The 57,435-nt window shown below is 64.4% G+C and carries 52 protein-coding genes (1 of these 52 only partly in view); 28 read left to right on the top strand and 24 right to left on the bottom strand.

Annotated features, from left to right (window positions below):
- Positions 1-453 precede the first annotated feature (453 nt).
- The 10 genes from IP91_RS25100 (at position 454) to IP91_RS25145 (ending at position 10,217) form a co-directional block, all read left to right on the top strand.
- Positions 454-1,929 carry a B12-binding domain-containing radical SAM protein gene (locus tag IP91_RS25100; RefSeq protein ID WP_145653206.1) on the top strand — a complete coding sequence of 492 codons (1,476 nt, stop codon included), beginning with the start codon at positions 454-456 and terminating at the stop codon, positions 1,927-1,929.
- Between the two features lie 108 nt (positions 1,930-2,037).
- Positions 2,038-3,156 (top strand): MlaE family ABC transporter permease, encoded by a 1,119-nt coding sequence (locus IP91_RS25105; protein ID WP_145653208.1) that lies wholly within the window; start codon positions 2,038-2,040, stop codon positions 3,154-3,156.
- Complete coding sequence (locus IP91_RS25110) at positions 3,156-3,998, top strand: ABC transporter ATP-binding protein (RefSeq protein ID WP_145653210.1); 843 nt, start codon at positions 3,156-3,158, stop codon at positions 3,996-3,998. Before IP91_RS25105 ends, IP91_RS25110 begins: the two co-directional genes overlap by 1 nt.
- Positions 3,999-4,008: 10 nt before the next feature.
- Positions 4,009-4,947, top strand: a complete 939-nt coding sequence (locus tag IP91_RS25115) for an MlaD family protein (protein ID WP_145653212.1) — start codon at positions 4,009-4,011, stop codon at positions 4,945-4,947.
- 33 nt (positions 4,948-4,980) lie between these two features.
- Positions 4,981-5,586, top strand: coding sequence for an ABC-type transport auxiliary lipoprotein family protein (locus IP91_RS25120; protein WP_229474959.1), 606 nt, complete (start codon positions 4,981-4,983; stop codon positions 5,584-5,586).
- 1 nt (position 5,587) lies between these two features.
- Positions 5,588-6,865 (top strand): VanZ family protein, encoded by a 1,278-nt coding sequence (locus tag IP91_RS25125; RefSeq protein ID WP_145653216.1) that lies wholly within the window; start codon positions 5,588-5,590, stop codon positions 6,863-6,865.
- 47 nt (positions 6,866-6,912) lie between these two features.
- A complete protein-coding gene (locus IP91_RS25130) occupies positions 6,913-7,230 on the top strand; it encodes a (2Fe-2S) ferredoxin domain-containing protein (protein WP_145653218.1) in 318 nt (105 codons plus the stop codon).
- 5 nt (positions 7,231-7,235) lie between these two features.
- Entirely contained in the window at positions 7,236-7,898 is a 663-nt protein-coding gene (locus IP91_RS25135; protein WP_145653302.1) for an alpha/beta hydrolase, read from the top strand.
- A 118-nt stretch (positions 7,899-8,016) separates the two neighbouring features.
- Positions 8,017-9,162 (top strand): D-alanyl-D-alanine carboxypeptidase family protein, encoded by a 1,146-nt coding sequence (locus IP91_RS25140; RefSeq protein ID WP_145653220.1) that lies wholly within the window; start codon positions 8,017-8,019, stop codon positions 9,160-9,162.
- Between the two features lie 140 nt (positions 9,163-9,302).
- Positions 9,303-10,217, top strand: coding sequence for an aldo/keto reductase (locus IP91_RS25145; RefSeq protein WP_229474961.1), 915 nt, complete (start codon positions 9,303-9,305; stop codon positions 10,215-10,217).
- Between the two features lie 30 nt (positions 10,218-10,247).
- Here the strand turns inward: IP91_RS25145 and pssA are convergent, their stop codons facing one another.
- Positions 10,248-11,006, bottom strand: coding sequence for a CDP-diacylglycerol--serine O-phosphatidyltransferase (gene pssA / locus IP91_RS25150; RefSeq protein WP_145653222.1), 759 nt, complete (start codon positions 11,004-11,006; stop codon positions 10,248-10,250).
- A 173-nt stretch (positions 11,007-11,179) separates the two neighbouring features.
- On the opposite strand from pssA, the gene IP91_RS25155 reads away from it, so the two are divergent.
- Complete coding sequence (locus IP91_RS25155) at positions 11,180-12,166, top strand: CAP domain-containing protein (protein WP_145653224.1); 987 nt, start codon at positions 11,180-11,182, stop codon at positions 12,164-12,166.
- Between the two features lie 2 nt (positions 12,167-12,168).
- Complete coding sequence (locus IP91_RS25160; RefSeq protein WP_145653226.1) at positions 12,169-12,777, top strand: Hpt domain-containing protein; 609 nt, start codon at positions 12,169-12,171, stop codon at positions 12,775-12,777.
- A 96-nt stretch (positions 12,778-12,873) separates the two neighbouring features.
- Here IP91_RS25160 and IP91_RS25165 read toward each other — a convergent pair whose 3' ends face one another.
- The 6 genes from IP91_RS25165 to rpmH all read right to left on the bottom strand — a co-directional run bounded on the left by IP91_RS25165 (position 12,874) and on the right by rpmH (position 17,443).
- Complete coding sequence (locus IP91_RS25165; protein WP_145653228.1) at positions 12,874-13,068, bottom strand: hypothetical protein; 195 nt, start codon at positions 13,066-13,068, stop codon at positions 12,874-12,876.
- 299 nt (positions 13,069-13,367) lie between these two features.
- Complete coding sequence (mnmE, locus tag IP91_RS25170) at positions 13,368-14,747, bottom strand: tRNA uridine-5-carboxymethylaminomethyl(34) synthesis GTPase MnmE (protein WP_145653230.1); 1,380 nt, start codon at positions 14,745-14,747, stop codon at positions 13,368-13,370.
- A gap of 196 nt (positions 14,748-14,943) precedes the next feature.
- Positions 14,944-16,614 (bottom strand): membrane protein insertase YidC, encoded by a 1,671-nt coding sequence (gene yidC, locus IP91_RS25175; protein ID WP_145653232.1) that lies wholly within the window; start codon positions 16,612-16,614, stop codon positions 14,944-14,946.
- Positions 16,615-16,623: 9 nt separating this feature from the next.
- Entirely contained in the window at positions 16,624-16,869 is a 246-nt protein-coding gene (gene yidD / locus IP91_RS25180; RefSeq protein ID WP_145653234.1) for a membrane protein insertion efficiency factor YidD, read from the bottom strand.
- Positions 16,866-17,288, bottom strand: coding sequence for a ribonuclease P protein component (rnpA, locus tag IP91_RS25185; RefSeq protein WP_145653236.1), 423 nt, complete (start codon positions 17,286-17,288; stop codon positions 16,866-16,868). Before rnpA ends, yidD begins: the two co-directional genes overlap by 4 nt.
- A gap of 20 nt (positions 17,289-17,308) precedes the next feature.
- Positions 17,309-17,443, bottom strand: coding sequence for a 50S ribosomal protein L34 (rpmH, locus tag IP91_RS25190; RefSeq protein WP_040378179.1), 135 nt, complete (start codon positions 17,441-17,443; stop codon positions 17,309-17,311).
- 512 nt (positions 17,444-17,955) lie between these two features.
- Between rpmH and dnaA the strand changes: the two genes are divergently transcribed.
- The 3 genes from dnaA to gyrB all read left to right on the top strand — a co-directional run bounded on the left by dnaA (position 17,956) and on the right by gyrB (position 23,174).
- Positions 17,956-19,395: a chromosomal replication initiator protein DnaA gene (dnaA, locus tag IP91_RS25195; protein WP_145653238.1), complete on the top strand. Its 1,440-nt coding sequence runs from the start codon at positions 17,956-17,958 to the stop codon at positions 19,393-19,395.
- A gap of 111 nt (positions 19,396-19,506) precedes the next feature.
- Positions 19,507-20,613 (top strand): DNA polymerase III subunit beta, encoded by a 1,107-nt coding sequence (gene dnaN, locus IP91_RS25200; RefSeq protein ID WP_145653240.1) that lies wholly within the window; start codon positions 19,507-19,509, stop codon positions 20,611-20,613.
- 62 nt (positions 20,614-20,675) lie between these two features.
- The gene (gyrB, locus tag IP91_RS25205; RefSeq protein ID WP_145653242.1) at positions 20,676-23,174 is read left to right on the top strand and encodes a DNA topoisomerase (ATP-hydrolyzing) subunit B; all 2,499 of its coding nucleotides are present in this window, start codon (positions 20,676-20,678) and stop codon (positions 23,172-23,174) included.
- Between the two features lie 46 nt (positions 23,175-23,220).
- Here the strand turns inward: gyrB and IP91_RS25210 are convergent, their stop codons facing one another.
- The gene (locus IP91_RS25210; RefSeq protein ID WP_199754763.1) at positions 23,221-23,739 is read right to left on the bottom strand and encodes a YgjV family protein; all 519 of its coding nucleotides are present in this window, start codon (positions 23,737-23,739) and stop codon (positions 23,221-23,223) included.
- Positions 23,740-23,934: 195 nt separating this feature from the next.
- Between IP91_RS25210 and IP91_RS25215 the strand changes: the two genes are divergently transcribed.
- On the top strand, positions 23,935-25,050 hold the full coding sequence (locus IP91_RS25215; protein WP_145653244.1) for an LLM class flavin-dependent oxidoreductase: 1,116 nt from the start codon (positions 23,935-23,937) through the stop codon (positions 25,048-25,050).
- A 51-nt stretch (positions 25,051-25,101) separates the two neighbouring features.
- Here the strand turns inward: IP91_RS25215 and IP91_RS25220 are convergent, their stop codons facing one another.
- The 5 genes from IP91_RS25220 to tssF are packed head-to-tail and all read right to left on the bottom strand — an operon-like array spanning position 25,102 to position 32,805.
- Positions 25,102-25,368 (bottom strand): PAAR domain-containing protein, encoded by a 267-nt coding sequence (locus tag IP91_RS25220; RefSeq protein WP_145653246.1) that lies wholly within the window; start codon positions 25,366-25,368, stop codon positions 25,102-25,104.
- Positions 25,365-26,675 (bottom strand): T6SS immunity protein Tli4 family protein, encoded by a 1,311-nt coding sequence (locus tag IP91_RS25225; protein ID WP_145653248.1) that lies wholly within the window; start codon positions 26,673-26,675, stop codon positions 25,365-25,367. The genes IP91_RS25220 and IP91_RS25225 overlap by 4 nt, the downstream gene beginning before the upstream one ends.
- Positions 26,672-28,330, bottom strand: a complete 1,659-nt coding sequence (locus IP91_RS25230; RefSeq protein WP_145653250.1) for an esterase/lipase family protein — start codon at positions 28,328-28,330, stop codon at positions 26,672-26,674. Before IP91_RS25230 ends, IP91_RS25225 begins: the two co-directional genes overlap by 4 nt.
- An 11-nt stretch (positions 28,331-28,341) precedes the next feature.
- Entirely contained in the window at positions 28,342-31,047 is a 2,706-nt protein-coding gene (locus IP91_RS25235) for a type VI secretion system Vgr family protein (RefSeq protein ID WP_199754764.1), read from the bottom strand.
- Between the two features lie 9 nt (positions 31,048-31,056).
- On the bottom strand, positions 31,057-32,805 hold the full coding sequence (gene tssF, locus IP91_RS25240) for a type VI secretion system baseplate subunit TssF (RefSeq protein WP_145653252.1): 1,749 nt from the start codon (positions 32,803-32,805) through the stop codon (positions 31,057-31,059).
- A gap of 199 nt (positions 32,806-33,004) precedes the next feature.
- Between tssF and IP91_RS25245 the strand changes: the two genes are divergently transcribed.
- Complete coding sequence (locus IP91_RS25245; RefSeq protein WP_145653254.1) at positions 33,005-33,628, top strand: OmpW/AlkL family protein; 624 nt, start codon at positions 33,005-33,007, stop codon at positions 33,626-33,628.
- 187 nt (positions 33,629-33,815) lie between these two features.
- Here the strand turns inward: IP91_RS25245 and IP91_RS25250 are convergent, their stop codons facing one another.
- From IP91_RS25250 to IP91_RS25280, 7 genes are read right to left on the bottom strand one after another with little or no spacing between them, the layout of a single operon-like run.
- Positions 33,816-34,274: a DUF2244 domain-containing protein gene (locus IP91_RS25250; protein ID WP_145653256.1), complete on the bottom strand. Its 459-nt coding sequence runs from the start codon at positions 34,272-34,274 to the stop codon at positions 33,816-33,818.
- A gap of 19 nt (positions 34,275-34,293) precedes the next feature.
- Positions 34,294-34,536, bottom strand: a complete 243-nt coding sequence (locus IP91_RS25255) for a hypothetical protein (protein WP_145653258.1) — start codon at positions 34,534-34,536, stop codon at positions 34,294-34,296.
- Between the two features lie 23 nt (positions 34,537-34,559).
- Positions 34,560-36,548, bottom strand: a complete 1,989-nt coding sequence (locus IP91_RS25260) for a S8 family serine peptidase (RefSeq protein WP_145653260.1) — start codon at positions 36,546-36,548, stop codon at positions 34,560-34,562.
- A 13-nt stretch (positions 36,549-36,561) separates the two neighbouring features.
- A complete protein-coding gene (locus tag IP91_RS25265) occupies positions 36,562-37,752 on the bottom strand; it encodes a hybrid sensor histidine kinase/response regulator (RefSeq protein ID WP_145653262.1) in 1,191 nt (396 codons plus the stop codon).
- Between the two features lie 15 nt (positions 37,753-37,767).
- The gene (locus tag IP91_RS25270) at positions 37,768-38,376 is read right to left on the bottom strand and encodes a chemotaxis protein CheB (RefSeq protein WP_145653264.1); all 609 of its coding nucleotides are present in this window, start codon (positions 38,374-38,376) and stop codon (positions 37,768-37,770) included.
- Positions 38,376-39,209 (bottom strand): CheR family methyltransferase, encoded by an 834-nt coding sequence (locus IP91_RS25275; protein WP_199754767.1) that lies wholly within the window; start codon positions 39,207-39,209, stop codon positions 38,376-38,378. Before IP91_RS25275 ends, IP91_RS25270 begins: the two co-directional genes overlap by 1 nt.
- 40 nt (positions 39,210-39,249) lie before the next feature.
- Positions 39,250-42,738, bottom strand: a complete 3,489-nt coding sequence (locus tag IP91_RS25280; RefSeq protein ID WP_145653266.1) for a response regulator — start codon at positions 42,736-42,738, stop codon at positions 39,250-39,252.
- Positions 42,739-42,867: 129 nt separating this feature from the next.
- Between IP91_RS25280 and IP91_RS25285 the strand changes: the two genes are divergently transcribed.
- The gene (locus tag IP91_RS25285) at positions 42,868-43,266 is read left to right on the top strand and encodes a hypothetical protein (protein WP_145653268.1); all 399 of its coding nucleotides are present in this window, start codon (positions 42,868-42,870) and stop codon (positions 43,264-43,266) included.
- Between the two features lie 130 nt (positions 43,267-43,396).
- Here IP91_RS25285 and folE read toward each other — a convergent pair whose 3' ends face one another.
- Both folE and nudC read right to left on the bottom strand, forming a co-directional pair.
- Complete coding sequence (gene folE / locus IP91_RS25290) at positions 43,397-43,960, bottom strand: GTP cyclohydrolase I FolE (RefSeq protein ID WP_145653269.1); 564 nt, start codon at positions 43,958-43,960, stop codon at positions 43,397-43,399.
- Positions 43,961-44,024: 64 nt separating this feature from the next.
- A complete protein-coding gene (gene nudC / locus IP91_RS25295; protein ID WP_145653272.1) occupies positions 44,025-44,837 on the bottom strand; it encodes an NAD(+) diphosphatase in 813 nt (270 codons plus the stop codon).
- A gap of 187 nt (positions 44,838-45,024) precedes the next feature.
- Here nudC and IP91_RS25300 point away from each other — a divergent pair, with 187 nt between their 5' ends.
- The 9 genes from IP91_RS25300 (at position 45,025) to IP91_RS25340 (ending at position 52,724) form a co-directional block, all read left to right on the top strand.
- Positions 45,025-45,903 carry a glycosyltransferase gene (locus IP91_RS25300; protein WP_145653274.1) on the top strand — a complete coding sequence of 293 codons (879 nt, stop codon included), beginning with the start codon at positions 45,025-45,027 and terminating at the stop codon, positions 45,901-45,903.
- An 8-nt stretch (positions 45,904-45,911) separates the two neighbouring features.
- Positions 45,912-46,340, top strand: a complete 429-nt coding sequence (locus IP91_RS25305) for a sugar 3,4-ketoisomerase (RefSeq protein WP_371860651.1) — start codon at positions 45,912-45,914, stop codon at positions 46,338-46,340.
- The gene (locus tag IP91_RS25310; protein WP_145653278.1) at positions 46,337-47,458 is read left to right on the top strand and encodes a DegT/DnrJ/EryC1/StrS family aminotransferase; all 1,122 of its coding nucleotides are present in this window, start codon (positions 46,337-46,339) and stop codon (positions 47,456-47,458) included. The genes IP91_RS25305 and IP91_RS25310 overlap by 4 nt, the downstream gene beginning before the upstream one ends.
- A complete protein-coding gene (locus IP91_RS25315) occupies positions 47,455-48,009 on the top strand; it encodes a GNAT family N-acetyltransferase (protein ID WP_145653280.1) in 555 nt (184 codons plus the stop codon). The genes IP91_RS25310 and IP91_RS25315 overlap by 4 nt, the downstream gene beginning before the upstream one ends.
- A gap of 82 nt (positions 48,010-48,091) precedes the next feature.
- Entirely contained in the window at positions 48,092-48,865 is a 774-nt protein-coding gene (gene rfbF / locus IP91_RS25320) for a glucose-1-phosphate cytidylyltransferase (protein ID WP_145653282.1), read from the top strand.
- On the top strand, positions 48,862-49,938 hold the full coding sequence (gene rfbG / locus IP91_RS25325) for a CDP-glucose 4,6-dehydratase (RefSeq protein WP_199754765.1): 1,077 nt from the start codon (positions 48,862-48,864) through the stop codon (positions 49,936-49,938). The genes rfbF and rfbG overlap by 4 nt, the downstream gene beginning before the upstream one ends.
- A gap of 9 nt (positions 49,939-49,947) precedes the next feature.
- Positions 49,948-51,273 (top strand): lipopolysaccharide biosynthesis protein RfbH, encoded by a 1,326-nt coding sequence (rfbH, locus tag IP91_RS25330; protein ID WP_145653284.1) that lies wholly within the window; start codon positions 49,948-49,950, stop codon positions 51,271-51,273.
- Between the two features lie 3 nt (positions 51,274-51,276).
- A complete protein-coding gene (gene rfbC, locus IP91_RS25335) occupies positions 51,277-51,831 on the top strand; it encodes a dTDP-4-dehydrorhamnose 3,5-epimerase (RefSeq protein ID WP_145653286.1) in 555 nt (184 codons plus the stop codon).
- On the top strand, positions 51,828-52,724 hold the full coding sequence (locus IP91_RS25340; RefSeq protein WP_145653288.1) for an NAD-dependent epimerase/dehydratase family protein: 897 nt from the start codon (positions 51,828-51,830) through the stop codon (positions 52,722-52,724). The genes rfbC and IP91_RS25340 overlap by 4 nt, the downstream gene beginning before the upstream one ends.
- A gap of 48 nt (positions 52,725-52,772) precedes the next feature.
- Here the strand turns inward: IP91_RS25340 and IP91_RS25345 are convergent, their stop codons facing one another.
- Positions 52,773-54,263, bottom strand: coding sequence for a glycosyltransferase (locus IP91_RS25345; RefSeq protein ID WP_145653290.1), 1,491 nt, complete (start codon positions 54,261-54,263; stop codon positions 52,773-52,775).
- A 114-nt stretch (positions 54,264-54,377) separates the two neighbouring features.
- Between IP91_RS25345 and IP91_RS25350 the strand changes: the two genes are divergently transcribed.
- The gene (locus IP91_RS25350) at positions 54,378-56,897 is read left to right on the top strand and encodes an O-linked N-acetylglucosamine transferase, SPINDLY family protein (protein ID WP_145653292.1); all 2,520 of its coding nucleotides are present in this window, start codon (positions 54,378-54,380) and stop codon (positions 56,895-56,897) included.
- Between the two features lie 12 nt (positions 56,898-56,909).
- Here IP91_RS25350 and IP91_RS25355 read toward each other — a convergent pair whose 3' ends face one another.
- A protein-coding gene (locus tag IP91_RS25355; protein ID WP_145653294.1) for a hypothetical protein crosses the window boundary here: on the bottom strand, positions 56,910-57,435 show its 3' portion. The gene runs 116 nt beyond the window's last position; only the last 526 of its 642 coding nucleotides appear in the window; the start codon falls outside the window, past its right edge; its stop codon occupies positions 56,910-56,912.

Consider the following 57,435-nt stretch of genomic DNA (forward strand, 5'->3'; position numbering starts at 1 on the left):
TTAATCTCTGTTTAAAGTCCTTGCGGACTTGGTCGCCCATTCAAATAACTGACGAAACTTTCTTTCGAAAATTGCGTTTTATTACTGTATGAGCGTTTGATGCTATATTTTGAGTTATCGAGACCGAAGCCCCGGGCACTCCATCAAACGCCCACACTTATCGACTGTTGATTGTTAAAGAATTCTTCGCTTTTCAGCGGCGCTGTCGAACCCTTCGGTTCGTCGACAAATCGTTGTGTTTGTCAGCAGCAGAGAGATGAGATTATGCGGTGTTTCGTGCAGCTCGTCAACCCCTCGTTTTTCCTACTTTCGTCGTCAGCGCCAGGCGCTTTCAACTCCCCGCTGCTTCTGCATTGCTGCGTCGTTCGCTGCGAGGGACAGAACTATAACGAAACCTGCGCTGTCGCGCAAGGGTAAAATGCGTGATTCCGCCATCCGCATTCGCATCGCCTCATGACCATCCTGCTTTCCACCCTCAATGCCCGATATACCCATGCTTCCCTGGGGCTGCGCTACCTGCTTGCGAACATGGGCGAGCTGCGCGAACAGACGCGTATCCAGGAATTCGTCATCGGTGCGAAGACGACCGAGCTGGTGGAACGCATCCTCGCGCATGAGCCGACAATCGTCGGGTTCGGTGTCTATATATGGAACGTGGAGGAAACCACGAAACTGGTGGCGACCCTGAAGCAGGTGGCGCCCCATCTCGTGATTGTGCTGGGCGGGCCGGAAATCTCCCACGAGACGAATGGCCAGCAGATCGTGCAGCTGGCCGATTACGCGGTCACCGGCTGGGGCGACGTTACCTTCCCCAAGCTGTGCGCCGACATCCTGCACGGCCCGAAGCCGCTGATGAAGGTGCACGCGGGCGTACAGCCGCCGATGGCGGACATCGCCCTGCCCTACGCTCTCTATAGTGATGACGACATCGCGCACCGCACGTTGTACGTGGAAGCTTCGCGTGGCTGCCCGTTCAAGTGCGAATTCTGCCTGTCCGCGCTGGACAAGACGGCCTGGCCGTTCGACATCGACGCCTTCCTGGCGGAGATGGAGAGCCTGCATGCGCGCGGCGCCCGCCTGTTCAAGTTCGTGGACCGCACATTCAACCTGAACATCAAGACCAGCCTGAAGATCATGCAGTTCTTCCTCGACAAGCTGGCGGCCAATCCGGACGATCCCGTCTACGCCCACTTCGAGCTGGTACCGGATCACCTGCCGGACGCACTGAAGGAAGGCATCGCCAAATTCCCGCCCGGCGCGCTGCAGTTCGAGATCGGCATCCAGAGCTTCAACCCGGTGGTGCAGGCGAATATCTCCCGCAAGCAGGACAACGACAAGGCCGCGGCCAATATCCGCTGGCTGTGCGACCACTCGAACGTGCACATGCACGTGGACCTGATCGCCGGCCTGCCCGGCGAAACGGTGGAGAGCTTCGCGGCCGGGTTCGACAAGCTGTGGGCGCTGGGCCCGCACGAGATCCAGTTCGGCATCCTGAAGCGCCTGCGCGGCACGCCGATCATCCGCCACACGCAGGCGTTCGGCCTGGTGTTCGATCCGCACCCGCCGTACACGATCCTTGCCAACCGCGACATTCCCTTCCCCGCGATGCAGCGCCTGGTACGCTTCGCCCGCTACTGGGACGTGGTGGCCAACTCCGGCCGCTTCACGCACGTAACGCCCGTGCTGCTGGGCGAGCAGCCGTTCGCCAACTTCATGGCCTTCTCGGACTGGCTGTACGCGAACACGGATGCCACGCACCGCATCGCGCTGGACCGCCTTGCCGCGCTGGTCGGCAAGTACCTGCAGCAGCAGGGCATGCCGGGCGTCGCGGCGCTGCTGGCCAGGGATGGTCACGGTGTCAAACAGAAGGCATCCCATGCCGGACAGGTCGCCGCGCCGCAGCGGCAGGCCCGCCATCTGGCGGCATAACGCCGGCATGAAGCTGGTATTAGCCGACATAAGCCAATAAGTGCGCCTGCTCACACCGTTCGTCTTGGTATTGTAGCGAACGAAACAAATCTCACTTACACTGGCAACATGCCCATTGCACAAGAGCCAGGTTTAACTTTTCAGTCGGATCAGGGATCGACGGTCACCGCCGACGGCACCTGGCAGGTGCATGCGCTGGCACACCGCAAGGTGATCAAGTCGATCTCGGCAAAGTTGAAAGAAGCCTCGCCCGATGCGCAATGGGACCTGTCGGCGATCGACAGCATGGACCATATCGGCGCGCAGCTGTTCTGGCAGGCGTGGGACTACAAGCGCCCCGCCTCGCTGAAACTGGCCGACGGCCAGGACGAATTCTTCAAGCGCCTGGAAACCACCGGCAAACTCGAGATGCCCCGCCAGCGCGGCCTGCGCATGGGCTGGATCACCACGCTCGGTGGCGGCGTGCTGCACTTCCTGGAACACCTGCAGGCCTTCGTGCAGCTGATCGGCCAGGTGGTGCAGGACCTGTGGCGCTTCGTCGCGGCGCCACAGCGCGGGCCATGGAAAGAAATCTCCGCCAATATCTTCCACGCCGGCTTCCAGGCACTGGGCATCACGGCCCTCGTCGGCTTCCTGATCGGCGTGGTGCTGTCCTACCTGTCGGCGCAGCAGCTGCGCAACTTCGGCGGCGACATCTACCTGGTGAACCTGCTGGGCATGAGCGTGATCCGCGAGCTCGGGCCGCTGCTGGCGGCGATCCTGGTGGCCGGCCGCTCCGGCTCGTCGATCACCGCGCAGCTGGGCGTCATGCGCGTCACCGAGGAACTCGATGCGATGCTCGTGATGGGCATCTCGCATGGCTTCCGGCTGGTGATGCCGAAGGTACTGGCACTGGCCATCTCGATGCCGCTGCTGGTGATCTGGACGGACACGATGGCCCTGATCGGCGGCATGGTCTCGGCCAAGCTGGAACTGAACCTGTCGGCGCGCTACTTCATCCAGAAGCTGCCGGATGCGGTGCCGCTGGCGAACTACATGATCGGCCTGGGCAAGGGTGCCGTGTTCGGCATGCTGATCGCGCTCGTGTCCTGCCACTTCGGCCTGCGCATCCAGCCCAATACCGAGAGCCTGGGCCGCGGCACCACCACCTCCGTCGTCACCGCCATCACGGTGGTGATCCTGGCGGACGCGGTGTTCGCCATCGTCTTCAACGGGGTGGGCTTCTGATGAGCGAAGCGGCCGAACATCCGGACAACGATGGTGCGAGCTGCGCGGACAACCCGGGCGAGCTGACACTGGACGGCAGCGTGCCTGTCGTGGAGATCAACAACCTGGTCACGAAGTTCGGCAAGACGGTCATCCACAATGACCTGAACCTGAAGATCGAACAGGGCGAGATCATGTCCATCGTGGGCGGCTCCGGCACCGGCAAGACGGTGCTGCTGCGCCAGATGCTGGGCCTGGAACGGCCGGCGAAAGGCTGCGTGCGCGTATTCGGCGAGGACATCACGCAGGCGAAACCGGCCCAGCTGCAGCTGCTGCGCAACCACTGGGGCATGCTGTTCCAGGAAGGCGCGCTGTATTCGGCGCTGACCGTGTTCGAGAACATCGCCCAGCCGATGCGCGAGCTGCGCGTGCTGCCCGATGCGCTGGTGCGCGATGCGGTGCTGCTGAAGATGAACATGGTGGGCCTGGGACCGGAGCATGCGAACAAGATGCCGTCCGACCTGTCCGGCGGCATGGTCAAGCGCGTGGCACTGGCGCGGGCATTGGCACTGGAACCGAAACTGCTCTTCCTGGACGAGCCCACCGCGGGCCTCGACCCGGACCGCTCGGAGAGCTTCGTGTCGCTGATCCAGTCGCTGCACCGCGAACTGGGCCTGACGGTGGTGATGGTGACGCACGACCTGGACACGCTGTTCGCGCTATCCACCCGCATCGCCGTGCTGGCCGAAAAACACGTGATCGCGGTGGGCCCGACGAAGGACGTGATCCGCGTCGATCACCCGTTTATCAAGGAATTCTTCCTCGGCGACCGCGGCAAGCGCGCGCTGGAAGCGCTGGAATAAGGAGCACTCGATGGAAAACCGATCACATGCCTTCATGACGGGCCTCTTCACGCTGGCATTGCTGGTGGCCGCCGTGCTGTTCGGCGTCTGGTTCAACCGCGACCGCGTCGAATACGATCCGTACCTGCTGGCCACCACGCTGGCGGTGCCGGGTCTGAACCCGCAGGCCGCCGTGCGCTACCGCGGCCTGGAAGTGGGCAAGGTGGACGACATCGACTTCGATCCGCAGCACGCCGGCCAGATCCTGGTCCACCTGAGCATCGATCCGGCCACACCGATCACCAAGACCACCTTTGCCACGCTGGGCTACCAGGGCGTGACGGGCATCGCCTATATCCAGCTCGATGACGAGTCGGTCGGCTCGCCGCGCCTGGCCACGGCGGAGAACAATCCGTCCCGCATCCCGCTGCGCGAAGGCCTGCTGGACCAGCTGGAAAAGCGCGGCAAGCAGATCCTGACCCAGGCCGAGGAAGTGGCCGGCAAGCTGAACGACCTGCTCTCCGACGAGAACCGCAAGACGATCATCGGCGCGTTCGCCGACGTGAGCGACACCGTGAACGAATACAAGGGCATCCCGAAACAGCTCGGGCCCACGCTGGATCGCCTGCCGGCCCTGGCCAGCAAGGCCGAAGGCGCGATCGACTCCGTCAACCTGCTGGCCCAGGACGTGACGCGCCTGTCGCAGAGCCTGCAGGGCCCGGACGGCACGCTGACCCGCATCGGCAATTCGGTCGACCGCGCCGTCAACGGCGTGGAAGCCGTGACGACCGGTGCCCAGCTCGAAACGCTGCCGAGCATCACGGCGCTGACGGACGACACCCGCTCGTCGATGCGCGCGGTGCGCCGCACGATGGACACGTTGAACGAACGCCCGCAAAGCATCCTGTTCGGCGCGCCGAATCCCACCCCGGGTCCTGGTGAACCGGGCTTCGCGGCGTCCGCAAAATAAGAAAGCCAAGACCACGCAATGAAGGACACCCTGATGACCAAGCTTTCCCTCCTTGCCGCGGTCGGCTGCGCCGCACTGCTGGCCGGCTGCGCATCGACCAAGGCGCCGCCACCGACCAGCTTCGACTTCGGTCCCGCCGTCGCGCCGGTGACCGCCACGCCAGCGGCCGCCGCCTTCCCGGCGCTGGTGGTGGCGCCCGTTGCCGGCCCGGCCACGCTCGATTCGGACCGCATGTTCTACCGGCTGATGTACGAGAACGCCCAGCAGTCGCGCCCCTATGCCTACAACCGCTGGGCCGCCACGCCGCTGGAACTGCTGTCGCAGCGCCTGAAGGCGCGCATCGCCCAGGGCGGCGTGAAAGTGCTGTCCACCACGGACGCCACCGGCGGCCTGCCGGTACTGCGCCTGGATACGGACGAGTTCTCGCAGAACTTCGACACCGCATCGCAGAGCAGCGCCAGCATCTCGCTGCGCGCCTCGCTGTTCCGCAACCACCAGCTGGTGGACCAGCGCACCTTCACCCGCAGCACGCCGGCGCGCAGCGCCGATGCGGCCGGTGGCGCCGGCGCGCTGGCGGCCACCACGGACGCCATCGCGGCCGACATCCTGGCCTGGCTGGCCACGCAGCCGCCGCGCTGACATGAGCGGGAACGACCGGGCCGGCGCGGAAGGAGCGGAGGACGGGATCCCCGCTCCATCCGCCACGCCCCTGCCCCTGCCTGCTTCGTCGCCGCCCGCGGCGGCAGCACCGGCGGCAGCACCAGCGTCCACACCGACCGCAACGCCGACGGCAGCCGCCCCGGATGCGCGACCCAATCGTGGCTCGCCCGTCGCGCGCGCCAGCCTGCTCGCCTACCTGCTGCTGATCGTCTACGCCAGCTGGTTCCCGTTCACGGGCTGGCACAACCAGGGCCTGTCGCCGACGATCTTCCTCGAGCACACGGCCATGCCGCGCTACTGGACGAAGTTCGACGCCATCATCAACGTGGTCGGCTACATCCCCTTCGGCATGCTGATCGCCTATGCGCTGCACCCGCGCCTGCGCGGCATCTGGGCCTTCCTGGTCGCGGCACTGCTGGGCGCCTTCGTGTCCGGCCTGATGGAGGCGGTGCAGACCTACCTGCCGAGCCGCGTCTCGTCGAACCTGGACTTCTACACCAACAGCGCGGGCTGCGCGATCGGCGGCCTGCTGGGCGTGCTCACGGCCCGCAAGCTGCTCGACACGAGTCACCTGTACCGCCTGCGGCAGCGCTGGTTCGCCCAGCATGCCAGCCAGGGGCTGGTGCTGGTGGCCCTGTGGCCCCTGGCGCAGATCTTCCCCACGTCCTTCCTGTTCGGCCAGGGCCAGCTGCTGCCACTGCTGTCCGAATGGCTGAGCGACCTGCTGGAGATGGACATCGACCTGCTGTCGTATGTGCGGCCCGATCCGGAGCTGACGGTGGAGCAGTACTGGCTGTCGGAGACGATGATCACGGCCTGCGGCATGGTCAGCGCCGCACTCACGCTGCTGTGCCTGACGCGCCGGCATTCGCCCCGCGTGCTGCTGGCCGCGGCCCTGCTGTTTGCGGCCGTGTGCACCAAGGCGCTCGCTTCCGCCCTGCTGTTCACGCCGGAGAATGCGCTGGTGTGGATCACCCCGGGTGCCCAGGGCGGCTTCCTGATCGGCGGGATCATGGTGGCCGGCCTGGCGTTCGCGCCGCAGGTGGCGCAGCGGCGCCTGGCCATCGTGGCGATCCTGCTCAGCCTTATCGTCGTCAACAGCACCCCCGTCAATCCCTACTTCAGCGCCACGATGCAGACCTGGGTGCAGGGCAAATTCCTGAACTTCAACGGGGCGGCGCAATTCCTGTCGCTGCTGTGGCCCTTCTGCGCGCTCTGGTTCCTGTGGCTGCCGTCGCATCGACTCAATAAGCCGTAGCGCGGGTATCGAGGTTATCATTACGGCTTCCGTTTCAAGAGGCCAGCATGAGCGACACTCCCTACTTCAAGCACCACGTGTTCTTCTGCATGAACGCACGTGACGACGGCCGCGAAAGCTGCGGCCCCCGCGGCGCCGAGCAGGCGCAGAAGCACGCCAAGAAGCGCTGCAAGCAGTTGAATCTGAACGGCGAAGGCAAGGTGCGCATCAACCAGGCGGGCTGCCTGGACCGCTGCGAACACGGCCCGGTCCTCGTCGTCTACCCCGAAGGCACCTGGTACACCTATGTCGACACGAGCGACATCGACGAGATCATCGACAGCCACCTGGTGGGCGGCAAACCGGTGGAAAGGCTGAAGATCTGACGATGATGAACAAGAACACCAAGCACTTCACGATGCAGGGCAATGCGGGCCTGATGGAAGGCCTGCTCGACCTGCCGCTGGACGGCAGGAAGCCGCGCGGCGTGGCCCTGGTGGCGCACCCGCACCCGCTGTATGGCGGCACGATGGAAAACAAGGTCACGCAAACGCTGGCGCGCGCCTTCGTGGCGCTGGGCTATGCGGTGGCCCGCATCAACTTCCGCGGCGTGGGCCAGTCGGAAGGCGAGCATGACCGCGGCTTCGGCGAGACGGACGACATGGGCCTGCTGTACGAGCACATGGTCGAGCAGTATCCGGACCTGCCGGTGGCCCTGGCCGGCTTTTCGTTCGGCACCTATGTGCAGTCGCAACTGGCGCAGCGCCTGGCGGCCGCCGGCAAGCCGGTCGAAGGCATCGTGCTCGTCGGCGCCGCTGCCGGCAAGTGGCAGATGGCGGACATCGCGCCGAACACGATCCTGATCCACGGCGAGAACGACGACACAATCCCCCTGCAGGCCGTGTTCGACTGGGCCCGCCCGCAGGATGTGCCGGTGGTGGTGATCCCCGGTGCGGACCACTTCTTCCACCGCAAACTCAATCACATCAAGAGCTGGATCATTGCCCTGTGGCTGGGCCGCGCCCAGCAACAGGACGACCAGGACGAAGCCTGAGCACCTATAATGTCCGGGCCGTTTTTCGGCCCGTATGCTTTTTCATCCCGGTCTGCAGCCCGGCCATGCCCGGCTTTGCTGCATATGGGCTTTGCTTCATTTAGAGATTTCCAGATCCATGAAAAAACTTCTCGCGGCACTCGCCTCCAGTGTCCTCCTGCTGTCCTCCGCCGTCGCCCAGACCCTGCCCGCCCCGACCATCGCCGCCAAATCCTGGCTGCTGCTCGATGCCACCAGCGGCCAGCTGATCGCGGCGCAAGACCCGAACATGCGCGTCGAGCCGGCATCGCTGACGAAAATCATGACCGCCTACCTGACGTTCGAGGCGCTGCGCGACAAGAAGCTGGACATCAACCAGATGGTCAACGTGTCGGTGCGCGCCTGGAAGGTCGATACCTCCAGCTCGAAGATGTTCATCGACCCGGCGGTGCCCGTGTCGGTCAACGACCTGCTGCATGGCCTGATGGTCCAGTCGGGCAATGACGCCGCCGTGGCCCTGGCCGAAGCGGTGGCCGGCGACGAAGGCACGTTCGTCACGCTGATGAACCGCGAGGCGCAGCGCCTGGGCATGACGAGCACCAAGTTCGCCAACCCGCACGGCCTGCCGAGCCCGGACAACTACACGACGGCGCGCGACCTGTCCGTCCTGGCCAAGCACATCATCCAGGAGTTCCCGCAGTACTACAAGATCGACTCGGTGAAGAGCTTCACCTACAACAAGATCACGCAGCCGAACCGCAACCGCCTGCTGTGGCTCGACCCGACCGTCGATGGCATGAAGACGGGCCACACGGAATCGGCCGGCTACTGCATGATCGCCTCGGCCAAGCGCCCGAGCGGCAACCTGGAACGCCGCCTGATCTCCGTGGTGATGGGCACGAACTCGGATGCGACGCGCACTGCCGAAAGCCAGAAGCTGCTGAACTGGGGGTTCCAGAACTTCGAGACCGTGCGGCTGTATGCGAAGAACCAGACCGTGGCCACCGCGGAAATCTGGAAGGGCTCGCAGCGCAACATGAAGATCGGCTTCCGCAACGACGTGCTGGTGACCGTGCCGAAGGGCGTGGCCGGCAAGATGAAGCCGCAGCTGGAACGCAAGGACCCGCTGGTGGCACCGGTACCGGCGGGCGCCAACGTGGGCAAGCTGAAGATGATGGTCGATGGCAAACCACTGCTGGAACTGCCGGTGGTGGCGCTGGAAACGGTGGAACAGGCGTCGATCTTCGGCCGCGCGTGGGACTCGATGCGCCTGTGGATGAAGTAATGGCTGCAACGGGCTGACCGCCTGCCCATGGAGCCCGCCCGGTACGCCGCGGCGGGCTTTTTTTCGCCCCGTTCCCGTTGCAGGACGCAATGCCGGCCCTATAATCGACGGCTTCACCGACCCACTTTTCCCGAGCCGCCATGACGACCCTGCACGCCCCCTGCCCCGCCGTCCGCACGTCCGACCAAGGTCCCGCGCTGTCGCGCGTGGTGGCCGGCATGTGGCGCCTGGGCGAGTGGAACCTGGCGCCGCAGGCACGCCTGGCGCTGATCGAACGTTGCATCGAGCTGGGGATCACCACCTTCGACCACGCCGACATCTACGGCCACTACAGCGTGGAAGGGCTGTTCGGCGAGGCGCTGGCCCTGCAGCCGGCAATGCGCCAACGGATCCAGCTCGTGAGCAAATGCGGCATCCAGCTGGTGTCGAAGGCGCGGCCGCAGCATGCCATCAAGGCGTACGACACGTCGGCGGAGCACATCACGGCCTCCGTCCACAACTCGCTGCGCGAACTGCAGACCGACTACCTGGACCTGCTGCTGATCCACCGCCCCGATCCGCTGATGGATTTCGACGAGATCGCCGAGACCTTCGAGGCGCTGCGGGAAGCGGGCAAGGTGCGGCACTTCGGCGTGTCGAACTTCACGCGCCACCAGTTCGAGTGCCTGCACCGGCGCTTCCCGCTGGCCACCAACCAGGTGGAATTCTCGCCGCTGCAGCTGGCGCCGCTGTACGACGAAACCTTCGACGGCCTGCAGGACCAGCGCGTGGCACCCATGATCTGGTCGCCGCTGGGCGGCGGGCGCCTGTTCCGCGACGATCCGGCCAGCGCGCCGCTGCGCACCGCCCTGGGCAAGGTGGCCGCCGAGACGGGCCGGCCGGTCACCACCGTGGTGTTCGCGTGGATCATGCAGCTGCCCTGCGCGCCCCTGCCGATCACGGGCAGCGGCCGTATCGAGGCGATCGCCGAAGCGGCAGCCGCCACGGAATTGAAGCTCACGCGCACGCAGTGGTTCGAGATCCTGCGGGCCGCCACGGGGCACGATGTCCCCTGAGCGATCTGCCCTGGGCGATCTGCCTGAAAATCAGTCGTCGTCGTACACGAGCGGCGGCGGGATGCCCTTCCAGCCACGCTTCCAGGCCAGGTTGAGCAGCAGCGTGCCGGCAATGTAGACGACGAAGAACAGCACGAAGTAATAGAAGCGCAGCCAGACCAGCAGGCCCACGTTCACGGCCAGCACCACCAGCGCGGCCATGCTCTTCTTCTGCTTCGAGCTGGGGAAGCGGATCGTCGAGACCATCAGGCTGCCGACCACGAACAGCAGCACCACCACCAGCCATGCATGCAGGCTCGATTCCGGCGTCTCGGGCCACGCCACCACGAACGAGGCGACGCAGGCGGCACCGGCCGTGATGGGCATGCCCACGAAGTACTTCGGATCCGTGCGGCCCACGTTGACGTTGAAGCGGGCCAGCCGCAGCGCGCCGCAGGCCACGAAGAAGAATGCCGCCAGGCCGCCGGCACGCAGCAGGATCGGGTCGACGGGGCCCATCATCACGAAGCCGTAGCAGTACAGCAGCATCGCCGGGCCGCAGCCGAAATTCATCACGTCCGCGATCGAATCGAGCTGCACGCCGAATGCGGAGCTGGTGCCGGTGGCGCGCGCCACGAAGCCGTCCAGCGCGTCGAAGATCCCCGCAAGCACCAGCAGCGCCGCGGCCAGGCGGTAATCCTGCGCGTAGCCCACGTAGGCATTGTCGACCGAGATCACGATGCTGCCGAAGCCGCAGGCGATCGACAGCAGCGTGACGAAGCTGGGCAGGGCAAATTTGGCGCGCTGCATGCGCCGGGTGCGCGGAGTAGTCAAAGGGTTCGCCGGTGGTTTGGGGAGCGCTCATTGTACCGCCGACATCACTCGTCCCCATCACGTTAAACCAAAGACAACATTCCGCGGCACGCCAAAGAATTGGCATAGAATCCGCGTGTAGCCGGGCTGCACCGGCATGGGAGCAGACGATGCACGCGAAATTCGCAGGAAAGCACATCACGCTGCCGGTCGTTCCGGTGGCGATCCTTGGCATGGCGCTGCTGGCCGGCTGCGGTGGCGGTGGCGGCGACAGTCCCCCCGCCGTTGCCACGGTAACGCCTGCCACGCCAACCACCACCCCTACCACGCCGGCCACGCCCGCGGCGCCCACGGCAACCGGCGATACGGCCACCGACGGTTTCGCATGGTTCAACTACCGGCGAAGCCAGATCGGCCTGTCCACGCTGACCCGCAACACGCTGATCGACACGGCCGCCGGCGGCCATTCGAATTATCTGCGGCTGAACAACACCGTCTCGCACGAGCAGGTCAGCGGCAGCCCGGGGTTCACCGGTGTCACGCTGGTCAACCGGCTGACCGCCGCGGGTTACACGCTGACGGGGAGCTATGCCGCAGGCGAAGTGATTTCGGCCGCAGGCGACCGCTCGGGTTTCTTCCACGCCGAGGAACTGATCACGGCGATCTACCACCGCTTCGCGATCTTCCAGCCCGTGTTCCGGGAAATCGGCACCGGCGCGTCCAGTACCGCCAACTACACGTATTTCACGGCCGATTTCGCGACGACGAATGGTTACGGCCCGGGCGTGGGACGTGGCAATGTGGTCGTCTATCCCGCCAGCGGCCAGACGGGCGTGCCGGTCAACTTCATGAGCGACAGCGAATCGCCGGATCCGGTGCCCAACCAGAACGAAGTGGGCTACCCGATCAGCGTGCACGCCGATATCTCGACGACGGTGCTGGTAACGGCCTTCACCGTCAAGCCGCGCGGCGGCGACAACCTGCCGGTGCGCCTCCTCAGCGCCGCGACCGATGCCGATACCCAGAAGACGTCGGCCGCAGCGGCGGCCATCGTGCCGCTCGTCCGCCTTGCCGCCAACACCACCTATGACGTCAGCTTCAGCGGCAGCGTGGACAGCGCGGCCGTCACGCGCAACTGGTCCTTCACGACGAAGTGACCGTGGACCAGGCCAGCTCCGACCACGCGCCGCAGCCGCAGGCCGTGCTCGATATCGAGCAGGGCCTGGCGCGCCTGATGGGCAACAGCCGCATCTACTTCAACGCACTGCGGCGCTTTGCCACGCACATGGATGCGGCCGAAGGCGTGGCTGCGCAGCTGGCCAGCGGCGATCATGCCGGCGCCTCCCGCGCGATGCACACGCTCAAGGGAGCGGCGGGATTGCTGGGCGCCGGCGAAGTCCAGGCGCTGGCCGGCGCGCTGGAGTCGTCCATCGCCCGCGGTGACAAGGTCGACACGCTGCTGGGAACGCTGGCCGATGCCCTGCAGCGCGTGCAACTGCACATCGATGCTGCAATGCGGGATCACGTCGAGACTTCCGCAACGCGGACGCAGGTGGCACCGGACCTGCCGGCGCTGCTCGACCGGCTGGCGGTGCTGCTCGACGAAGGGAACGGCGCGGCGATCGAACTGCTGGAAGAGTGGGAAGCGGTGTTGCGGGAAGGGCTGGGGGGCGCGGCATGGCAGGCGGTGTCGTCTGCCGCTCATGCCTACGATTTCGAGCGGGCCGGCGTCGCACTGCAGCAGGCCCGGCTCAGGGATGCTGGCTGAAGAGAAGCGGTCGCCTGCCGGATTTTGCGCCTGCGCGGGAAGAGCTTAGGCGCGGTGACGCGCGGTCTTGCGCGCGATGGACGGTCCGCCGGGAGGTCAGCGCGTAAATTCGGCTTCCTCGTCGAAGGCATCGGCGCATTCCTTGCCGCAGAAGCGCCGCACGCTGTCGACCGGCTTGTCGCAGTACCAGCAGGCGCCCTTCGGCGGCAGCGACTGGCGCGAACGCGGCGGCGCCGTCATCGCCGGGGCCCGCGCGCCCTCCGGCACCATCGGTTCCTGGGTCGGTTCCATGTTCTTCCCCCTCTCGGCACATCAAACTGCTTGCAAGATTACGTCAGTGGAAGTCCGCGGAGATGACACGCATCAACACCGCAAGGCAATGCCTTTTTGACCACCGGCCCGGTGCCGGGGGTGCGAATCCATCATAGCAGCATTAAATCGTGGCGCTGGCGAGGAATTTGGCGCCCGCCGGTGCCGTGCGCGCGTGAGGCGGGCGCGTCCGAGAGCGAAAGCATGGCGGGAAAGAGCGGCGACGGCGAGCGCGACAGTTGTAAATCCGCGACCCGCCGTCATCCGAAGGGGGAGTATCCCTATTTGCCGATGCAGAACCGGCCGAAGATCACGCCCAGCAGGTCGTCCGACGAGAACGCGCCCGTGATGGTGGCCAGCTGCACCTGCGCCAGGCGCAGCTCCTCGGCGAACAGGTCGAGCGACTGGTCGGTCTGCGCGGCGTGCTGGCCGGCCAGGTCCAGGTGGCGGGCCGCCGATTTCAATGCGATCAGGTGGCGTTCGCGCGCCAGGTACAGCGATTCGCCGGTCTGCTGCCAGCCGGCGATGCGCAGCAGTTCCTTGCGCAGCAGGTCGATGCCGCCATGGTCATGCGCGGAGAGGTAGATATGCGTGGCATCCGCGCTGGCATCGATCGACGGCTTGTGGCCGGACAGGTCGATCTTGTTCCAGATGCGCAGCACCGGCACGCCGGCCGGGAACGCGGCCAGGATCGTTTCGTCCGCCAGCGTGGGGCCGTGGTTCGCGTCCAGCATGTGCAGGATCACGTCCGCCTTGCCCACTTCGCCCCAGGTGCGCTCGATGCCGATGCGTTCGACCACGTCCACCGCTTCGTCATGGCCGCGGATGCCTGCCGTGTCGATGATGTTCAGCGGGATGCCTTCGATCTGGATCGTCTCGCTGACCTTGTCGCGCGTGGTGCCGGCGATCGGCGTGACGATGGCCACGTCCGCGCCGGCCAGCGCATTCAGCAGCGACGACTTGCCCACATTGGGCTGCCCCACCAGCACCACGTTCAGGCCCTCGCGCAGCAACGCGCCCTGCGACGCCTGGCGGAACACGGTGTCCAGCGACGTGACGATGCCTTTCAGCTGGCCCCGCGCATCGGATTTTTCCAGGAAGTCGATTTCCTCTTCGGGAAAATCCAGCGTGGCTTCGACCAGCATGCGCAGGTGCGTCACGCGCTCCACCAGGCCGTGGATCGCCTGCGAGAACGCGCCGGACAGCGATTGCGAGGCCGACTTCGCGGCCGCTTCCGTCGACGCATCGATCAGGTCGGCCACCGCCTCGGCCTGCGCCAGGTCGAGCTTGTCGTTCATGTACGCGCGGCGCGTGAATTCGCCCGGCTCGGCCAGGCGCACGCCGAATTCCTGTCCCGCTTCCAGCACGCGCTGCAGCAGCATCTGCAAGACGATCGGGCCGCCATGGCCCTGCAGCTCCAGCACGTCTTCCCCCGTGTACGAATGGGGGCCCTTGAAGTAGATCGCGATGCCCTGGTCGATCAGCGTGCCGTCCGCCTGGGTGAACGGGATGTAGCTGGCGTGCCGTGGCTTCAGCGCCGCCTCGGCAAACAGCGCGCGCGCCAGCCCCAGCAGATTCTTGCCGGAAGCGCGCACGACACCGATGCCGCCGCGGCCCGGGGCAGTGGCGATCGCGGCAATGGGAGAAGTATCGAGGTTCATGGGGAAATTTTATCGGAATAAAAAAACCCGTGCGCTTGCACGGGTTTCAGGTCCTACTGCAGAGCCCGTGTCAACTTCGGGGTCAGTCACGAAAAGTGACACGAGCTGATCACTCTGGCCGTTGCATGGCGCCGTAAAGGCTGAGTTCGTGTCAACTTTGGTGACTGACCCCGTTGTTGACACGAACTCAACCGTATTACTTCACCGCCGCTGGCGCCATCTTCTTCGTGATGACCCACTGCTGGGCGATCGAGAAGAGGTTGTTGACCACCCAGTAAAGCACCAGGCCGGACGGGAAGAACAGGAACATCACCGAGAACGCGACCGGCATGAACAGCATCATCTTGGCCTGCGCCGGATCGGCCGGCTGCGGGTTCAGCTTCATCGTCACGAACATCGAGATCGCGTACAGCACCGGCAGCACGAAGAACGGGTCGGGCTGCGTCAGGTCGGTGATCCAGCCCAGCCACGGCGCGCCGCGCATTTCCACGGAGGCGTTCAGCACCCAGTACAGCGAGATGAACACCGGCATCTGCACGACGATCGGCAGGCAGCCGCCCAGCGGGTTGATCTTCTCGGTCTTGTACAGCTCCATCATCGCCTGGTTCATCTTCTGCGGATCGCCCTTGAAGCGCTCGCGGATGGCGGTCATCTTCGGCGTCACCAGCTTCATCTTCGCCATGCTGCGATAGCTCGCGGCCGACAGCGGGAAGAAGATCAGCTTGATCAGGATGGTGAAGGCGATGATCGTCCAGCCCCAGTTGCCCAGCGCGCTGTGGATGTGTTCCATCACCCAGTACATCGGCTTGGCGACGATCGTCAGCATGCCGTAGTCCTTCACCAGCGCCAGGCCCGGCGTCACGCTTTCCAGCGCCGCTTCGGCCTGCGGGCCGGAATACAGTTTGGCCGAATTGGACACCGTGGCGCCCGGCGCCAGGGCGCCCAGCGGCTGCACGACACCGATCGCGTACGTGTTCGTATCGACCTTGCGGGTGAAGATGTCGTGCATCTGCTTCGTTTGCGGCACCAGCGCCGAGACGAAGAAGTGCTGCGAGATGGCGACCCAGCCGTTGTCGGCCTTGGTCGGGTGGTTCGGCTGGAAGGCCGGGTTTTCGCGGCGCGAGGCGTCTTCCTTCTCGACCTTCTCGAACGACAGCTTCTGGTACTTGTCCGCATCCGTGTACAGCGTGGGACCGGTGAAGCTGGAGTTGAACCACGACGAGCCTTCCGGCTTGTTGCCGTCATGGACCAGCTGCAGGTACAGCTCCGGATTGACCGGCGCGGCGCCCGTGTTGGTCACGTCGTGGCGCACGTCGATTACGTAGTCGCCCCGCTTGAACGTGAACGTCTTCGTCAGGCGCACGCCGCCCTGCTCCGCGTCCAGCACCAGTTGCACCTGGTTGCCCGTATCGAGCACGCGCGGACCTGGCCGCACGGTGAAGCCGCTATTGTGGTTCGGCAGGTTGGCGGCGCCCACCAGGCCGGTCTGGGCCAGGAAGACGCGGTTGCCGCCCTGCTGGAACAGCAGCTGGTTCTTCGACTTGTCGATGCCATCCTTGAACTTGAGCAGTTCCAGGCGCTTGATCTGTCCGCCCAGCGTGTCGATGTCCACCTTGAACACGTCCGTCGTGACGGTCACGATCTGGCTCTGGAACGGCGCCGCGGTGCCCGGCACGGCGGCTGCGCCGGCGGTGGCGCCGACAGCGGCCGGGGTGCCGGCAGGCTTGGCCTTGGCATCGACCTGCGCCACTTTCGGGGCGGGCGAGAACATGCCTGGCCGGCCGGTGGAGATCATCCATTCGTTCCACAGGGCGACCAGCGAAACGGCGAAGACGATCCACAGGATGGTGCGTTTATTGATATCCATTGGGGTCAATCAGGAATGGTTGCAACCGCAAGCGGTCGTTGGGGAGTGCGGCGGGACGGGATCGAGCCCGCCCGCGTTCCATGGATGGCAGCGGCACAGGCGGCGCGCCGCCAGCCAGCTGCCCTTCGCCGCGCCATGCACGCGCAGCGCTTCGATGGCGTAGTTCGAGCAGCTCGGATAAAACCGGCAGCTGGGCGGCATCAGCGGGCTGATGGCCACCTGGTAGGCGCGCAGCAGCCAGGTCAGCACTGTCATGGCTGGGCCTCGACCGGCGGTTTCGGCGGGCGGTTTGCCGCGGCAAACAGGCGCGCCAGCTCGATGCGCAGCGCCGCCTTCAGCTTGGCATTGGTGGCCGGATCGGCCTTCGTGTTGACCGGCCGGGACAGCCGCACGATGCAGTCGACGCTCGGCAGGCCCGTGGTGCGGAACAGTTCACGCGTCACGCGCTTGATCGTGTTGCGGGTGACCGCACGCGGTGCGAAGCGTTTGGCAACGACGACGCCCAGCCGCGCATGAGGCAGCTGGTTGGGGCGCGTGTAGAGCACGAAATGGGCGCTTTTTTGCGCCGGCCGCAAACGAAAAACGGATGAAAATTCATCCGTTTTAACGATGCGCCGAGCGCGCGCGAAGTCGTGTGATTCCGCGCCTGAAGAGCCGTTGGAACAGCTGTCCACTCAGCAGGCAGGCAGCTGGCTTATACGGCCAGGCGCTTGCGGCCCTTGGCGCGGCGTGCGTTCAGGACCTGACGGCCGCCACGGGTGGCCATGCGTGCGCGGAAACCGTGGGTACGCTTGCGGCGCACGACGGATGGTTGGTAAGTACGTTTCATGTTGGTCTCGCTAAAGAAGCAAAAAAATGCAAAATCGGGTCCGCTGCACGACGCCGATGTGGGGACATCGAACTGGCGGCCAGGGTTTCCCTTCAGTTATTGGTGCCAATGACATTTCGCGCACTTATGCCAACACGTCCGGCACAAGCTGGCCAATCTCATCGCCCGCTTACATCCGCGCTGGTCGTAAACTGAAAAAACACGGAGTACGGGCGGGGAACCCTGAATTATCAGCATTCGAGGGGGCCTTGTCAACAGTTGCCGAGACATTCAAGGGGCGAGCGCCCCGCCCCGCGGCCCTCGCGCCACGGCACTTTTTCCCGATTATTTGGAACAACCCTGTGGATAACTTGTCGGGTTCGGAGGTAGAATAGCGTGTTACGTGTGGCGCATATGGCTCAGTTCCCCGGCTATGTGGATCGATGCGCACTACCTCTGAACATCGAACACCGGCGAACGCCTACCCGGCTGACCCATGCTGCCCTCCCACAGCTTTTGCAGATTGACGATTCATGGAAAATTTCTGGCAGACCTGTTCCGCCCAACTGGAACTGGAGCTGACGCCGCAGCAATACAGTGCGTGGATCAAACCACTCGTGCCGCTCGACTACGAGAACGGCAAACTGCGCATCGCGGCGCCCAACCGTTTCAAGCTGGACTGGGTGAAGTCCCAGTTTGCCAGCCGCATCACCGCCCTTGCATCGCAATACTGGGAAGCGCCGACCGAGGTGCAGTTCGTGCTGAACCCGGTGCTGAACCCGCCGCGCGCCCGTGCCGAGAACACCAGCACCGGTCCCGGCATCAGCACCGTCAATGGCGGCGCACCGTCGCATGGCGCCGGCGCGCCGGCCGTGCACCCGGCCGACATCCGCACCGGTGACCCCGTCACGCCGCCGGCCGGCAACGAGTACGCCAACCAGCGCGGCCGCGAGCAGAGCCGCATCAACACGGACCTGACGTTCGACAGTTTCGTGACGGGTAAGGCCAACCAGCTGGCGCGCGCCGCCGCGATCCAGGTGGCGAACAACCCGGGCGTGTCGTACAACCCGCTGTTCTTCTACGGCGGCGTGGGCCTCGGCAAGACCCACCTGATCCACGCGATCGGCAACCAGGTGATGGCCGACCAGCCGGGCGCCCGCATCCGCTACATCCACGCCGAGCAGTACGTGCGCGACGTGGTGACGGCCTACCAGCGCAAGGGCTTCGACGACTTCAAGCATTACTACCACTCGCTGGACATGCTGCTGATCGATGATATCCAGTTCTTTGGCGGCAAGAGCCGCACGCAGGAAGAGTTCTTCTATGCGTTCGAGGCGCTGATCGCCGCGAAGAAGCAGATCATCATCACGTCGGACACGTATCCGAAGGAGATCACGGGCATGGACGACCGCCTGATCTCGCGCTTCGATTCCGGCCTGACGGTGGCGATCGAGCCGCCGGAGCTGGAAATGCGCGTGGCGATCCTGCTGAAGAAGGCGAAGTCGGAAGGCGTGACGCTGTCCGACGACGTGGCCTTCTTCGTCGCGAAACACCTGCGCTCGAACGTGCGCGAGCTGGAAGGCGCGCTGCGCAAGATCCTGGCGTACTCGCGTTTCCACGGCAAGGACATCTCGATCGACATCGTCAAGGAAGCCCTGAAGGACCTGCTGTCGGTGCAGAACCGCCAGATCAGCGTGGAGAACATCCAGAAGACGGTGGCGGACTTCTTCAACATCAAGGTCGCCGACATGTACTCGAAGCGCCGTCCCGCGAACATTGCACGGCCGCGCCAGATCGCCATGTACCTGGCCAAGGAGCTGACGCAGAAGAGCCTGCCGGAGATCGGCGAGCTGTTCGGCGGCCGCGACCACACGACCGTGCTGCACGCCGTGCGCAAGATCGCCCAGGACCGCACCAAGAACCCGGAATGCAACCACGAGCTGCACGTGCTGGAGCAGACGTTGAAAGGATGATGTACCGGCATCCGTCGCGGCGCCGCCAGGATGTCCGCGGCGCCGCTTTGCATTATCATTAGGCAATAACCGCAACAACCCAAACAACTCAATTTTTTACCGAGGATACCCATGCAACTGGTCAAAACCACCCGAGATACGCTACTCCGGCCACTGCAGATCGTGAGTGGTATTGTCGAGCGTCGGCATACGATGCCGATTCTGGCCAATATCCTCATCCGCAAGGAAGGCGAAGCCGTCTCGTTCCTGTCCACCGACACGGAAGTGCAGATCACCACCAACGCCAACATCGGCTCCGGCGCCGAAGTCACCGGCACCACCGTGGCGGCCCGCAAGCTGCTGGACATCCTGCGCGCGCTGCCGGAATCGGGCGACGTGTCGCTCACGCTGGTCAACAAGCGTCTGACGGTACAGAGCGGCAAATCGCGCTTCGCCCTGCAGACGCTGGCCGCCGAGGAATTCCCGACCGTGCAGGAAGCCGAAACGTTCAACGCCTCGTTCACGCTGCCGCAAAAGACGCTGAAGCACCTGTTCAACATGGTGCACTTCGCGATGGCCCAGCAGGACATCCGCTACTACCTGAACGGCCTGCTGCTGGTGCTCGATGGCGAGAACGTCATCGCTGTCGCCACCGACGGCCACCGCCTCGCCTTCTGCCAGGTGAAGACGGAACAGGCGTTCGAACGCCAGGAAGTGATCATCCCGCGCAAGACCATCATCGAGCTGCAGCGCCTGCTGGAGGAAAGCGATGAACCGGTGCAGCTGGATATCGCCGCCAACCAGGTCAAGCTGGGCTTCACCGATATCGAGCTGATCTCCAAGCTGGTCGAGGGCAAGTTCCCCGACTACACGCGCGTGATCCCGAAGGGCTACAAGAACGACTTCACGATCGGCCGCGACGAGCTGCTGCGCTCCCTGCAGCGCGCCGCCATCATGACGAGCGACAAGTTCAAGGGCGTGCGCTGCATCATCAGCCCGGGCTCGCTGAAGATCTCGTCCACCAATGCGGACCAGGAAGAAGCCGTCGAGGAACTGGAAATCGACTACGGCGGCGACAGCCTCGACATCGGCTTCAACGTGACGTACCTGCTGGACGTGCTGAACAACCTGAAGTGCGACCAGGTGAACGTGGCGCTGGGCGATTCGAATTCGTCCGCCCTGATTTCGATTCCGGACAATCCCGACTTCAAGTACGTCGTGATGCCGATGCGGATCTGAGCCACGCCCGCCGTACCGTTTGCAGTACCGCTCCTGTTAGTGTTTTTTAGAGAAAGCAGTCCATGTCCGAACGCCAACCCCTAGTACCCGTGCAGGCCAATTCCGAAGATTACGGCGCCTCCTCGATCCAGATCCTGGAAGGCCTGGAGGCCGTGCGCAAGCGTCCCGGCATGTATATCGGCGACACCTCGGACGGCACCGGCCTGCACCACCTGGTCTTCGAAGTGCTGGACAACTCGATCGACGAATCGCTGGCCGGCTACTGCACCGAAATCCATGTGACGATCCACTCGGACAATTCGATCTCGATCACCGACAATGGCCGCGGCATTCCCGTCGGCCTGAAGATGGATGACAAGCACGAGCCGAAGCGCTCGGCCGCCGAGATCGTGCTGACCGAGCTGCATGCCGGCGGCAAGTTCGACCAGAACTCGTACAAGGTATCCGGCGGCCTGCACGGCGTGGGTGTCTCGTGCGTGAACGCGCTGTCGAAACTGCTGCGCGTGACGATCCGCCGCGACGGCAAGGTGCACCAGATGGAATTCGTGCGCGGCGTGCCGCAGAACCGCGAAATCGAGATGATCGATGGCGTGGCCGTCTCGCCCATCAAGGTCATCGGCGAAACGGACAAGCGCGGCACCGACGTGCACTTCTGGGCCGACGAAGAGATCTTCACGCACGTGGAGTTCCACTACGAGATCCTGGCCAAGCGCATCCGCGAACTGTCGTTCCTGAACAATGGCGTGAACATCAAGCTGTCCGACCAGCGCTCCGGCAAGGAAGAGCTGTTCGCGTTCGAAGGCGGCACGCGCGGCTTCGTCGAGTACATCAACAAGGCCAAGACGGTGCTGCACCCGACCGTGTTCCAGGCTACGGGCGAGCGCCAATCGGACCAGAACACGACGATCTCGGTGGACGTGTCGATGCAGTGGAACGATGCGTTCAACGAGCAGGTGCTCTGCTTCACGAACAACATCCCGCAGCGCGACGGTGGCACGCACCTGACCGGCCTGCGCGCCGCGATGACCCGCGTGATCAACAAGTACATCGACGAGAACGACTTCGCGAAGAAGGCGAAAGTGGAAATCTCCGGCGACGACATGCGCGAAGGTCTCACCTGCGTGCTGTCCGTGAAGGTGCCGGAGCCGAAGTTCTCGTCGCAGACGAAGGACAAGCTGGTGTCCTCCGAAGTGCGCGGTCCGGTCGAGGAGATCGTGGCCAAGACGCTGACGGACTTCCTGGCCGAAAAGCCGCAGGATGCCAAGATCATCTGCGGCAAGATCGTCGAGGCGGCGCGTGCCCGCGAAGCGGCCCGCAAGGCCCGCGACCTGACGCGCCGGAAAGGCGTGATGGACGGCCTGGGCCTGTCCTCGAAACTGGCCGACTGCCAGGAACGCGACCCGGCGCTGGCCGAACTGTACATCGTCGAGGGTGACTCGGCAGGCGGCTCCGCCAAGCAGGGCCGCGACCGCAAGTTCCAGGCGATCCTGCCGCTGCGCGGCAAGGTGCTGAACGTGGAGAAGGCGCGCTTCGAGAAGATGCTGTCGTCCGAGCAGATCACCACGCTGATCGCCACGCTCGGCACGTCGATCGGACCGGACGAATTCAACGTCGAGAAACTGCGCTACCACCGCATCATCATCATGACCGATGCGGACGTCGACGGCGCCCACATCCGCACGCTGCTGCTCACGCTGTTCTATCGCCAGATGCCGCAACTGGTGGAGCGTGGCCACATCTACATCGCCCAGCCGCCGCTGTACAAGGTGAAGGCCGGCCGCGACGAGCGCTACCTGAAGGACGACGTCGAGGAAGCCAGCTACATGATGACGGTGGCGCTGAACACGGCCGTGCTGACGCCGCGCGAAGGCGCCGACCCGATCCTGGGCGAAGCGCTGACGGAACTGGCCCGCCAGTACAACCTGGCGAACGCCGTGATGCTGCGCCTGACCCGCGTGATCGACCGCGCCGCGCTGACCGCCATCATGACGGGCGTGCAGCTGGACCTGTCCACCGTCGATGCGGCGCGCGCTTCGGCGCAGGCGCTGGCGGACAACGTCAACGACCCGGCCGTCACCGTGTCCGTGCGTTCCGATGAGTTGTCCGACAAGCACCTGCTGTGGATCGAACGTCTCCATCACGGCAACGTGAAGGTCTCGACGATCGATGCGGACTTCGTCAATGCCGCCGACTACGCGGTGCTGTCGAACGCCGCCGCCACGTTCACGGGCCTGATCGGCGAAGGCGCCCTGATCCGCCGCGGCGAAGGCGAACGCACGAAGGAAATCGCCGTGCGCGACTTCCACGAAGCGATGCAATGGCTGCGCGACGAAGCCGAGCGCGTGGTCTCGAAGCAGCGCTACAAGGGTCTGGGCGAGATGAATCCCGAGCAGCTGTGGGAAACGACGATGGACCCGACCGTGCGCCGCCTGCTGAAGGTGCAGATCGAGGACGCGATCGCCGCCGACCAGATCTTCACCACGCTGATGGGCGATGATGTGGAGCCGCGACGGAACTTCATCGAGACCAATGCGCTGAGGGCGGGGAATATTGACGTTTGATCGTCAGTGCTGCAATCGAATGGCCTCTTCGGAGGCCATTTTTCATTTACGGATCCAGTGCAGGGGTCCGGCCCTGACGCATCATGCGTGCAATGGTCGTCATGTTGACCAGTGCGACCACCACTTCCAGCGCCGTGCCGCCAACCGATCCGCCGATCACATTGTTGGCGATCCAAAGGCACGTCCCCATCAGCATCACGAGCCGCATCGGAATCCCCTGCAGCAGGAATAGCGCAAAGGTGCCGAGGCATGATGCTCCCAGTGGCAGCCAGTCGCTCGGCTGCTTGGCCAGCGCGAGACCGAGGGCAACGTTGATTGCGATGACGGCGGCCGCGACCCACACCGACCGCGTACGCAATGCAAGCACCGAGCGTATCAGCGACATCGTGGAACTGGCCACCGCGGTGGGATTGCCCAGCAGGGCGAAGTGAACGACATAGGCCAGGCACTCGCCAGCCATGAAGAGCTTGAAGCGGCGGTCGTCGGTCTGCAGGAAGGAGCCAACGCCCAGGATGAACGCTGCGTAGCCGACGCACTGCGCCGGAGAGAACCAGTCGATGGACATGTAGAACACTTGGAACGGGTGCGGGCCGCGATTATAGCGGCCGGGCTAGCGCCAAGCTAACAACGTGTTTGTTACCCCGGCATAAACGTTTCTATTCGTCACGTTCGCGCCGTGATACGCTCGCTCACGGACAATTCATCGTGATGCAGCATTCGGGCGCGGTCGGCCTTCTTCGACCTTCCTCACGGAGCGTACATGAGCATCGATTTCTTCTCGCGCCTGCCGATGCATGGCGAAACCCGGTTCCTGCCGGGCGATGATCGCAGCGCGGCAGACGACAGCCGCTACATCGACTATCTCGCCGAGTCGGCCAAGACGATCGAGCGGGCCGGCTTCGGCGGCGTGCTGATGGTGAATGCGCCGATCGCCGACGAGCCCTGGATGGTGTGCTCGCTGCTGGCCCGCGAGACCCAGCACCTGCGCTTCGTGACCGCCTTCCAGCCATTTCAAGTGTCCCCATGGACGGCGGTGCAGATGACGGCCACGTACCAGCGCGCGACCGGCAACCGGATGATCTGGAACATCATCAACGGCGGCTCGGAGATCGTACAGCAGCAGGTCGGCGACTTCACGCCGCATGATGAACGCTACGACCGCGCCATGGAGTTCATGGACATGGCGCGCGGTTTCTGGACGGGACCGGGCTTTCAATACGAAGGCAAATACTTCCGCGCCAACGGTGGCGGGCTCGCGGGACCGCTGGCACAAGCTGAAATGCCGCTGATTTGCACCGCGGGGTCTTCCGAAGCGGCGCGCGAGCTGGGTGCCAAACATGCCGACTACTACCTGATGCGCGCCGAACGTCCGCACGAGATGGCAGAACTCATTGCCGATGTACGACAGCGCGCCCGCGCTTATGGACGTGAACATGCGATCCGTTTCGGCATGTCGGTCGATGTGATCACGCGCGAGACTGACGAGGCAGCGCGCGCCGAAGCCAACCGCATTTTCACCGAAGCCGTGGCACGCGGCGCAGCCAAGGCTGGCGCCACATCAGCGGGCCGACGCTCCGCCCGCAAACTCGGCTTCGAGCACGAGTTCAAGCGAGAAGAAGAGCGCGAGCGCAGCTACGACGAATTCTTCATCTATCCGAACGTGTGGTCCGGCATCGGCTACTTTGGCATTCCGCCGGGTTGCGCATTGGTGGGCAGCTATGAAGACGTCGTGGCGCGCATCCGCGAGTACCACGACGTGGGCATCGACCTGTTTTTCCTGGCCGGCTACCCGCATCTGCAGGAAGTCGACCGCATCGGTACCCATATCCTTCCGTATTTCAGCGCCGAGCGGGCGCCGGCGGGGATCCAGACGTGAGCTTTGATGCGCGGCTAATAAAACTGAGTAGCTGCATGCGATATCAGCCCCCTAGTCCGAACTGAAATTACCACAGGTCGAAATCAGCGTCGCACCGCACGATGTCTTATGACCTTGGTAGGCTACAGCGACGCCATCGATCTTATGGGTATCGCTGCCCTCGGTGATCATGCCAATGCCATGTCCGGGCACAGGGCAAGAACATTGATCACCCACGCACGCGATAGCTTTGCCATCGACCTTGACGTGCGCTGCCTTGATAGACATCACCTTGCCGCCGTGCGACGTGGGATCATTAATGCGGACAATGTTTTTCATGGGTGCTCCTTCACCAAAATCCACACGGTGGGTGTGCTTAGTTTAAAGGTTGGACGATGATTTTTCATTTTGTCGAGTAAGGTAACAGGGCCAAATAACTGCGCTTGTGGCATCAGCATGCCTCGTCGAAAAAATTGACTGGCACCACCGACAACTTCATAGTGGTCAGTTTTCACACCGCAGTTCCACCATCCAGTCAGCGGGCATTCATTACCTGCCTTAACTAGATTTATGTTCGAAGTAGCATAGTGAGTCTGCTTTAGCTCCGATAAGGCCGTGGTGTCGCGCAGCTTCAAGCTCGATGAAATTTTTTGCCATAATAATCGTACCTCTTCATCGGAGAGCGACGAATTTACTGGCGGCATACCTTTACTATTTCCTATAGTTAACTCAACTGTCAACGATGGATGCATAACGTCGTCTTTTTTTCCCTTTGCCTCCCACATAAATTTGTGCGTCCGAGTTCCGTTAATCTCCCATACCTTATCCGAAGCCTCTTCACCAAGAATACCATTAATCTCACGAGCGCCGTGAAAAATTGGCATAAAACGATTTGGATGTATCTTCCTCACTTTACTATTATGAATGCGTTCCAAAAGCGAATCACGCGGCAGCGATCCGGCGCTTGAAGAAAATAATAGAGATATATCTTCGTTTGAACGAAGTCCAGCAGTGATTGCAATAGATTCTATTGGCTCACCAGGCCGAGGGTCCAGAATCAATCCGCTTTCTATACAAAATCCGGGTTCATTAGGAATTTCACCATCGCGCGTCTTTATACGCTCGATTATTTTCAGTAAATCCTTTATGTCTTCCTCATCAGCACTAGGCTTATGAAATTTGAATGTTATTTTACCAATCCTGACAAAAGCAATTAATGCAACCATCTCACTTTCCACACGTTTCCCAAACGAAAATCCGTATGTCCATCGGCGATCATAAGTGAATATTTTTCCCCGCCGCCCATCGAAAGAAAACGGCACTACAGATTCCAGACTGCGTAGGTCCCTCATATTTTTTTCGTTGGCTAACTCCACCTCTTTTGCAGAAATCTCGTCATCAAATTCATTATCACTATCTTCGACGTCAGTGTTGACTCTCCATCCAGAAATCAATGTTGATTTTACGGCGATATCCATACTAAATGGAATATCTAACACATATCTACCCATGCACATTGGCCTTGCTAAATTCGGAGAAATATTATCGCTCATTGGATTAACCTCATAAAGATGCCAACTTACTGGCAATGATATTGCTGCAAGCAACACTGAAGATGCAGAGATATAAACGAAGTTCCTCCTCATGTTTTCTCCAATATTACTCGCGCCACTAGTTGTATAGTTAATGACTGCATACGTTCGCTAGCGAAAACATCTTGGTGTCCAAATCCCCTAACACCGAATATAGCTTTAACATAAGGCTTCGGACCAGCGCCTGAGACAGAAGGAACTGTGCCATCACCACCGCTATCTTGTCGCGAAAGTTCAAGCTTCACAATTTGGCCACTTGGCAACTGTACTTGACGATTCGATGAAAATTTCTCTCCGACTGATTTTGCACGCATGAATGCGTCAGGCAAAATATTTTCTTTGGAAGAATAGGTCCAATGAATCCTTCCATAGGAAGTTTTATAACCATCTGCACCATAAAAGGCATACGTATTGTGATGATAGTAATCGTCTAAAATAACTTGGTGAAATTTACGCGCTTGATTCACGGTAGCTTCATAGTCTTGCTGTACTTTACCCTTGTGTAGATTTGCCGGATCAGCTATGTCTTTAAAAAACAACCGATACCATGCATCTCTTTCCAAATAAAGATCATATAGATTGCCAGTTAATAGATTTTTTCTACTGCTATCGGTATTTTCTTGATTGGATATTGTGAGCCAAGGGATAGGATATCGGTGGTTCGGTAACAATTCCAATGCACCTGCCGAAAAAGCCATTACTGGTGTGGTTTCTAATGCCGAAACACCCGCAATAACAGCAAATTTTTCTGCGCCGACATTTTCTACTTCATTATTTAATGGACTTGAATTTTCTGTTCCACAGCTGATACGGCGATAGCAAACCGGAGCACCTAAATCTGGCATGCATGCGTGCACAACACCAATAATTTTCTCAGGCATACCCTTTGCACAAGCCCTTGCGACAAGACCGCCCATCGAATGGGATACCAAAACAATACCAGAACATTTTTGGCCTACTGCGTTCCAGTAATTTATTATCTCTAGAATTCTGTGCTGCAGAATTTTTGCTGAGGTTTCATTACTTTGCAGCCAGTTATACCCGGAGGCATACACCGGATAACGAAATTTTGCCAACTTTAGCAGCTCATCAACAGTAAAGCTCTTCAAGGCACCGACACCCTCGCCGTCCCAGTATCTCCGCGGGAAATTATTTAATCTGTTCCAGTGCTCAGTTATTAAAATCTTCTCCTTAGATGAACACTCGAAAAAATTAGAAAAATATTTTCGTAGCGCACGGAGTAAAGGCCCATAGCTAGAGGAATGGATTTGTCCCCAACCGCAGCTTTTTGCTTCGCCTAGAGTTAATCCAAATGTGGCAGCATCTGAGGAAATCTCGATGCTTCCGTTTGGATCCACTTCCAAAGTATTTCCATCCAAAATTTTTTGTCTGATCTCTGGAGTACGTGTTTCCCACTTATCAGCCTCTCCTAAGCCCTCCACTAATCCATTAGGCGGGCGCCATGCTGCTTCGCCGTCTCTTAATTCCTGATTCCGTAATTTTTTCTTATCTGCATTCGCTCTAAGATTCGAGCCCATAATGCCCGGCACTAGAATGATTGGGACTACATGAATAGGTGGAATCTCCAAACGTCCACGCACCTTGCAGGCCGTTGGCGAGAGTGTCGTTTTTCCCCTTACCGTGCCGTCCACGTCCACGGTAGGTGTAGGTAATTGCCTGGTCGATTCTGGACCTCTGTAAGTAGCCATTTTTTTCCTATTTAGTTGGTATCGTCCGGGTAAACAATGATGCTGATATCGCCTATCTCGTCGCCCGAGACGAGTTCCGTCCGTCCCTCGTCGTCCGTCACCCCATCAACACTCGTTCCATCAGACAGCTCTAACCGATAACGCCGGCCAGCCACAGGCGCACCGCTCTGCGAGTTGAACAACACAACCCGCTCATCGGTCTCAATCTTGGTGCTGGGAAACTTGATGTCCGCGACATTGCCGTCGCCGCCCTTCGTATGCTCGAACGATGCGGACTTGATCATGTACGCGTCCTTGCACTGCTGGATGACCTTTCCGCCACCGTAGTTCACTTGCGCGCCTTTGCTGGCAATACGGATCGCGGGCGCCTGCAGTTCAATGCTTTTGCCAGCATTGATCTTTACGCTGCCTATCGCGGTGAGTTCGATGTCGCCGTTGTGGCTTTGAATAACAACATTGCCGCCGGCGGCAATCAGCTTCATGCCGACTTTCTGCGCGAATATGCTGATACCGCGTATGGCTCTTAACAGAACGTTGCCACCGGCAGCGGCATGCACATTCTTCGCTGACACCAGATCGATACCCGTTTGTGCGCCCACGACAATGTTGCTGTCACTGGTAAACAGCATTCCTTCAGGCGCACTAGCTGCGATAACGGCTGTGGGCGATTTCGTGCTGTCCCAATCGCGCACGCGGTCGCAAAGCTGCGTCAGCTCGCCGTGCAGCGCATCGTCGCCAGCATGAGTCTGCGCCAGCGATGCCAATTGCTCCGCCACGGCATTGAGTATCGATGCCGTACCGATCAGTTCATCGCGACCCAGCTGGTCGCCCTTGGGGTCTGCCGTGGCTGACAGCAGCACACCCCCGGGGCCTCGAACCGCGACGGCGCTGTCGGCCCGCAGCTCGGCTCCATCGCCACGTAACTGCGCGGATCCGTCGGCGCGTGATCCCGTCAATAAACCGAGGTTCAGCTGCGCAGCGCTGTGATCACTTCCGACCTGCACACTAATCTCTCCGTTCGTATCGTCAAACCGCAACTGATTCCCCCGCCCACCGCCGCCCACCTCCCGGCTCCGCATGCCAGACAGATGCCGGTTGTCCGGCAAAGCGCCGCCACTACTCAACGCCGGTGGCGTGGCATGCTGGTTGTACATCTGGCCCACGATCACGGGTTTATCGGGATCGCCGCCCAGGAACGCCACAAGCACTTCACTGCCGACACGCGGCAAGGTGACGGTGCCGCATTGGCTGCTACCAGGGCCATTACCAGCCCAGCTGCTAGTCACGCGCACCCAGGCGGAATCGGCCTCGCTGTTCGAGGCGCCTGCCAGTTCGTGATCGTCGGGACGGGTAGCCGGGAAGCGGATTCGCACGCGGCCCATCGCATCGCAGTGCACTTCTTCCGCTTCAGGCCCCACCACGATGGCGCTCTGCATGTGCGCAGGTGGCAGGTCAACGCGGGCGTCGTAGGCGGGGACCAGTTCGATGTCGCGCCGCACTGCCGTAAAGCGCATGCTGACCGGCCGCTGATCCTTGATGACACCCGGCCACCCGCTGCGCGTGAACAGCGTCGCCACGCGGTCGGCCAAGTCGCGAGGCAGGTTGTTCTGCACGGCCAGATGCAGCTCGGTGACGATGAACTCCCGCTCCTCGGCGGGATGGCGATCGATCTCGGCGTGGCCCGTGAGCGCGAAATATTCGCCGACGCGGAAATCACGCACGGTGCCTTCGCCCATGAAGCACTTGGTCTCGAAGTCGTGACGTTTCATCGCCAGCGAGCCGATGCTCACCAGATCTTCATAATCGTTTCCCACGTGGGGCGGCAGGACCTGATAGTCGTCCAGCGTTGCACCGAGCGCCGGTGCCAACTGGCTCACCTGCTCCATGCGCATCTGTTCGAGGTCCAGCGGGTTCTTATAGTTCCAGCTGTGGCGCGCCACGCGCGAAGGCCGCAACGTCCGGACGGCATTCCACGACGTGATCACGTCGCGCTCTTCGGTTGGCGCGTCGCGGTGATAGCGCACGGTGCCGGCCGCGTTGGGAATCACGCTTTCGTAGTGGTTTACGAGGCACATGCGGTGCACGGGATACGGTTCGGTGTTTTGGCCTGGCGGCCGGAAGAACCAGGCGATGCCGCGCCGCTTCAGCAGACGACGAATGAAGGCCGCATCCGATTCGTTATGCTGCATCGTGAACTCGCGCTGCGGGTAGGCCTGCGCGCTGAACACGTTGTCCATTTCCACATCGAAGACGGCACCGAGACTGGCGTGGCGGTGCCGCCATTCGGCCAGCAGGCCATAGACGATTTCCACTTCGTTCTGGTTGCGGAACACGCGCGTGTTGATGCGCTTTTCGAGCATGGCGAGTGCGTCGCGGATCACCAGCTGGTAGCTTGCCAGGCCGCCGTCACTGTCGCCCGCCCACGCTTCGGTGACGATGCCGCAGATGCTGTGCAGTTGTCCGCGATCGTTGACGATGTCGATCGCCACGGGCAGCGCGATGAATTCCTTCAGTGGCAGGCAGGCGTCCAGCGCCACGCACAGCACGCGGTATTCGAAACCGCCGCACAGTGTTTCATGGCCTGCCATGCGTTGCGGCAGCAGCACGTCCTCCATCATCATCGATGGATGGTCGATCCGCAGGCGCAGCGCCCGATCGCTGGTCACCAGGTCGCGATGCGCTACCAGGAAATTGACAAAGCTGTTCACGAGTTCCATGCGGTGTCCTCAAACTGGGGAAGAGGTGCCCTTGCGGCGGGGGAGTTGTAGCCGCACTTCCCCATCGGATGCCAGGACCGTGATTTGCGTGAAGTTGTTCGCGGCGGTCGAACACGCGAGCAGTTGATCCAGGATCAGCGCCAGCACGAAGATGCTGCGCTCGACGAATGCCGTTTCGTCGATCGTCACGTTCACGGTGACGCCATTGGCAAGCATGGAGCTGTGCTCGAGGCGCATCCAGCCGACGATATCGCGGGATGTCAGTCCGAGAATGCCGGACAGCTGTCGCTCCGTGACAGGATCATCCGGCAGTGCATGCAAACGCAGCAGGTCCAGCAAGGCCGGCAACTCTTCGAAGCGCGCCATCTGCATGTAACGGGGTACCAGCGCCTGGATGATTTTCAGGTGCCCGTCCCGTTCATCGGCCAGGATGCCGGGACGGGTGGGCGGACGCAGCATGCGGATCGGACAGCCGGCCGCTACGTCGCCAGCGCTCAAGCCGCAGGGCGGCAGGCGTGCGGGCAGATCGCCATTGGTGCAGGTAACGTCGATATCCGCGGTGCCGCCGTTGACGTGGAACGGTTGCTCATCGCGATCCACGAAGGAGATCTCCTCCGCCATGCCCAGCGTGGGATTGGCATGCCGCTCGATCCAGTGAAAATCCCCCCGGGCGTGGTGCGCGGCGTGCAGACCACCCAGGGCGACGGTGGGTGTTTCGCGGTGTCGAAGCTGTACCGCCTTCACGCCATAAACGATGGCAGGCGCTTCGCCGCCATGCGCCACCGTCAGCGGATAGGTGGTGCGGCGTGGCTTGAGCCGGATCGGCATCGCCTTGCGGGCAAACAGGTTGATGACCGGCGTGCAGCGCGTTCGCAGCATCTCCCCCGACAACGTGCGCAGGTGGCGTGAGGCCGGTGCCTGGCTCAGGTCCGGCAGCAGGAAATGCAGCGTCAGCTCCCGCGTGTCCGCGCGGTCCAGCAATGGCTTCAGGTCGACATCGAAAAACGCGAACTTCTCGGACAGCAGGAAGTACTCCGTTAGCATTCGCAACGGCGCGTTCTGGCGGCGGTGCACGGGCAGCAGCGCCTCGTCGGAGCCAAAGCCGATTGGCTTGATCGGCAGCCCGGCCAGCTTGCGCCACTTCCCGCCCGACTCGACGACGGTACACAGCGTGCGCGTGAACAGCGTGTCGAAGACGGCGGTGCGCACCGGGCCATCTGCATCGATGTACAGGCGCAGCGGCACCGCGGCGGCAGCGAGATCGAAGGAGGCATCGCTGCTCGCAATCGTCATCGTTAGCCGTCCCCCCAGTCCATCGGGCAGGCGCAGGGATGCCGGCACGTCGACCCGATTGACGAACGCCGCGGACGTTACGACAACGGGCGCGCTGATGACATCGTAAGCGGTGCGAAAGCGGCACACCGGTGCCATGGTGGTCTTCAGCTCCGTGCCGCGCGGGATCGTTGTGACATGGCTGCCGGTGGGCCGGTCCAACTGGACGATGGAGCAGGAAGGCAACGCCCGCAGGTAGTACGGTTCCTGGGCACTCAACAGACCTGCAGTGACGGGCTCCAGCGCGTGATCCAGTTTGTACGCCGTGCGGGCGCACAGCAGCGCGACGCCCTGCATGATCCGCTCGTTGGCCGGATCGGCGGCACCCAGCAGCCGTGCCAGACGCGGGTACTTGTGCGCGGCATCCTGCTGGTAGCGACGCAGCAGTGCCAGCTCCCTCTCGTAGTACGGCAGAAGTTTGTCCATGCAGGCCTCGTAACGGCGAGACGCGATGGTTGCATGCTCCCCGTCCGCAGTTTTTGACCTCCAGCAATGTCTGGTCGCACCTGTTTTGCGAGTTCAACTACCTGAACTGCTTCTGCCAATTTTGACTTGGATCAAAGTTTTTGATGACGCACATCAATAAACTGACTCTGCTGATACGACAAAGAGAGAAGGAAGCATCATGAAAAAGGCAGTTTTGGCAGTCATCACGATCACTATGGGCATGCTGGCATTGCAGTCGCAAGCACAGGCGCAGGACACCAGCGGCAACTGGCTGGTGCGGGCCCGCGCGGTGCATATCGACCCGGCGGACAAGTCCGATCCGGTCGGCGGCACGGGCGCGTCGAACCGCATCGGCGTGGAAAACCGCACGATCCCGGAAGTGGACATCTCGTATTTCTTCACGCCGAACATCGCGGCGGAGCTCGTGCTCACCTACCCGCAGAAGCACGACGTCTACCTGGATGGCCAGAGCATCGGCACCTTCAAGCACCTGCCACCGAGCCTGCTGGCGCAGTACCACTTCACCCCGGACAAGACCGTGAGCCCTTACGTGGGCCTGGGCGTGAACTGGACCACGTTCTCGAAGAACGACATGCTGAATGGCCAGGGCAGCCTGGAGCACGACAGCTTCGGTCTGGCCGCGCAGGCCGGCATCGACTTCAAGCTGGACACGCACTGGTCGCTGAACGTGGATGTGAAGAAGCTGCAGATCCGCAGTGACGTATTGATCGGCGGCGTGAAGGCCAGCCATGTGAAGGTCGATCCCGTGCTGTTCGGCGTGGGCGTCGGCTACCGTTTTTGAGAACGCTTCAGAACAGAGTTTCAACCCCGCTTTACTCCAAGCCTTTGCCTGCTACCGGTTCGCCGGCAGCAGGTTTTTTTTCGCGCGGCGGAACGGCAGGCCGGATCCGTTGCGCAGCAGAGCGCGAGCCACTGCATCGCGCCAGGACGCATCACGGTTGGAGCCGCAGCCAGCATCGCAACGCAAGCTACCGCGCCAGCTCCTCGCGCAGTTCGCGCGCCAGCGCCCGCCGCCCCGGCTCGGGCAGCCATTTGCCGACGGTGACGCTGACACCGCGCGCCTCCAGCCGGATCGGATCGCGGCGCCGGCGCGGCGGCACCACGCGCAGCCAGTGCGGATCGAGCCGCACGCGGTACAGGCGGCCGCCGCGCAGCTTTTCCACCGACAGCGTGCCATCCTCGTAGACGATGCGGTCGCAATCGGTGGCATGGCGGCTGTACAGCAGGAAGGCGGCGGTGACCACGCTCATCTCCAGCGCCGAGAACAGCAGCACGTACCAGGCACCCTGCAGCGTGAAGAACAGGCCGATCGCCAGCGACACCAGCAGCAGGGCGGCCCATGCGCCCACCGTCTGCCGCGGCGTCAGCGAACAGTTGCGCTGCACCAGCCACTCCCGCCTGCCATCCCTTGGCCAATCGCGTTTCACGGCACCTCCCGGCTTGTTGTCAGCTTCGGCCCTTCACATGCACGCAATGATCGGGCACCGCCAGCGGCGGGCCTTCCTCGACCACCAGCCAGCCCGGCAGGCTCTCCCGCAGCGCGTCGATCGCGCACGGGTCGAAGTCCACCAGCATCGTGCGGCCGTCGCGGTTCAGCACCTTCGCCTCGGCATAGCCCTGCACCACGCGCTCGGCCTGCTCGGCGGTCAGCGTGGCCCGGTTCGTCTGGCGGATGACTAAGCGGCGCATCGTTCCAGTGTAGACCATCGCCGTCACGGGACCAGTCCTGCACCTTCGAATTCGCGCGCGAACCCCAGCGTGCGGGCGGCGGCGAGCACGATGCGCAACATCTCCGCGGCCCGTGGCGCCGTGCGCGGCAGCGCCAGCACCTGCGGATGCTGCGCCAGCAGTGCGGCAGCGGCGCCCACCGCGGCCGGGCATGCCATCGACGTGCCGCTCATCACGGCATAGGCGCCGCCCGGCACGGTCGAGACGATGCCCACGCCCGGGCCGGCCAGGTCCACTTCCGGTCCCACGTTGGCGAAGCCGGCGGAGAAGAGCCGTGGATCGATCGTGGAAAACGGCGCCACCACATCGAGCGTTTCGGACGACGCTTCCGGGAACGTGCCGAGCCGGCCCACCGCCGTGACGGCCACCGCTTCCGGCCAGTGCGCCGGATAGCTGACCGGGCCGCGGCGGTCGTTGCCGGTGGCGGCGAAGCACAGCACGCCGTTGTCGGCGGCGTCGCGGATGGCGGCCTGCACGGCCTCGTCGCGCGCGGCGCCGCCCAGCGACAGGTTCAGCAGGTCGCAGCCATCGGCCACGGCGCGGTCGATGGCGCGGATGATGTCGTAGTTGGTGGCGCCGCTGCCTGCGTTCGGAAACACCCGGTAGCTCATCAGCTTGACGCCGGGTGCCACGCCCGGCCTGCTGCCCCGCCCGGCGACGATGCCGGCGACATGGGTGCCATGGTCGCCATCGACGGCGGCGGGTCCGGCACCGCCCGCATCGCCTTCGGCTGTGACGAACGCCGCGCCGCCGGCCACATGCAGGTCCGGGTGCGTGGCATCGACACCGGTATCGATCACGCCGACGGTGACGCCCTCGCCGGCCGCCAGGTCACGGTCGCCATACACTTCGCGCAGGTGATCGGGCACCGCCAGGTCGATCGGCTGCAGCGCCAGCAGCGCGCCCTTCTGCAGCGTGATGTCGCGCTGGTACAGGCCCCAGCAGCCCGCCGACGGATACACCACCAGCGCTTCCAGCCGCGTGCCCGGTTTCAGATCCAGCCTGACCATGCCCGACGCATCGCTCAGCCCCTCGGCTCCGGTGCGGGCCGCAAAATCGGTGAAGGCCACCACGCGCGCACCGGCCACCGGTGTTTGCGGATCGACGGCGCGCGCCACCTGCAGCGTCAGCGCCAGTTCCGGTGCGGGCCGCATCGGCAGCGCGCTGCGCGCCACGGTCAGCTCGGGACGCCGCGCCAGCTCATACAGCACCACCGGCAGCACGCGCATGCCGGGCGTGCGGGCCCGCAGCTCCTGCACGTCCTGGTTCGTCAGCGCGGCCAGCTTCGGGCCATCCTCGCCAGTGGAATGCAGGATCTGCGGTGTGCTGAGGTGCAGCGTGCCCGCTTCCCCGGTGGCGACGCGGAGGATGCGCTGCTGCGCCGACGCGGGCTGTACCGGCGCATCCGGCTGCACGGCCTCGCCGATCTCCGCCATGCCGCAGGAACGCAGGCCGCGGGCCGGCAGCAGCACGTACTGCGCCGCTTCCCACGGTCGGCCGTGAAAGTCCTGCAAACGATAGACGGGGGGAAGCGCAGAAGGCAGCGAGCGCGCAGCGTCGCCATCGGCGGCCGCCTTCAAACGCCAGGCGGCGACAACGATCGCGGCACCATCACCAGGCAGCACGGCCTGGAAGAAGTCGAGCAGCTCGTCGACCAGCAGCAGCCGCGCATCGAGCGACGGGAGACGGTGCCAGGCAGCGATCGCGTAATCGACGGCGCTCGCCACGTGGACACCTTCGATGCGCGGGCGGCCCGGCAGCAGCGCGATGGCGGGGCCGCCGTCCAGCCACGCGGCCAGGTTGAGGAGGCTGTGCATGCGGCGCAGAACCTGCCGCTGCGTGGCGAACGCCGTGTCATCGACGATCAGGGCGCAGCAGGTGCCGGCCAGCTCCACCAGCCGGTCGACGGCAGGCTGCAGGTCGGCGGCGGCCAGCGCGTCGCCCGGTACGGCAGTGTGCAGGGGAGTGCTCACGCCGTGGCTCCGTTCAGACCGGCGGTGTCCCGCGCGGCAGCACCAGCGTGAAGCGGGCCCCTTCGCCCAGCTTGCTGGTCACCGTCAGCTGGCCCTGGTGCGCCTCGGCCAGCTGGCGCGAGATGTACAGGCCCAGGCCCAGGCCGGACGGCACGCCGTTGCCCACGCCCCGTTCGTAGGGCAGGAACAGGCGGGCCTGCAGGCCATCGTCGATGCCGGGGCCCTGGTCGATCACGTCCACGCGGGCATGCTCCTCGGTGGCAGCGAGCGTCACGCGCACCGGCTTGCCGCCGCCGTAGCGCAGCGCATTGGTGAGCAGGTTCACGATCACCTGCTCGATGCGGAACTCGTCCCACCAGCCGTTCACGGGACCCTTCACGTCCAGTTCGAAGACGGCGCCGGCGGCCTGCGCCTGGTGCGACAGGTCGCTGGTCAGCCGCTGCAGCATGTCCTGCAGCTCGGTCCAGCCGGGGCGGATCGAGAGCACGCCGCTGCGGATGCGCGAGACATCGAGCATGTCGTCGATCAGGCGGATCATCGACTGGATCTGGCGGCCGTCGCGCGCCACCATCTTTTCCAGCGACTCGGCGCCGAACGCTTCCAGGTTGCCGCGGTCCAGCTGCATGCGGCGCATCTGGGTTTCCAGGTACAGCGTGTTCAATGGCGTGCGCAGCTCGTGCGCCACCATCGACATGAACTCGTCGCGCATGCGCAGCGCGTAATGCAGCTCTTCCTGCGCGGCGCGCAGCTCGTTGTTGGTGGCCTGCTGTTCTTCCGAGCGGCGGCGGATCTCCATGCGCTGGCAGTGCAGGTCGACGAACACGTTGACCTTGCTGCGCACGGCGTCCGGATCGAGCGGCTTGTAGAGGAAATCGACGGCGCCCGTCTCGTAGCCCTTGAACGCGTAATTGAGCTCCTTGCCGGCCGCGCTCACGAACACGATCGGAATGTGGCGGGTCTTGTCCGTGCCGCGCATCAGTTCGGCCAGCTCGAAGCCGTCCATGCCCGGCATCTGCACGTCCAGGATCGCCAGCGCGAAATCGTGCTCGAGCAGCAGCGCCAGCGCTTCCTCGCCGGACGAAGCCTGGTAGACGGCCCGGTCATCGGCGCGGATCACCGCGTTCAGCGCGCGCAGGTTTTCGGGCAGGTCATCCACGATCAGCAGCTTGGTCGGCTCGTTGCGGGAATCCTTGTTGGTGTTCATCTTCATTTCTCCAGCTTACCCGACTTCGCCGGTCAGCATTGCAAGCAGCTTGCGGATATCCCGCAGCGGCAGTACCAGGTCGGGGGCGCGCCTGCGGATCGCTTCGTTCGGCATCACGGCCACCTGCGCCTCGGCCGGTTCCTGCACCACCGTCAGGCCGCCGGCCTTGCCGATGGCGGCCAGGCCGGCGGCGCCGTCATGATTCGCGCCTGTCAGCAGCACGCCGCACAGGCCGCGGCCGTACACGTCCGCGGCGGACTCCATCGTCATGTCGATCGCCGGGCGGGCGAAATGCACCGGCGGCTCGAGGCTCAGCGAGAACACGCCCCCTTCCTCGATCGACAGGTGGTAGTCGGCCGGCGCGAAATACAGCGTGCCGGGCGCCAGCGCATCCTTGTCCGCCGCCTCTTCCACGCGCAGCTCCACGCGCTGGCGGAACACGTCCACCAGCTGGTTCTGGCGCCCGCGCATCACGTGTAGCACCACCACGATCGGCAGCGGATAGCTGCGCGGCAGCCCGGGCAGGATGTCGATCAGCGCGTTGACGCCGCCCGCCGATGCGCCGATCGCCACCGCACCAAAGCGGCGGCCGTGCAGCGCGAGATCGAGCGACGCCTGTGCCATCACAGCTTCCTGAACAGGCGCTCACGCTTGACGACCGGCTCGAAGCGGGGGCCATAGGCGGAAAAGTCGATGCTTTCCTTGCTGCCCAGGCCCAGGAAGCCGCGGTGGCACAGCGATTCGTGGAACAGCCCGAGCGCGCGCTCCTGCAGGCGCTTCTTGAAATAGATCATCACGTTCCGGCAGCTGATGAACTGCGTTTCCGCGAACACGGCATCGGTGGCCAGGCTGTGGTCGGCGAACGTGATGTTCTCGGCCAGCGAACGGTCGAACAGCGCCGCATCGTAGGCCGCCGTGTAGTAGTCCGCGAACGAGCGCCGCCCGCCCGCGGCCTGGTAGTTGGCCGTGTAGGCGCGCATGTTATCGAGCGGGAAAACGCCCTTCTTGGCCTTCTCCAGCGACTGCGGATTGATGTCGGTGGCGTAGATGATGCTGCGATCGAGCAGCCCCTCTTCCTTCAGCAGGATCGCCAGCGAATACACCTCCTCGCCGGTGCTGCAGCCGGCCACCCAGATCTTCAGCGAAGGATACGTGGACAGCACCGGCATCACGTGCTCGCGCAGCGCCGCGTAATAGGTCGGGTCGCGGAACATCTCCGTGACGGGAATGGTCAGGTACTGCAGCAGCTCGAAGAACGCGGCCGGCTCGTGCACGATGCGCGACTGCAGCTGCGAGATCGTCTCGCAGCCCATCTCGTGCATCGCATACACCACGCGGCGCTTCTGCGAGGCGCCCGTGTAGTCCCTGAAGTCGTAGCTGTACTTCAGGTAGATCGACTCCATCAACATGCGTAATTCGATGTCGGTGTCGCTGTGCAGTTGGCGGTGCTGCGTCATGAGACTGAGGTCCGTGCCGGTGATGTCGGGATTCGTCAAATCAGATCCGGTCCAGTGCCGGCATCCAGACCCGCAGCAGCGAGTACAGGCGCGACAGGTCGATCGGCTTGGCCAGGTAGTCGTTGGCGCCGGCGGCCAGGCACTGTTCCTGGTCGTCCTTCATCGCCTTGGCCGTGATGGCGATGATCGGCAGGCGCGTGAAGCGGGCGTCGGCGCGGATGCGGCGCGTCGCTTCCAGGCCATCCATGCCCGGCATCATCACGTCCATCAGCACCAGGTCGATCTCGGCCACCGTGTCGAGTTTTTCCAGCGCCTCGAAACCGTTGCGGCCGATCTCCACGATGGCGCCCTTCTGCTCCAGCGCGGAGGTCAGTGCGAAGATGTTGCGCACGTCGTCGTCCACCAGCAGGATGCGGCGGCCTTCGAACACGCGGTCGCGCGAGCGCACCGTCTTGAGCATCGTCTGGCGCTCGGTCGACAGCTCGGATTCCACCTTGTGCAGGAACAGCGTCACTTCGTCGAGCAGGCGCTCCGGCGAGCGGGCGCCCTTGATGATGATCGAGCGCGAGTACTTGTGCAGGTCCGCTTCCTCGGCGCGCGTCAGGTTGCGGCCCGTGTAGACGATCACCGGCGGGAACGAGGCGATGTCCTCGTGCGACATGCGCTGCAGCAGCTCGTTGCCCTGCATGTCCGGCAGCTTCAGGTCGATGATCATGCAGTCGAAGATGGTGGTCTTCAGCAGCGCCAGCGCCTCGCCGCCCGATTCCACCGCCTCGATCTCGATGTCCTTGTCGGAGATCAGCTGCACCACGCTGTCGCGCTGGCGCGCATCGTCTTCCACCAGCAGGATGCGCTTGATCTTCTGCGTGAACTTCTGCTCCAGGCGCTCGAACACGTCCAGCAGCTCGTCACGCGTGGTCGGTTTCAGCGCGAAGCCCACGGCGCCCATGTGCAGGGCCGCCTCGCCGGAATCGGAGGCCGACACCACGTGCACCGGGATGTGGCGGGTACGCGGGTTGTCCTTCAACATCTGCAGCACCGACAGGCCGGAGCGGTCCGGCAGGCGGATGTCCAGCAGGATCGCATTCGGCTGGTACTGCTCGGCCATCTGCAGGCCTTCCTCCGCGGCGAAGGCCACCAGGCAGCGGTAGTCCATCTCGTGCGCCAGGTCGTACAGAATGCGCGCGAACGCCGGTTCGTCCTCGATCACCAGCACGCTGCGCTCCGGCGGCGCGGATTTCTCGCGGTCGTCGTCGAACGCGCGCTTGGTCGGGGTGGCAGGTGCCTGCACCTCGATCTGCATGGACGGTGGCGCCGGGCGGGCTGGCTGTGGCGCCGGCGCGGCGGCCGGCAGCAGGGACGTCAGCGGCTCGTCGCCACGTGGCGCGGCGGCCCACTGCGCCGGCAGGGTCAGCGTGAACGTGCTGCCCTGGCCTTCGGCGCTCTTCAGGCGGATCGAGCCGCCCAGCAGCGTGGCCAGGTCGCGCGAGATCGACAGGCCCAGGCCCGTGCCGCCGTACTTGCGGCTGGTGGTGCCGTCGGCCTGCTGGAAGGCGCCGAACACCGTGTCGTGCTGGTCGGCGCGGATGCCGATGCCGGTGTCCGTCACGGCAAAGCACACTTCGCCGCTGCGGCCCGGCGTCACGCGCAGCGTCACGGCACCTTCGTCGGTGAATTTGAGCGCATTCGACAGCAGGTTCTTCAGGATCTGTTCGAGGCGCTGGCAATCCGTATAAATCGTTTCCGGCAGGCCCGGATCGAACGCCAGCGTGAACGCCAGGCCCTTCTGCTGGGCCAGCGGCTCGAAGGTGCGGCGCAGGCCTTCCACCACCTGCTGCAGGCGCAGTTCCTCCGGGTTCAGTTCCAGCTTGCCCGCTTCGACCTTGGAGATGTCGAGGATGTCGTTGATCAGGTTCAGCAGGTCGTTGCCGGCCGAGTAGATGGTCTGCGCGAAGCGCACCTGCTCCTCGTTCAGGTTGCCCTGCGAGTTATCCGACAGCAGCTTGGCCAGGATGAGGGAGCTGTTCAGCGGCGTGCGCAGCTCGTGCGACATATTGGCCAGGAACTGCGACTTGTACTGGCTGGCGCGTTCCAGGTCGAGCGCGCGCTCTTCCAGCATCGTCTGCGCCTCGTTCAGCGCGGTGTTCTTCTGGTCCAGCGCCTGCGCCTGCTCGCCCAGCTGCTCGTTGGTCTGCTCCAGTTCGGCCTTCTGGTTTTCCAGGCTGGCCTGCGATTCCTCCAGCACGCGGGACTGCTCTTCCAGTTCCTCGTTGGCGGTGCGCAGTTCTTCCTGCTGCACCTGCAGCTCTTCGTTGAGCTGCTGCGTTTCGACCAGCAGTTCCTGCATGCGCTGGCGTGCCAGCGTGGCCTCGATCGCCGTGCCCAGGTTGTCCGCCACCAGGTTCAGGAATTCCGTCTCGCGCTCGCCCACCGGGTGCAGGAAGCCCAGTTCGACGACGCCGTTGACCTTGCCGTCGTTCGTGACGGGCATGACCAGCACATGGGTCGGCGTGGTGCTGCCCAGCGCGGACGTCAGCTTCAGGTAATCCTTCGGCAGGTTCTCCAGCTGCACCAGGCGGCGGCTCTGCGCGGCCTGGCCGATCACGCCTTCGCCCTGCTGCACCACGCGGCCCCGTTCCTCGTCCTCGGCCGAGAAGCCCAGCGCGGCGGTGCGGCGCAGCGTGCCGTCCGTCTCGCGCACATAGATCGCCCCGACCACCACATCCAGGTAGCGTGCCAGGAAGTGCAGCAGCGCCGCCGACAGCGCGCCGGTGGACAGCTGGCCGATGCCCTGCTCCGCCAGCTGGCTCTGGCCGGAACGCATCCAGGCCTGGCGCTGGATGCGGTCGGCATGCGTGGCCTGCTCGCCCAGCGCGGCGTTGTAGGCCGCGGACAGGCGCATCAGCTCACTGCGGCCGAAGTAGGCCAGGATGCCGGAGAGGATCAGGCTGATGGTCAGGAAGCCGGCCACGGTGATGTAGGTGACGCTCTTGGCATCGGCCGAGCGTTCCATGCGCAGCCGCTCCTCCGTCGAGATGAACGACTGGAACAGCGTGCGCAGCTCGTCGAATTCGATCTTGCCCCGCTGCGCCCGCACGCTCGACAGGTAATCGCCGCCCGTGTTGCGCTGCTTGACCATGTCCAGCGCGGCCCGTTCCCATTGCGCGTGCTGGGCGCGGATATTGCGCAGGCGGTCGACCTGGGTGGGATTATCCTCCACCAGTTCGAACAGCGTGTTCAGCCCCGTCTCCATCTTCGGCTTGGCCAGCTTGTAGGGCGACAGGAACACTTCGTCTCCCGTCAGCAGGAAGCCGCGCACGCCCGTCTCCATGTCCACCGCCAGCTTGCGCAATTCCTGCGCATTGCCGATCACCCGTTCCGAGTGCTCGACCAGGGTGAGCGCATTGAGCAGGTACACGAACACCGCCACGAACACGCCGGCGCTGACGATGCCCGCGGCCAGCGGCAGGGTGATGTTGCGAAACAGGATGCGGCGGAAGGTCTGGTCGTCGATACGGTTCTGGGGCATGGCGGGTCGGGACGAAAATCGGGACGGAGGAAGCGGGGAGTTTATCCCATATGCAAGATTACTGTTCAGTTGGGCAATCGTGCGCGCGTCGTTATAATCGGCCCGATATCCACCGGCCGGACGACCATCATGCGCAAGCTGCTTTTCCTGACTCCCCTGCTGCTGGCGGGCTGCTACAACGATTCCGCCACCTTCTATGCCGACAGCAGCCAGGAACACACGCTGACCGTGCGGCGCCAGCAGGACTATTTCTGGAGCGACCAGGGCCGCTTCATCCTGATGGCCGCGCGCCAGCCGGACTGCCAGCGCCGCATCGACCTGGCCGAGCTGCCGCTGGAAGACACGCACATGGAACTGTTCAGCGACGGCGACAACCGCTGGAGCCTGCGCGCCGGCAGCCAGGTCTGGCACGTGGAAACGCAATCGTGCTCGCTGGTTTCCGCCGAGGGCCCCGCCACCGGCACCAAGGTCGGCGACTTCAACGCCGAGATCGACAAGATCACCTTCACGGAAGCGCCAGGGCAGTAGCCTGCCACGGCTGTGCTCGTGTCCACCATGGGGTCAACCCCAAAATCGGACACGAATTCGGCAGTTTCAATGCCGAGCTCGTGTCCGAAAACAGGGTTGACCCCAAGGTGGACACGAACTGGACAGTCGATCAGTCGCGCGCCAGGGCCAGGAACTCGGTGCGCAGCGCCAGGTTCGGCTGCAGCTCGCCCAGCATGGCGGACGTGATGGTCTCTTCGCCCGGCGTGCGGATGCCGCGGCTTTCCATGCACAGGTGGCGGCACTTGACGACGACACCGACCGCCTTCGGCTCCAGCACCTCCATCAGCGTGTTGGCGATCTGCACCGTCATGCGTTCCTGCACCTGCAGGCGCTTGGCGAAGCAGTCGACTAGGCGAGTCAGCTTCGACAGGCCGACGATCTTGCCCTTCGGCAGATAACCGATGGTGGCCTTGCCGAAGAACGGCGCCAGGTGATGCTCGCAGTGGCTGTAGACGGGAATGTTGCGCACGACGATCAGCTCGTTGTACTGTTCGGCGCCGTCCTCGAACGCCTTCAGCAGCGCGACCGGGTCCTGGTCATAGCCGGAGGTCCAGTGCTTCCAGGCCTTGGTCACGCGGTGCGGGGTTTCCGCCAGGCCGGGACGGTCCGGGTCCTCGCCCAGCGAGGTCAGGAAGCGTTTCCAGTCTTGTTCGGAAAAGGAGTCTTTGGACATATCGGGCTGCTTGAATAAATGAAGTATCCGCCAGTATACAGCCAATGCAGCCAACGACCCGTCCCTACCGGGGCCGGTGCGCAGCCAGCAAGGCGCTGGCGATCGACACGGCGTGCGGGATCTCCGGCCACGGATCGCCCGGCCCGAACCAGCGCGCATCGGCAATTTCGGCCGGGTCGGTGCGGATCTCGCCGGACAGGTAGTCCGCCGTGAACGCGATCATCAGCGAGTTCGGGAACGGCCATGACTGGCTGCTGAAATACTGCAGGTTGTGCACGCGCAGGCCCACTTCCTCGTACACCTCGCGGTGCACCGCCTCCTCCACCGATTCGCCCGCCTCCAGGAAGCCGGCCAGCGCCGTGTAGCGCGTGGTGGCGCCATTGGCGTGGCTGGCCAGCAGCACCTGGTCGCCCTTGCGGATCAGCACCATCATGGCCGGACAGATCTGCGGATAGGCCGTGAAGCCGCACTCCGGACACTTGTACGCCCGCTCGCCCTCGGCCCGCACCATGCGCGCCGCGCAGACGCCGCAGTAGCGATGGCTGCGCGCCCAGGCCGCGATCTGGCTGGCGCGGCCGGCCACGGCGATGAAGGCGTCATCCGCCACGCCGAACAGGCTGCGCAGTGGGTACCAGGCGTGGGTGGCGTCCGGCAGCGCGTCGTTGTCCGTCCATGCCGCCTGGCAGTAGCGGCCGCTCCACAAGCCGACCGGGTGCAGGCGGTCGGCGGCTATCGGCACGGGCGGCGTGCCGTCCGGCACCGCGAGTGCATCGGCACGCAGCAGCAGGCGGCCATTGTGGAAGAGAAAAGTCAGCGGTATTTCCGCGCCCGCCGGCACGGCCAGCAGCGGGATGAAGTCGTCGGGGGTCTTGAGCATGGGACGTTTTCCGGTCGGGCTGTCCATGGTAGCCGCTTTGCTACAAACGTGCCCGGCCCATGGTGGCGCCCAGCAACTTTTCCTTACTGGCGCCTCTTGCAACAAGGTATGATTACACTTCCCAAAAGCAGCAAGCCAAGATGCCGACTGGGCCTTTTGTATCCGCGCTCAGCCGATAAGGAAACCGATGACTCTGCCTCAAGTCAGTATCGTGATGCCGACCTACAAGCCTGCCCATTTCGAGCAGGCCCTGCGCTCGGCGATCGGTCAGACCTATCCGAACACGGAGATACTCGTCTCGGACAACTGTCCCACCGAACAGATCCGCGACATCTGCGCCCGCTTCCCCCAGGTCATCTACCAGCGCTGCAGCGTCATTCGCGCCGACAACGTGATTTCCGCCTTCTTTTCCGGCAAGGGACAGTTCGTCAAGCCGCTGTTCGACGACGACCTGCTGCACCCGTTCTGCATCGAGCGCATGGTGGCGTCGGCCACCAGCCGGCCGGACGTGGAACTGGTGTTCTCCGCGTCGCAGGTGATCGATGCGAACAATATGCGGGTCGAAACGCGCCGGCCGTTCGACGTGAGCGGCACGATGACGGGCCTGGAACTGCAGCGCAACATGACGCTGGGGATGCGCAACTTCGTCGGCGAGTTCTCCAGCATCTTGTTCCGCCGCGCCACGCTGTGGCGCATCGGTCCGCATCGCCTGTTCGAGATCGGCGGCCATGACTGCACCAACGGGCTGGCCGACGTGGCGGCCTACTTCAATCTCGCGGAACATGGCGTCGCCAGCTATATCGACGAGGAACTGAGCTACTTCCGGCGCGACCAGACGCTGGAATCGAATTCGAATCCCGCCTCGAATCCGAACCTGGGCTACTGCTTCTCCGACTACATCGACCTGCTGCCCGCGGCGCATGCCACCGGCAAGATCTCGACGGCGGAACTGCTGGCGACGGAAGCGCAAGTGACCGAGGTCCAGCTGTCGCTGCGCGGCATCTTCACGCAGATCGCCCCATCGTTCGAGCGCTACGGCGCCTACCTGCAAACGCTGAAGGACTGAGTATGGCAATGATGGAACACTGCCGCATCATCGACCTGCCGCGGCACAATGACCCGCGCGGCAACCTGTCGGTGGTGGAAGGCGGCATTCACGTACCGTTCGACCTCGAGCGCGTGTACTACCTGTACGACGTGCCGGGCGGCTCGGCCCGCGCGGGCCACGGCCACGTGGAACTGCAGCAGCTGATCATCGCGATGTCGGGCAGCTTCGACGTGATCGTCGACGACGGCTACGAACGCAAGAAATTCCACCTGAACCGCTCCTACTACGGCCTGTATATCCCGAAGCTGATGTGGCGCGAAGTGGAGAATTTCTCGTCCGGCGGCGTGTGCCTCGTGATGGCATCGACGAAGTTCGACAAGAGCGACTACTACTACGACTACGACGAATTCGCCGCGATGGTACAGCAGCGCGGCGGGAACGAAAGCCAATCATGAATGTGCCTTTCCTGGACCTGCAGGCGATCAATGCCAGCCAGGGAGCCGAACTGGAAGCGGCCTTCCGCCGCGTGCTGCAGTCGGGCTGGTACGTGCTGGGCAAGGAAGTCGAGCAGTTCGAGCAGCGCTTCGCGGCCTACTGTGGCAGCGCGCAGGCGATCGGCGTCGCCAACGGCCTGGATGCGCTGATGCTCGTGCTGCGTGCCTGGGGCATGCAGCCCGGCGACGAAGTCATCGTGCCGAGCAATACCTTCATCGCCACCTGGCTCGCCGTCAGCCAGTGCGGCGCCACGCCGGTGCCGGTGGAACCGGTGGAAGGCACGTACAACATCGACCCGGCCCGCATCGAAGCGGCCATCACGCCGCGCACCAGGGCCATCGTGGCCGTGCACCTGTATGGCCAGCCGGCCGACATGCCGGCCATCGTGGCCATCGCGCGGCGCCACAAGCTGAAGTTGCTGGAAGACGCGGCGCAGGCCCATGGCGCCACCTGCCATGGCAGGCGCACGGGCAGCCTGGCCGACGCGGCCGCGTTCAGCTTCTATCCCGGCAAGAACCTGGGCGCGCTGGGCGACGGCGGCGCCATCACGACGGACGATGCGGCGCTGGCGCAACTGCTGCGCACCTACCGCAACTACGGCTCGCAGAAGAAGTACCACAACCTGGTGCAGGGCTTCAATTCGCGCCTGGACGAACTGCAGGCCGCGCTCCTGAACGTGAAGCTGGACGCGCTGGACGACGGCAATGCGCAACGCCGTGCCATCGCCGCCCGCTACACCGAACGGCTGGCCGGCACTCCCGGCCTGACGCTGCCGGTGGTGCCGGCGTGGACGGAACCCGTATGGCACCTGTACGTGGTGCGCCATGCGCAGCGCGACACGCTGGCGGCACGGCTGGCGGAACGGGGCATCGGCACCATCGTGCACTATCCGATCGCGCCGCACCTGCAGGAGGCCTACGCGGCGCTGGACTACCGCGAGGGCTCGCTGCCGGTTGCGGAAGCGATCCACCGTGAAGTACTGAGCCTGCCGATCGGGCCGCACATGAGCATCGCACAGGCCGATGAAGTCGCCGCGGCCGTGCGCGCCATCGTGGCCGGGCTGGAAACGGCGTCATGAACGCCCCCCGCTTCCTGCGGCCCGGTGGCGTGCACGGCAACAAGCTCGTGTTCCGCGACGCCACGCCGGCCGATGCCGGGTTCATCCTCGGCCTGCGCACCGATGCGAGCAAGAACCGCTACCTGTCGGCCACCGCGCCGGACGTGGCGCAACAGACGGCATGGCTGGAACGCTATGCGAACGACCCCGAGCAGCTTTACTTCATCATCGAAAACACGGCCGGCAAGCCGGTCGGCACGGTGCGCCTGTACGACCGCCGCGGCGCCTCGTTCTGCTGGGGCTCGTGGATCAAGGCGGACGATGCACCCGCCGGTTTCGGCATCGAATCGGCGCTGATGGTGTACCACTACGCGCTGCACCTGGGTTTCACGGCCGCGCATTTCGACGTGCGGCGCGAAAACGCCGGCGTCATCAGCTTCCACCAGCGCTCCGGTGCGCGGATCGTCGACGAGAACGAGCTCGATTATTTCTTCGAAATCGGGCCGGACGAAATTCGCGCCATGCTGGACAAGTACCAGACGATACTGCCGCAAGGCGTACGGATCGCGTGAAGCCGGCCATGCCGCTCAAGCCTGCGTGCGGCCCGGCCGCCAGCACATTTGACCTACCCCTCGATCATCCGACCGGAATCCTATGAAAGCAGTCATCCTTGCCGGGGGCCTTGGCACCCGCCTCAGCGAAGAAACCACGGTCAAGCCGAAGCCGATGGTGGAGATCGGCGGCAAGCCGATCCTGTGGCACATCATGAAGCAGTACTCGGCCCACGGCATCAACGACTTCGTCATCTGCTGCGGCTACAAGGGCTACGTGATCAAGGAGTTCTTCGCCAACTACTTCCTGCACACGTCGGACGTCACGTTCGACATGGCCACCAATTCGATGGAGGTGCATGAGCGCTTCGCGGAACCGTGGAAGGTGACCCTGGTCGATACGGGCGACAGCAGCATGACGGGCGGACGCCTGAAACGGGTGCAGCGCTTCATCGAACACGAGGAAGCGTTCTGCTTCACGTATGGCGATGGCGTGTCGGACGTGGACATTGCCGCCTCGGTCGCGTTCCACCGCGAGCACGGCCTGCTCGGCACGATGACGGCGGTGCAGCCGCCGGGCCGCTTCGGCGCCGTCGAGATGGAGGGCGAACGCATCCTGCACTTCCGTGAAAAGCCGCAGGGCGACGGCAGCTGGATCAATGGCGGCTACTTCGTGCTGTCGCCGAAGGTGCTGCACTACATCGCGGAGGATGCCACGATCTGGGAAAAGGAACCGATGGAAAACCTGGCGCGCGACGGCCAGATTGCCGCCTGGCGGCATGCCGGTTTCTGGCAGCCGATGGACACGATGCGCGACAAGCTGCATCTCGAGGAGTTGTGGCAATCCGGGCAGGCGCCGTGGAAGGTCTGGACATGAATCCCGCATTCTGGGCCGGCAAGCGGGTCTTCCTGACCGGCCATACCGGCTTCAAGGGCAGCTGGCTGTCGCTGTGGCTGCAGGCGCTGGGCGCCGAGGTGACGGGCTTCGCGCTGGCGCCACCGAGCCGGCCCAGCCTGTTCGAAGCGGCCCGCGTGGCGGACGGCATGCGCTCGCTGCATGGCGACATCCGCGAAGCAGCGCCCCTGCAGGCGGCATTGCAGGCGGCCCGCCCGGACATCGTCCTCCACATGGCCGCGCAGGCGCTGGTACGCTACTCGTACGCGCACCCGGTGGAAACCTACGCCACCAACGTGATGGGACTGGTGCACCTGTTCGAGGCCGTGCGCGCCACGCCGGGCATCCGCGCCGTGGTCAACGTCACCAGCGACAAGTGCTATGACAACCGCGAGTGGCCCTGGGGCTACCGCGAGAACGAGCCGATGGGCGGCTACGACCCGTACAGCAACAGCAAGGGCTGCGCGGAGCTGGTCACCGGCGCCTACCGCTCCTCGTTCTTCAATCCGGCGCAACATGCGCAGCACGGCGTGGCGCTGGGTTCCGGCCGGGCCGGCAACGTGATCGGTGGCGGCGACTGGGCCGAGGACCGGCTGGTGCCGGACATGATGCGCGCCATTGCGCAGGGCACGCCGGTGCAGATCCGCAGCCCGCACGCGATCCGGCCATGGCAGCACGTGTTGGAACCGCTGTCGGGCTACCTGGCGCTGGCCGAGCACCTGTTCGAGCACGGCGCCGGGTTCGCCGAAGGCTTCAATTTCGGCCCGCACGATACCGATGCGCGTCCCGTGCAGTGGATCGTCGAACGGCTGTGCCAGCGCTGGGGCGAAGGCGCCGCCTGGCAGCTCGATGGTGCGCCGCAGCCGCACGAAGCCACCTACCTGAAGCTCGACTGCTCGAAGGCGCGTGCGCGCCTGGGCTGGCAGCCGCGCTGGGACCTGGGGCAAACGCTGGACCACATCGTGGCCTGGCACAAGGCGCATGCGGCCGGCGCCGACATGCGCGCCGTCACGCTGGCGCAGATCGCCACCTATCAAAACACCGCAAACACGTAAGGCAGAACAATGAGCGAAGCGAAAACCAAGGAACAACTGCGCGAACAGATCATCGGCCTGGTGGTCCAGTACGGTGCGCTGGCCAGCCAGCCGCGCCCCTTCGAGCCGGGCGTCACGCTGATCCCGCCGGCGGGCAAGGTGGTCGGCGCGCCGGAAATGGAACTGATGGTGGAAGCCTCGCTCGACGCGTGGCTGACCACCGGCCGCTTCAACGACCAGTTCGAAGCGAAGCTTGCCAGGCTGATCGGCGTGCAGCACCTGATCACCGTGAACTCCGGTTCCTCCGCCAACCTGGTGGCGTTCAACACGCTGACGTCGCCGCGGCTGGGCGCGCGCGCCATCCAGCCGGGCGACGAAGTGATCGGCGTGGCGGCGGGCTTCCCCACCACCGTCAACCCGATCATCCAGTTCGGCGCGATCCCCGTGTTCGTGGACGTGGAACTGGGCACCTACAACATCGACGTGACGCAGCTGGAAGCGGCCATCGGCCCGAAGACCAAGGCCATCATGCTGGCCCACACGCTGGGCAACCCGTACAACCTCGACGTGATCACGGCGCTGTGCCGCAAGTACAAGCTGTGGCTGATCGAGGACTGCTGCGACGCGCTGGGCTCGACCTACCGCGGCAAGATGGTGGGCACCTTCGGGGACATCGGCACGATGTCGTTCTATCCGGCCCACCACATCACGATGGGCGAAGGCGGCGCCGTGTTCACCAACAACCACGAGCTGAAGCAGATCGCCGAATCGTTCCGCGACTGGGGCCGCGACTGCTACTGCCCGCCGGGCAAGGACAATACCTGCGGCAAGCGCTTCTGCTGGAAGCTGGGCACGCTGCCGGAAGGCTACGACCACAAGTACACCTACAGCCACCTGGGCTACAACCTGAAGATCACCGACATGCAGGCCGCCTGCGGCCTGGCGCAGATCGACCGCGCCGAAGGCTTCATCCAGGCCCGCAAGGACAACTTCGCCTACCTGAAGGAACGCCTGCAGTCGTGCGCCGAATTCCTGATCCTGCCGGAAGCCACCGAAGGCTCGGACCCGTCCTGGTTCGGCTTCCCGATGACGCTGAAGCCGGAAGCGAACCTGACGCGCGTCGACCTGCTGACCTACCTGGACCAGCACAAGATCGGCACGCGCCTGCTGTTCGCCGGGAACCTGACGCGCCAGCCGTACATGATCGGCCGGAACTACCGCGTGTCCGGCGAGCTGACCAACACGGACCGCGTGATGAACGACACGTTCTGGATCGGCGTCTACCCGGGCCTGACGCGCGAGATGCTGGACTACGCCATCGACAAGATCGAAGCGTTCTTCGGCGTGAACTTCTGACCCATGCGCATCCTGCCCACCGCCCTTGCAGGCTGCCACCTGATCGTGCCGGACATCCGGCGCGACGAGCGCGGTTACTTCGTCAAGACGTTCCACGCGGAGATCTTCCGTGAGCATGGCCTGGCGACGGACTTTCGCGAAGAGTATTACTCGGCATCGCACCGGGGCGTGCTGCGCGGCCTGCATTTCCAGACGCCGCCGCATGAACACGCAAAGCTGGTGTACTGCGTGCGGGGCGCCGTGTTCGATGCCGCCGTGGACCTGCGCCAGGGCTCGCCCACGCAGGGGCAGCACCTGACCCAGGAGCTGAGCGAGGACAATGGCTGCATGCTGTACCTGGCCCCCGGCGTGGCGCACGGCTTCTGCGCGCTGACGGACGATGCGCTGATGGTGTACAAGGTCACCACCGTGTACGCGCCCGACAGCGACAGCGGCATCCTGTGGAATTCGGCCGGCATCGACTGGCCCGTCACGGCCCCGCAGCTGTCCGCGCGCGACCAGCAGTTCGCCACGCTGGCGCAGTTCGCGTCACCGTTCCGCTACCAGGCGCCGGCATGAGCGGGCCGACCGCACTGCTCACGGGCGCCACCGGCTTCATCGGCGCCGCCCTGACCCGGCGCCTGCTGGCCGATGGCTGGCAGGTGCACGTGGTGCTGCGGCCCGCCTCCAGCCGCGCCGCATTGCCTGCCGACGGGGCGCTGCATGTGCATGTGCACGACGGCAGTTCGGCCGGCCTGCGCGCCATCGTCGGTGCCGCGCGGCCGGATGTGGTATTCCACCTCGCCTCGCTGTTCCTGGCCCAGCACGGGCCGGACGACACCGAACGGCTGATCGAATCGAACGTGCTGTTCTCCACCCAGCTGGCGGAGGCGATGGTGGCCGCCGGCGCGCACCGGCTGCTCAACACGGGCACCTCTTGGCAGCATTACCAGGATGGCGACTACGATCCGGTCTGCCTGTATGCCGCCACGAAGCAGGCGTTCGAGGCCATCCTGCGCTACTACACCACCTGCACGCCGCTGCGCAGCGTCACGCTGAAGCTGTTCGATACCTACGGGCCCGGCGACCCGCGCCCGAAGCTGATGCACCTGCTGCAGAAGACGGCGCACTCCGGTGCCCACCTGGCCATGTCGCCGGGCGAGCAGCTGATCGATCTCGTGTACATCGACGACGTGGTCGATGCCTTCGTGGCGGCGGCCGGGCGCCTGCTGTCCGGCGCCGGCGCGGCCAGCGAGGCCTTCGGCGTCTCGAGCGGCCGGCCGCTGCCGCTACGCGAACTGGCGGCCACCTTCGCGCGCGTGTCCGGCCTGCCGCTCGATATCGAATGGGGCGGCCGTCCCTACCGGCCGCGCGAGGTGATGCAGCCGTGGACGCGCTACAGCACGCTGCCCGGCTGGCAGCCGCGCGTCACGCTGGAAGATGGCCTGGCGCGGCTGCTGGGCAGCACCTGAGCAAGCCGAGCGCCTGGCCCGCCAGGCGTCTGTGTCACCGGTACGCGCTCAGCGTGCCGGCGGGTCGAGCAGCAGGCCCGTGGCCTGCCGCACCAGGGCCTGGATCACTTCCGGGTCGAAGCCGTGTTCGCGCACTTCGGCCTGCCAGTTCGCCATCAGCGTGATGAACTGCGTCAGGCGCGCTGTCAGCAGCCCATGCACGTCGGCCCCCGCCAGCACGGCCGGGGTGTGCTGGTAAACATCGCACAGGAGGCGCAGATTCTCGATGGCGCCGCGGATCTGCGTGGCAGGCCGCCGCTGGTCCTGGTTGCCGTGGATGCGGAAGAAGCTCAGCGCTTCCGGCAGGTACACGCAATGCATGTGCGACAGGATCGAGAACCATGCCGACAGGTCGGTGATCACCTGGTACGACTGGCCATACAGTTCACCGAACGGTTCGCGCAGTGCGCTGCGGCGGAACAGCACCGTGGTCGGCTCGCCAATCACGTTCATGCCGCTCAACAGCACGTGCCGCGCCATGGCCGGGCCGCCGACGAGGTTCGGCGTGTCCATCAGCCGCGCCGTGCTGGCAGTCTGCTCGATGGGGTGGCCGTCGCCGTCGATCAGCTGGCGGAACGACGTCACGAAGCCCACTGTCGACTGGCCCAGCAGGCTGTCCATCATCCGCTCCAGTTTTTGCGGATGAAACAGGTCATCGTCCATCAGGAAGTTGAGGTACTCGCCGCGCGCATGCTGCAGGCAGCTGCGGAAGTTGTCCAGCACGCCGCAGCTGGGAATGCGCACATAGCGGATGCACGGATGGGCCGCCGCATAGGGTGCGAAGCGCTCTTCCGTCAGGCCGTCGTCGCTGTTGTCGCTGATGACGATCTCGATGTTGCGCCAGGTCTGGGCGAGCGCGCTTTGCAGCGCCAGTTCCGCGTAGTCCGGCCGGTTGTGCGTGGGGATCAGGATGCTGACCATCGGCACCACCACGTTGTCCGGTTCGCAGATCCGATCGGTCGGCGGCGGCGCCGCGGCAGCCTGGCTTGCCTGCACAGCGGCCAGCGCCGCCGCGCGCGCGCCGATCTCCGGCTGCTGCGGGAAGTGCTGCAGGCTGCGTGCATACATCTGCTGTGCGGGCTGGGCGCGGCCGAGGTCCTCGAGCAGCATGCCAAGGTGGTTCAGACCCGCCACGCAGGTGGCCAGGTCGGCCGCCGGATCGATCTTGCCCAGCATGACGCTCCACGTGTCCAGCGCTTCCTGCGTGTGCCCGCCGGCGCGCAGCAGCAGGCCCAGTTGCAGGTAGGCGGCCGCGAACGCCGGCTGCGCGGCGATGACGCGGCGGTATTCGTCCATTGCCTCGGCATCGGCGCCGCGGCCGGCAAGCAGCTGCGCCAGGTTGAACTGCACGGCATAGCGCAGCGGCGAATCGTGGGCGGCCAGCCAGTCCCGGTAGCGCCTCTCCGCCTCGTCCGCGCGGCCTGCGGCAACCAGTTCCTGCGCGGCATTGATCAGGGCGAAAACATCGTCCGCCGGCGAAGAAGTGGTCTCAGTGGTCATGGAAATCCAGGGCGCTGCCGGAATGGCGGATGCCAGATACTACCTGTGGATGATTCATCGCCGCAAGCCCGACAAACGTGGCGCCGACCTCGGGCAACGCGGTATCATTCCCGCATGACCGCTACCGTTCCCTCCACCGCCCTGAACGCCCGCATCGACGCCGCTTTCGAGTTAGCCGAACAGGGCAAGCTCCCGCTGGTCGAACTCTTCGAATGTTCCCAGCTGCTGGCGGAGGCCGGACAGCAGCTGCGCGCCGTCGCGCTGTTCCAGCTCTGGCTGGCGCGCTGCCATTCGTCGGTGGCGTACGCGGTGTGCTTCAACCTCGGTGTCATGCTGTCGGACCTGGGCGACAACGCGGGCGCCGAAGCGGCCTACCGCGATGCGATCGCCCGCAATCCCGGTTTCATCGAGGCGCGCCTGAACCTGGGCACCCTGCTCGAGCGGATGGGCCAGCCGGACGAGGCGCTGGCCACCTGGCAGGAAATCCTGGGCGAGGCAGCGGTGCCGGCCGCGCTGAACCAGCCGCTGCACCTGCAGACGCTGAACAACCTGGGCCGCCTGCTGGAAATCAGCAAGCGCTTCCCGGAAGCGCTGGACATGCTGGAGCGCAGCCTGCACGTCGACCCGAACCAGCGCAACGTGCTGACCCACTGGGTCCACCTGCGGCAGAAGCTGTGCCGCTGGCCCGTCTTCGACGGCATGCCGGAGATTGCGTTCGAGCGCAAGCTGGAGGCGACGGCCGCGCTGGCGATGCTGAGCGCCTCCGGCGATCCGGCCGACCACCTGGCCGCGGCGCGCCGCTTCATCGCGGAAAAGGTCGACAGCAACGTGCCGCACCTGGCGGCTGCCGAGGGCTATGCGCACGACCGCATCCGCATCGGCTACCTGTCCTCCGACTTCAATTCGCACGCGGTATCGATCCTCACGGCCGAACTGTACGAGCTGCACGACCGCAGCCGCGTCGAGGTGTATGGCTTCAGCTGGAGCCGCGAGGACAATTCACCGCTGCGTGCCCGCGTGGTGCGGGCGATGGACCACTACATCCATATCGGCCACCTGTCCGACCTGCAGGCCGCGGAGCTGATCCGCAGCCACGAGATCGACATCCTGGTCGACCTGCATGGCCTCACGCTCGGCGCGCGGCCGGCGATCCTGTGCCATCGCCCGGCTCCCGTGCAGGCCACCTGGCTGGGCCTGCCGGGGCCGACGGCGATTCCCGGCATCGATTACGTGATCGCCGATCCGTTCGTGCTGCCGCCGGCACTAGAACCCTACTTCACGGAGAAGCCGCTGCACATGCCCAGCTGCTTCCAGATCAACGACCGCCAGCGCGCCATCGCGGCGCGGCCGCAGCGGGCCACCGTCGGCCTGCCCGATGAGGCATTCGTGTTCTGCGCCTTCAACAACGCATTCAAGATCACGCCGGACGTGTACGGCGCGTGGATGCGGATCCTGCGGCAGGTGCCGGACAGCGTGCTGTGGCTCGTGTCCGACGCCGAGGAAACCCGCGCCAACCTGCTGCGCGAGGCACAGGCGCAGGGCGTGGCGCCGGAGCGCGTGCTGTTTGCCGGCCGTGCCGTGCCGGCCGAGTACCTGGCGCGCTACCAGCTCGCCGACCTGTTCCTGGATACCGCGCCGTTCAACGGCGGCACCACGGCCAGCGACGCGCTGTGGGCCGGCCTGCCGGTGCTGACCTGCAGCGGCCGCACGTTCTCGTCGCGCATGGCGGGCAGCCTGCTGCATGCCGTGGGGCTGCCGGAGCTGGTGACGTTCGACCTGGACGCGTACGAACGCCGCGCCGTCGAACTGGCCGTGGACCAGCCGCGCTTGGCGCAGTTGCGTGCGTGGCTGGCGGAGCACCGCGACAGCAGCGACCTGTTCGACACCCCCCGCTTCGTGCGGCAGCTGGAAGACGTGCTGGCCAGCGTCGTCAAGCGGCCGGCCGGCGTGCCCGTGGCGCCCGCCGCGCCGGCGCAGGCGGTGCCCACGCCGGACCCTGCCACGCCGGCCCAGCAGGCGATGCTGGACATGCTGCGCCCCGGCGCCGCGCGCGTCGTCGAAGTGGGCGGCGCAACGCTGGCACAGCACTGGCGCTATCGCCATCCCCGTTCCACTTACGTGGCCCTCGGTACAAACGCGGAAAGCGCCGCCGGCAGCCAGTGGTGCAGCGCGCTGGTGGCGCAGGACCCGGAACTGCCGGCCGGCGAACACCTGCCGGCGCTGGCGCCAGCGCAGTGCTGGGTGTTCCCGAACACGCTGGAAACGCTGCGCGACCCGTGGGCGCTGCTCAAGCGCATCGCGGCCGATGCGCAGGGCGGCGTGGAAATCGTCGCCTGCATCGGCAATGCGCAGTATTGGGAATTGCAGCTGCAGCTGGCGAAGGGCGAGCTGCGTTACGACGGCGACCTGATGCCGCGCGGGCAATTGCGCTGGTTCTCGCGCGCCACGCTGGTGGAACTGCTCAATGAATGCGGCTACAGGCTGCTGGACATCCGCGCCGCCATGCGCTCGGTGCCGGACCAGCCGACCCTGGCCGCGCTGGGCCAGCTGGCCGCGGCGGGCGGCGCCAATCCCGGCCTGGCCGGCGAGGATGCCACCGTGTTCCAGTACATCGTGCGCGCCCGCGCTGGCTGACGGGCCGGCCGGTCAGGTGGTCAGCACCTCGCCCCACTTGCGGGCGAGGATGTCGCGAAATTCCTGGTAGCGCCCCCAGCCGAAGCCCTGCTTGCTGACGGTGGCGCTGTGGTGCACCAGTTTTTGCGGCACGTAGCCGGGCTGGTACAGGTTGTCGCTCAGCTCCCCGGAGCCGGTCAGCAGCGTATAGATCTTCTTGCCCTGCAGGCGCGACACCTGGCAGCAGAAATCTTCCACATACAGGTGGTATTCGCCGAAGTTGGCGGTGTCGAAGCGGCAGGGCGTATCGGCGCGCACGACGAGAAAGCAGCAGTCGAGCGTGTCCACTTCGAACAGCGCACCCGGTTCCGACCAGCGGTAGAACCCCCTCGCATCGCGGCCGACGGCGCCCAGCGCGCCGAAGTCGGGCACCACGGCCATCGTGCTTTCGATCCGTGCCAGCAGGTCCGGCGGGAAGCTGATGTCCTGGTGGGCCAGGATCAGGTACTCGGTCTGGCAGCGCTCCAGCATGTCGTTGTAGTTGGCAGCGGGATAGTCC

This window comes from Pseudoduganella lurida (assembly GCF_007830455.1).
GTDB classification, from domain to species: Bacteria; Pseudomonadota; Gammaproteobacteria; order Burkholderiales; family Burkholderiaceae_D; genus Rugamonas; species Rugamonas lurida.

Bases quoted from the DNA above. Each gene is read 5' to 3' on its own strand.
- IP91_RS25100 (WP_145653206.1), top strand. From the start codon at position 454: ATGACCATCCTGCTTTCCACCCTCAATGCCCGATATACCCATGCTTCC.
- IP91_RS25105 (WP_145653208.1), top strand. From the start codon at position 2,038: ATGCCCATTGCACAAGAGCCAGGTTTAACTTTTCAGTCGGATCAGGGA.
- IP91_RS25110 (WP_145653210.1), top strand. From the start codon at position 3,156: ATGAGCGAAGCGGCCGAACATCCGGACAACGATGGTGCGAGCTGCGCG.
- IP91_RS25115 (WP_145653212.1), top strand. From the start codon at position 4,009: ATGGAAAACCGATCACATGCCTTCATGACGGGCCTCTTCACGCTGGCA.
- IP91_RS25120 (WP_229474959.1), top strand. From the start codon at position 4,981: ATGACCAAGCTTTCCCTCCTTGCCGCGGTCGGCTGCGCCGCACTGCTG.
- IP91_RS25125 (WP_145653216.1), top strand. From the start codon at position 5,588: ATGAGCGGGAACGACCGGGCCGGCGCGGAAGGAGCGGAGGACGGGATC.
- IP91_RS25130 (WP_145653218.1), top strand. From the start codon at position 6,913: ATGAGCGACACTCCCTACTTCAAGCACCACGTGTTCTTCTGCATGAAC.
- IP91_RS25135 (WP_145653302.1), top strand. From the start codon at position 7,236: ATGAACAAGAACACCAAGCACTTCACGATGCAGGGCAATGCGGGCCTG.
- IP91_RS25140 (WP_145653220.1), top strand. From the start codon at position 8,017: ATGAAAAAACTTCTCGCGGCACTCGCCTCCAGTGTCCTCCTGCTGTCC.
- IP91_RS25145 (WP_229474961.1), top strand. From the start codon at position 9,303: ATGACGACCCTGCACGCCCCCTGCCCCGCCGTCCGCACGTCCGACCAA.
- pssA (WP_145653222.1), bottom strand. From the start codon at position 11,006: ATGCAGCGCGCCAAATTTGCCCTGCCCAGCTTCGTCACGCTGCTGTCG.
- IP91_RS25155 (WP_145653224.1), top strand. From the start codon at position 11,180: ATGCACGCGAAATTCGCAGGAAAGCACATCACGCTGCCGGTCGTTCCG.
- IP91_RS25165 (WP_145653228.1), bottom strand. From the start codon at position 13,068: ATGGAACCGACCCAGGAACCGATGGTGCCGGAGGGCGCGCGGGCCCCG.
- mnmE (WP_145653230.1), bottom strand. From the start codon at position 14,747: ATGAACCTCGATACTTCTCCCATTGCCGCGATCGCCACTGCCCCGGGC.
- yidC (WP_145653232.1), bottom strand. From the start codon at position 16,614: ATGGATATCAATAAACGCACCATCCTGTGGATCGTCTTCGCCGTTTCG.
- yidD (WP_145653234.1), bottom strand. From the start codon at position 16,869: ATGACAGTGCTGACCTGGCTGCTGCGCGCCTACCAGGTGGCCATCAGC.
- rpmH (WP_040378179.1), bottom strand. From the start codon at position 17,443: ATGAAACGTACTTACCAACCATCCGTCGTGCGCCGCAAGCGTACCCAC.
- dnaA (WP_145653238.1), top strand. From the start codon at position 17,956: ATGGAAAATTTCTGGCAGACCTGTTCCGCCCAACTGGAACTGGAGCTG.
- dnaN (WP_145653240.1), top strand. From the start codon at position 19,507: ATGCAACTGGTCAAAACCACCCGAGATACGCTACTCCGGCCACTGCAG.
- gyrB (WP_145653242.1), top strand. From the start codon at position 20,676: ATGTCCGAACGCCAACCCCTAGTACCCGTGCAGGCCAATTCCGAAGAT.
- IP91_RS25210 (WP_199754763.1), bottom strand. From the start codon at position 23,739: ATGTCCATCGACTGGTTCTCTCCGGCGCAGTGCGTCGGCTACGCAGCG.
- IP91_RS25215 (WP_145653244.1), top strand. From the start codon at position 23,935: ATGAGCATCGATTTCTTCTCGCGCCTGCCGATGCATGGCGAAACCCGG.
- IP91_RS25220 (WP_145653246.1), bottom strand. From the start codon at position 25,368: ATGAAAAACATTGTCCGCATTAATGATCCCACGTCGCACGGCGGCAAG.
- IP91_RS25225 (WP_145653248.1), bottom strand. From the start codon at position 26,675: ATGAGGAGGAACTTCGTTTATATCTCTGCATCTTCAGTGTTGCTTGCA.
- IP91_RS25230 (WP_145653250.1), bottom strand. From the start codon at position 28,330: ATGGCTACTTACAGAGGTCCAGAATCGACCAGGCAATTACCTACACCT.
- IP91_RS25235 (WP_199754764.1), bottom strand. From the start codon at position 31,047: ATGGAACTCGTGAACAGCTTTGTCAATTTCCTGGTAGCGCATCGCGAC.
- tssF (WP_145653252.1), bottom strand. From the start codon at position 32,805: ATGGACAAACTTCTGCCGTACTACGAGAGGGAGCTGGCACTGCTGCGT.
- IP91_RS25245 (WP_145653254.1), top strand. From the start codon at position 33,005: ATGAAAAAGGCAGTTTTGGCAGTCATCACGATCACTATGGGCATGCTG.
- IP91_RS25255 (WP_145653258.1), bottom strand. From the start codon at position 34,536: ATGCGCCGCTTAGTCATCCGCCAGACGAACCGGGCCACGCTGACCGCC.
- IP91_RS25265 (WP_145653262.1), bottom strand. From the start codon at position 37,752: ATGAACACCAACAAGGATTCCCGCAACGAGCCGACCAAGCTGCTGATC.
- IP91_RS25270 (WP_145653264.1), bottom strand. From the start codon at position 38,376: ATGGCACAGGCGTCGCTCGATCTCGCGCTGCACGGCCGCCGCTTTGGT.
- IP91_RS25275 (WP_199754767.1), bottom strand. From the start codon at position 39,209: ATGACGCAGCACCGCCAACTGCACAGCGACACCGACATCGAATTACGC.
- IP91_RS25280 (WP_145653266.1), bottom strand. From the start codon at position 42,738: ATGCCCCAGAACCGTATCGACGACCAGACCTTCCGCCGCATCCTGTTT.
- IP91_RS25285 (WP_145653268.1), top strand. From the start codon at position 42,868: ATGCGCAAGCTGCTTTTCCTGACTCCCCTGCTGCTGGCGGGCTGCTAC.
- folE (WP_145653269.1), bottom strand. From the start codon at position 43,960: ATGTCCAAAGACTCCTTTTCCGAACAAGACTGGAAACGCTTCCTGACC.
- nudC (WP_145653272.1), bottom strand. From the start codon at position 44,837: ATGCTCAAGACCCCCGACGACTTCATCCCGCTGCTGGCCGTGCCGGCG.
- IP91_RS25300 (WP_145653274.1), top strand. From the start codon at position 45,025: ATGACTCTGCCTCAAGTCAGTATCGTGATGCCGACCTACAAGCCTGCC.
- IP91_RS25305 (WP_371860651.1), top strand. From the start codon at position 45,912: ATGATGGAACACTGCCGCATCATCGACCTGCCGCGGCACAATGACCCG.
- IP91_RS25310 (WP_145653278.1), top strand. From the start codon at position 46,337: ATGAATGTGCCTTTCCTGGACCTGCAGGCGATCAATGCCAGCCAGGGA.
- IP91_RS25315 (WP_145653280.1), top strand. From the start codon at position 47,455: ATGAACGCCCCCCGCTTCCTGCGGCCCGGTGGCGTGCACGGCAACAAG.
- rfbF (WP_145653282.1), top strand. From the start codon at position 48,092: ATGAAAGCAGTCATCCTTGCCGGGGGCCTTGGCACCCGCCTCAGCGAA.
- rfbG (WP_199754765.1), top strand. From the start codon at position 48,862: ATGAATCCCGCATTCTGGGCCGGCAAGCGGGTCTTCCTGACCGGCCAT.
- rfbH (WP_145653284.1), top strand. From the start codon at position 49,948: ATGAGCGAAGCGAAAACCAAGGAACAACTGCGCGAACAGATCATCGGC.
- rfbC (WP_145653286.1), top strand. From the start codon at position 51,277: ATGCGCATCCTGCCCACCGCCCTTGCAGGCTGCCACCTGATCGTGCCG.
- IP91_RS25340 (WP_145653288.1), top strand. From the start codon at position 51,828: ATGAGCGGGCCGACCGCACTGCTCACGGGCGCCACCGGCTTCATCGGC.
- IP91_RS25345 (WP_145653290.1), bottom strand. From the start codon at position 54,263: ATGACCACTGAGACCACTTCTTCGCCGGCGGACGATGTTTTCGCCCTG.
- IP91_RS25350 (WP_145653292.1), top strand. From the start codon at position 54,378: ATGACCGCTACCGTTCCCTCCACCGCCCTGAACGCCCGCATCGACGCC.